The 57,671-nt window shown below is 53.3% G+C and carries 55 protein-coding genes and 1 other annotated feature (2 of these 56 cut by a window edge); of the genes, 49 read left to right on the top strand and 6 right to left on the bottom strand.

The features are described 5' to 3' along the window. From lon to hemL, 14 genes are all read left to right on the top strand, one after another. Nucleotides 1-1,537, top strand: partial view of an endopeptidase La gene (gene lon / locus ACFQI7_RS20860; RefSeq protein WP_218100397.1) — the 3' portion only. 794 nt of this gene lie to the left of the window's left edge; the window shows 1,537 of its 2,331 coding nt (coding positions 795-2,331); its start codon lies off the left edge, out of view; the stop codon is at nt 1,535-1,537. A gap of 331 nt (nt 1,538-1,868) precedes the next feature. Further along, the gene (gene yihA / locus ACFQI7_RS20865) at nt 1,869-2,489 is read left to right on the top strand and encodes a ribosome biogenesis GTP-binding protein YihA/YsxC (RefSeq protein ID WP_218100398.1); all 621 of its coding nucleotides are present in this window, start codon (nt 1,869-1,871) and stop codon (nt 2,487-2,489) included. A gap of 318 nt (nt 2,490-2,807) precedes the next feature. Continuing rightward, nucleotides 2,808-3,395: a non-ribosomal peptide synthetase module gene (locus ACFQI7_RS20870; RefSeq protein WP_218100399.1), complete on the top strand. Its 588-nt coding sequence runs from the start codon at nt 2,808-2,810 to the stop codon at nt 3,393-3,395. Nucleotides 3,396-3,790: 395 nt separating this feature from the next. Continuing rightward, nucleotides 3,791-4,192 carry an adenosylmethionine decarboxylase gene (gene speD / locus ACFQI7_RS20875; RefSeq protein ID WP_218100400.1) on the top strand — a complete coding sequence of 134 codons (402 nt, stop codon included), beginning with the start codon at nt 3,791-3,793 and terminating at the stop codon, nt 4,190-4,192. A gap of 106 nt (nt 4,193-4,298) precedes the next feature. Continuing rightward, entirely contained in the window at nt 4,299-4,829 is a 531-nt protein-coding gene (locus ACFQI7_RS20880; RefSeq protein WP_218100401.1) for an S-adenosylmethionine decarboxylase, read from the top strand. Between the two features lie 427 nt (nt 4,830-5,256). Further along, nucleotides 5,257-6,657 carry a glutamyl-tRNA reductase gene (gene hemA / locus ACFQI7_RS20885; protein WP_218102302.1) on the top strand — a complete coding sequence of 467 codons (1,401 nt, stop codon included), beginning with the start codon at nt 5,257-5,259 and terminating at the stop codon, nt 6,655-6,657. Between the two features lie 16 nt (nt 6,658-6,673). Continuing rightward, nucleotides 6,674-7,498, top strand: a complete 825-nt coding sequence (gene ccsA / locus ACFQI7_RS20890; RefSeq protein WP_218102294.1) for a cytochrome c biogenesis protein CcsA — start codon at nt 6,674-6,676, stop codon at nt 7,496-7,498. An 18-nt stretch (nt 7,499-7,516) separates the two neighbouring features. Continuing rightward, nucleotides 7,517-8,245 (top strand): precorrin-2 dehydrogenase/sirohydrochlorin ferrochelatase family protein, encoded by a 729-nt coding sequence (locus ACFQI7_RS20895; protein ID WP_218102293.1) that lies wholly within the window; start codon nt 7,517-7,519, stop codon nt 8,243-8,245. Between the two features lie 43 nt (nt 8,246-8,288). Then, complete coding sequence (gene hemC, locus ACFQI7_RS20900) at nt 8,289-9,218, top strand: hydroxymethylbilane synthase (protein WP_218102292.1); 930 nt, start codon at nt 8,289-8,291, stop codon at nt 9,216-9,218. Between the two features lie 13 nt (nt 9,219-9,231). After that, nucleotides 9,232-10,758: a uroporphyrinogen-III C-methyltransferase gene (cobA, locus tag ACFQI7_RS20905; RefSeq protein WP_218102291.1), complete on the top strand. Its 1,527-nt coding sequence runs from the start codon at nt 9,232-9,234 to the stop codon at nt 10,756-10,758. A 108-nt stretch (nt 10,759-10,866) separates the two neighbouring features. Further along, nucleotides 10,867-11,859 carry a porphobilinogen synthase gene (gene hemB, locus ACFQI7_RS20910; protein ID WP_218102290.1) on the top strand — a complete coding sequence of 331 codons (993 nt, stop codon included), beginning with the start codon at nt 10,867-10,869 and terminating at the stop codon, nt 11,857-11,859. Nucleotides 11,860-12,044: 185 nt separating this feature from the next. Further along, nucleotides 12,045-13,124: a uroporphyrinogen decarboxylase gene (gene hemE, locus ACFQI7_RS20915; protein ID WP_218102289.1), complete on the top strand. Its 1,080-nt coding sequence runs from the start codon at nt 12,045-12,047 to the stop codon at nt 13,122-13,124. Nucleotides 13,125-13,129: 5 nt separating this feature from the next. After that, nucleotides 13,130-14,074 (top strand): ferrochelatase, encoded by a 945-nt coding sequence (gene hemH / locus ACFQI7_RS20920; RefSeq protein WP_218102301.1) that lies wholly within the window; start codon nt 13,130-13,132, stop codon nt 14,072-14,074. 192 nt (nt 14,075-14,266) lie between these two features. Continuing rightward, nucleotides 14,267-15,568 carry a glutamate-1-semialdehyde 2,1-aminomutase gene (gene hemL, locus ACFQI7_RS20925; protein ID WP_218102288.1) on the top strand — a complete coding sequence of 434 codons (1,302 nt, stop codon included), beginning with the start codon at nt 14,267-14,269 and terminating at the stop codon, nt 15,566-15,568. 110 nt (nt 15,569-15,678) lie between these two features. Here the strand turns inward: hemL and ACFQI7_RS20930 are convergent, their stop codons facing one another. Beyond that, nucleotides 15,679-17,499 (bottom strand): phosphodiester glycosidase family protein, encoded by a 1,821-nt coding sequence (locus ACFQI7_RS20930; RefSeq protein WP_230415558.1) that lies wholly within the window; start codon nt 17,497-17,499, stop codon nt 15,679-15,681. 207 nt (nt 17,500-17,706) lie between these two features. Between ACFQI7_RS20930 and ACFQI7_RS20935 the strand changes: the two genes are divergently transcribed. The 7 genes from ACFQI7_RS20935 (at nt 17,707) to ACFQI7_RS20965 (ending at nt 27,579) form a co-directional block, all read left to right on the top strand. Then, nucleotides 17,707-17,871 (top strand): hypothetical protein, encoded by a 165-nt coding sequence (locus ACFQI7_RS20935; protein WP_218102287.1) that lies wholly within the window; start codon nt 17,707-17,709, stop codon nt 17,869-17,871. Then, nucleotides 17,868-18,740 (top strand): RluA family pseudouridine synthase, encoded by an 873-nt coding sequence (locus tag ACFQI7_RS20940; RefSeq protein ID WP_218102286.1) that lies wholly within the window; start codon nt 17,868-17,870, stop codon nt 18,738-18,740. Before ACFQI7_RS20935 ends, ACFQI7_RS20940 begins: the two co-directional genes overlap by 4 nt. Before the next feature lie 116 nt (nt 18,741-18,856). Then, a complete protein-coding gene (locus tag ACFQI7_RS20945) occupies nt 18,857-19,915 on the top strand; it encodes a LysM peptidoglycan-binding domain-containing protein (RefSeq protein ID WP_377517512.1) in 1,059 nt (352 codons plus the stop codon). Between the two features lie 453 nt (nt 19,916-20,368). Then, on the top strand, nt 20,369-23,041 hold the full coding sequence (locus ACFQI7_RS20950; RefSeq protein WP_218102285.1) for a valine--tRNA ligase: 2,673 nt from the start codon (nt 20,369-20,371) through the stop codon (nt 23,039-23,041). Between the two features lie 6 nt (nt 23,042-23,047). Next, nucleotides 23,048-24,424: a bifunctional folylpolyglutamate synthase/dihydrofolate synthase gene (locus tag ACFQI7_RS20955; protein WP_218102284.1), complete on the top strand. Its 1,377-nt coding sequence runs from the start codon at nt 23,048-23,050 to the stop codon at nt 24,422-24,424. Nucleotides 24,425-24,431: 7 nt separating this feature from the next. Further along, nucleotides 24,432-25,805 (top strand): UDP-N-acetylmuramate--L-alanine ligase, encoded by a 1,374-nt coding sequence (murC, locus tag ACFQI7_RS20960; protein ID WP_218102283.1) that lies wholly within the window; start codon nt 24,432-24,434, stop codon nt 25,803-25,805. A 307-nt stretch (nt 25,806-26,112) separates the two neighbouring features. Continuing rightward, a complete protein-coding gene (locus tag ACFQI7_RS20965) occupies nt 26,113-27,579 on the top strand; it encodes a hypothetical protein (RefSeq protein ID WP_218102282.1) in 1,467 nt (488 codons plus the stop codon). A gap of 514 nt (nt 27,580-28,093) precedes the next feature. On the opposite strand, the gene ACFQI7_RS20970 is transcribed toward ACFQI7_RS20965, so the two are convergent. Then, nucleotides 28,094-29,470, bottom strand: a complete 1,377-nt coding sequence (locus tag ACFQI7_RS20970; RefSeq protein ID WP_218102281.1) for an N-acetylmuramoyl-L-alanine amidase — start codon at nt 29,468-29,470, stop codon at nt 28,094-28,096. 178 nt (nt 29,471-29,648) lie between these two features. On the opposite strand from ACFQI7_RS20970, the gene ACFQI7_RS20975 reads away from it, so the two are divergent. The 17 genes from ACFQI7_RS20975 to obgE all read left to right on the top strand — a co-directional run bounded on the left by ACFQI7_RS20975 (nt 29,649) and on the right by obgE (nt 43,726). Continuing rightward, on the top strand, nt 29,649-29,891 hold the full coding sequence (locus ACFQI7_RS20975) for a DUF4321 domain-containing protein (RefSeq protein WP_218102280.1): 243 nt from the start codon (nt 29,649-29,651) through the stop codon (nt 29,889-29,891). Nucleotides 29,892-29,946: 55 nt separating this feature from the next. After that, nucleotides 29,947-30,558 carry a Maf family protein gene (locus ACFQI7_RS20980; protein WP_218102279.1) on the top strand — a complete coding sequence of 204 codons (612 nt, stop codon included), beginning with the start codon at nt 29,947-29,949 and terminating at the stop codon, nt 30,556-30,558. A gap of 55 nt (nt 30,559-30,613) precedes the next feature. Next, nucleotides 30,614-31,303 (top strand): RadC family protein, encoded by a 690-nt coding sequence (gene radC / locus ACFQI7_RS20985; protein WP_218102278.1) that lies wholly within the window; start codon nt 30,614-30,616, stop codon nt 31,301-31,303. Nucleotides 31,304-31,825: 522 nt separating this feature from the next. Then, nucleotides 31,826-32,860, top strand: coding sequence for a rod shape-determining protein (locus tag ACFQI7_RS20990; protein WP_218102277.1), 1,035 nt, complete (start codon nt 31,826-31,828; stop codon nt 32,858-32,860). Nucleotides 32,861-32,894: 34 nt separating this feature from the next. Then, complete coding sequence (gene mreC, locus ACFQI7_RS20995; RefSeq protein WP_230415552.1) at nt 32,895-33,779, top strand: rod shape-determining protein MreC; 885 nt, start codon at nt 32,895-32,897, stop codon at nt 33,777-33,779. 3 nt (nt 33,780-33,782) lie between these two features. Then, nucleotides 33,783-34,310 (top strand): rod shape-determining protein MreD, encoded by a 528-nt coding sequence (gene mreD / locus ACFQI7_RS21000; protein ID WP_218102276.1) that lies wholly within the window; start codon nt 33,783-33,785, stop codon nt 34,308-34,310. Nucleotides 34,311-34,383: 73 nt separating this feature from the next. Next, the gene (minC, locus tag ACFQI7_RS21005; RefSeq protein ID WP_218102275.1) at nt 34,384-35,052 is read left to right on the top strand and encodes a septum site-determining protein MinC; all 669 of its coding nucleotides are present in this window, start codon (nt 34,384-34,386) and stop codon (nt 35,050-35,052) included. 19 nt (nt 35,053-35,071) lie between these two features. Next, the gene (gene minD / locus ACFQI7_RS21010; RefSeq protein WP_218102274.1) at nt 35,072-35,872 is read left to right on the top strand and encodes a septum site-determining protein MinD; all 801 of its coding nucleotides are present in this window, start codon (nt 35,072-35,074) and stop codon (nt 35,870-35,872) included. Between the two features lie 6 nt (nt 35,873-35,878). Next, on the top strand, nt 35,879-37,030 hold the full coding sequence (locus ACFQI7_RS21015; RefSeq protein ID WP_218102273.1) for an FtsW/RodA/SpoVE family cell cycle protein: 1,152 nt from the start codon (nt 35,879-35,881) through the stop codon (nt 37,028-37,030). 211 nt (nt 37,031-37,241) lie between these two features. Beyond that, nucleotides 37,242-38,138: a M23 family metallopeptidase gene (locus tag ACFQI7_RS21020; protein ID WP_218102272.1), complete on the top strand. Its 897-nt coding sequence runs from the start codon at nt 37,242-37,244 to the stop codon at nt 38,136-38,138. Next, nucleotides 38,131-39,039 carry a M50 family metallopeptidase gene (locus ACFQI7_RS21025; protein WP_218102271.1) on the top strand — a complete coding sequence of 303 codons (909 nt, stop codon included), beginning with the start codon at nt 38,131-38,133 and terminating at the stop codon, nt 39,037-39,039. Before ACFQI7_RS21020 ends, ACFQI7_RS21025 begins: the two co-directional genes overlap by 8 nt. A 56-nt stretch (nt 39,040-39,095) precedes the next feature. Continuing rightward, nucleotides 39,096-40,331, top strand: coding sequence for an Rne/Rng family ribonuclease (locus tag ACFQI7_RS21030; protein WP_218102270.1), 1,236 nt, complete (start codon nt 39,096-39,098; stop codon nt 40,329-40,331). Between the two features lie 106 nt (nt 40,332-40,437). Next, nucleotides 40,438-40,532: a sequence feature (ribosomal protein L21 leader region), on the top strand. Between the two features lie 11 nt (nt 40,533-40,543). Then, nucleotides 40,544-40,855 carry a 50S ribosomal protein L21 gene (gene rplU, locus ACFQI7_RS21035; protein WP_218102269.1) on the top strand — a complete coding sequence of 104 codons (312 nt, stop codon included), beginning with the start codon at nt 40,544-40,546 and terminating at the stop codon, nt 40,853-40,855. Between the two features lie 3 nt (nt 40,856-40,858). After that, nucleotides 40,859-41,194 (top strand): ribosomal-processing cysteine protease Prp, encoded by a 336-nt coding sequence (locus tag ACFQI7_RS21040; RefSeq protein WP_218102268.1) that lies wholly within the window; start codon nt 40,859-40,861, stop codon nt 41,192-41,194. A 14-nt stretch (nt 41,195-41,208) separates the two neighbouring features. After that, nucleotides 41,209-41,520 (top strand): 50S ribosomal protein L27, encoded by a 312-nt coding sequence (rpmA, locus tag ACFQI7_RS21045; RefSeq protein ID WP_218102267.1) that lies wholly within the window; start codon nt 41,209-41,211, stop codon nt 41,518-41,520. 237 nt (nt 41,521-41,757) lie between these two features. Next, nucleotides 41,758-42,399, top strand: a complete 642-nt coding sequence (locus ACFQI7_RS21050; protein WP_230415550.1) for a Spo0B domain-containing protein — start codon at nt 41,758-41,760, stop codon at nt 42,397-42,399. A gap of 28 nt (nt 42,400-42,427) precedes the next feature. After that, nucleotides 42,428-43,726, top strand: a complete 1,299-nt coding sequence (gene obgE / locus ACFQI7_RS21055; protein ID WP_218102298.1) for a GTPase ObgE — start codon at nt 42,428-42,430, stop codon at nt 43,724-43,726. Between the two features lie 265 nt (nt 43,727-43,991). Here obgE and ACFQI7_RS21060 read toward each other — a convergent pair whose 3' ends face one another. Both ACFQI7_RS21060 and ACFQI7_RS21065 read right to left on the bottom strand, forming a co-directional pair. Then, nucleotides 43,992-44,789 carry an ABC transporter ATP-binding protein gene (locus ACFQI7_RS21060; protein ID WP_218102265.1) on the bottom strand — a complete coding sequence of 266 codons (798 nt, stop codon included), beginning with the start codon at nt 44,787-44,789 and terminating at the stop codon, nt 43,992-43,994. Between the two features lie 138 nt (nt 44,790-44,927). Further along, nucleotides 44,928-45,431 (bottom strand): NUDIX domain-containing protein, encoded by a 504-nt coding sequence (locus ACFQI7_RS21065; RefSeq protein ID WP_218102264.1) that lies wholly within the window; start codon nt 45,429-45,431, stop codon nt 44,928-44,930. Between the two features lie 149 nt (nt 45,432-45,580). Between ACFQI7_RS21065 and ACFQI7_RS21070 the strand changes: the two genes are divergently transcribed. Genes ACFQI7_RS21070 through ilvE form a run of 6 tightly spaced genes read left to right on the top strand, consistent with a single transcriptional unit; the run spans nt 45,581 to nt 51,205 of the window. Further along, a complete protein-coding gene (locus ACFQI7_RS21070; RefSeq protein WP_218102263.1) occupies nt 45,581-46,054 on the top strand; it encodes an ACT domain-containing protein in 474 nt (157 codons plus the stop codon). 22 nt (nt 46,055-46,076) lie between these two features. Further along, nucleotides 46,077-47,363, top strand: a complete 1,287-nt coding sequence (locus tag ACFQI7_RS21075; RefSeq protein WP_218102262.1) for a homoserine dehydrogenase — start codon at nt 46,077-46,079, stop codon at nt 47,361-47,363. Nucleotides 47,364-47,369: 6 nt separating this feature from the next. Further along, entirely contained in the window at nt 47,370-48,431 is a 1,062-nt protein-coding gene (thrC, locus tag ACFQI7_RS21080; RefSeq protein WP_218102261.1) for a threonine synthase, read from the top strand. 13 nt (nt 48,432-48,444) lie between these two features. Further along, nucleotides 48,445-49,437: a homoserine kinase gene (gene thrB, locus ACFQI7_RS21085; RefSeq protein WP_218102260.1), complete on the top strand. Its 993-nt coding sequence runs from the start codon at nt 48,445-48,447 to the stop codon at nt 49,435-49,437. Then, entirely contained in the window at nt 49,434-50,321 is an 888-nt protein-coding gene (gene pheA, locus ACFQI7_RS21090) for a prephenate dehydratase (protein ID WP_218102259.1), read from the top strand. The genes thrB and pheA overlap by 4 nt, the downstream gene beginning before the upstream one ends. 5 nt (nt 50,322-50,326) lie before the next feature. Further along, entirely contained in the window at nt 50,327-51,205 is an 879-nt protein-coding gene (gene ilvE / locus ACFQI7_RS21095) for a branched-chain-amino-acid transaminase (RefSeq protein WP_218102258.1), read from the top strand. A gap of 173 nt (nt 51,206-51,378) precedes the next feature. Here the strand turns inward: ilvE and ACFQI7_RS21100 are convergent, their stop codons facing one another. After that, nucleotides 51,379-51,699: an RCC1 domain-containing protein gene (locus tag ACFQI7_RS21100; RefSeq protein ID WP_218102257.1), complete on the bottom strand. Its 321-nt coding sequence runs from the start codon at nt 51,697-51,699 to the stop codon at nt 51,379-51,381. Nucleotides 51,700-52,211: 512 nt separating this feature from the next. Here ACFQI7_RS21100 and ACFQI7_RS21105 point away from each other — a divergent pair. Then, complete coding sequence (locus ACFQI7_RS21105; RefSeq protein WP_218102256.1) at nt 52,212-53,642, top strand: LysM peptidoglycan-binding domain-containing protein; 1,431 nt, start codon at nt 52,212-52,214, stop codon at nt 53,640-53,642. Between the two features lie 120 nt (nt 53,643-53,762). Here the strand turns inward: ACFQI7_RS21105 and lepB are convergent, their stop codons facing one another. Further along, a complete protein-coding gene (lepB, locus tag ACFQI7_RS21110) occupies nt 53,763-54,347 on the bottom strand; it encodes a signal peptidase I (protein WP_230415566.1) in 585 nt (194 codons plus the stop codon). A 240-nt stretch (nt 54,348-54,587) separates the two neighbouring features. On the opposite strand from lepB, the gene ACFQI7_RS21115 reads away from it, so the two are divergent. The 4 genes from ACFQI7_RS21115 to ruvB form a co-directional block, all read left to right on the top strand. Continuing rightward, the gene (locus tag ACFQI7_RS21115) at nt 54,588-55,289 is read left to right on the top strand and encodes a BofC C-terminal domain-containing protein (protein WP_218102254.1); all 702 of its coding nucleotides are present in this window, start codon (nt 54,588-54,590) and stop codon (nt 55,287-55,289) included. A gap of 193 nt (nt 55,290-55,482) precedes the next feature. Next, nucleotides 55,483-55,986, top strand: coding sequence for a crossover junction endodeoxyribonuclease RuvC (gene ruvC, locus ACFQI7_RS21120; RefSeq protein ID WP_218102253.1), 504 nt, complete (start codon nt 55,483-55,485; stop codon nt 55,984-55,986). Next, nucleotides 55,983-56,630 (top strand): Holliday junction branch migration protein RuvA, encoded by a 648-nt coding sequence (gene ruvA, locus ACFQI7_RS21125; protein WP_218102252.1) that lies wholly within the window; start codon nt 55,983-55,985, stop codon nt 56,628-56,630. The genes ruvC and ruvA overlap by 4 nt, the downstream gene beginning before the upstream one ends. 61 nt (nt 56,631-56,691) lie before the next feature. Further along, a protein-coding gene (gene ruvB, locus ACFQI7_RS21130; protein WP_218102251.1) for a Holliday junction branch migration DNA helicase RuvB crosses the window boundary here: on the top strand, nt 56,692-57,671 show its 5' portion. It continues 28 nt past the right edge of the window; only the first 980 of its 1,008 coding nucleotides appear in the window; the start codon lies at nt 56,692-56,694; the stop codon falls past the right edge of the window.

Genomic DNA, 57,671 nt, shown 5'->3' on the forward strand with positions numbered 1-57,671 from the left:
GAAGGTCAAGGAAAAAATCGAGAAAGAAATCGACCGGCTGGAGAAAATGCCGTCCACCTCCGCTGAAGGCTCCGTTATTCGCAACTACATCGATTGGCTGCTGGCGCTGCCGTGGTCGGTGCAAGCGGCGGACGACCTGGATATCAAGAAGGCCGAGGAGATTTTAAACGCGGATCATTACGGGCTGGAAAAGCCGAAAGAACGCGTACTCGAATATTTGGCCGTGCAGCAGCTGGTCAAAAAAATGAAAGGGCCGATCCTGTGCCTTGTAGGCCCGCCGGGAGTAGGGAAAACGTCCATTGCCCGGTCGATCGCCAGATCGCTCGGACGCGAATTCGTTCGCATTTCGCTCGGCGGCGTCCGGGATGAAGCGGAGATAAGGGGACACCGCCGAACGTATGTCGGCGCCATGCCCGGTCGGATCATTCAAGGGATGAAAACAGCGGGCTCCAACAACCCGGTCTTTTTGCTCGACGAAATCGACAAGATGGCCATGGATTTCCGCGGAGACCCGGCATCCGCTCTGCTCGAAGTGCTTGACCCGGAGCAAAACAGCACCTTCAGCGATCATTACGTTGAATTGCCGTTCGATTTGTCGAACGTGATGTTCGTCACAACCGCCAACGCGGTCCATAATATTCCGCGCCCGCTGCTCGACCGGATGGAAGTGCTCTATATTCCGGGCTATACCGAGATTGAGAAGCTGCACATTGCGCGCAATTATTTGCTGCCCAAGCAAAAGCGCGAGCACGGCCTAAGCGAAGAGCAATTGGTCGTGGAAGAAAATGCGTTGATGAGTACGGTCAGGGAATATACGCGCGAAGCCGGCGTACGGAACCTGGAGCAGCAGCTTTCTTCCATTTGCCGTAAGGCTGCGAAGCAAATTGTCGGCGGAACGTCCATCGTTACCGTTTCGACGGATAATTTGAAAGATTTCCTCGGCGCTCCCAAGTTTCGTTTCGGCATGGCCGAGGAGCGCGATCAGGTAGGCGCCGTTACCGGCCTGGCTTGGACGGAAGTCGGTGGCGATACACTGGTCATTGAAGTAACGGTGATGCCGGGGAACGGCAAGCTGACGCTTACGGGCAAGCTCGGAGATGTGATGAAGGAATCTGCGCAGGCGGCGTTTAGCTACACCCGTTCGAGGGCGCAGCAATTAAATATCCAACCCGACTTTCATGAGAAGTTCGACATTCATATTCATATCCCTGAAGGCGCCATCCCGAAAGACGGTCCTTCCGCGGGAATCACGATGGGCACCGCGCTCATTTCGGCGTTGACGAACATCCCGGTTTCCCGCCATGTCGCAATGACAGGCGAGATCACGCTCCGCGGCCGCGTGCTTCCGATCGGCGGCTTGAAGGAGAAGAGCATGGCCGCCCATCGCGCCGGAATTCGTACGGTGATCCTGCCGAAAGATAACGAGAAGGACATAGAAGAAGTCCCTGAAAGCGTACGCCGCGAGCTTACGTTCATCCCGGTAGCGCATATGGACGAAGTGTTGGAACATGCGCTGATCAAGCCGGTAGGGGTATAATTTTAACTTTTTAAAGTGCCTTTGTGCGAAGCATAGGCGGAACGCAGAAGAATTCAGTGAAGATTTATCTTTTTAAAGTGACCTTTGTACGAAGTATAGGCGGAACGCAGAAGAATTCAGTGAAGATTTATCTTTATAAAGCGCCTTTGTGCGAAGTATAGGCGGAACGCAGAAGATTTCAGCGAAGATTTATCTTTTTAAAGCGCCTTTGTGCGAAGCACGGGCGGAACGCAGAAGATTTCAGCGAAGATTTATCTTTTTAAAGTGACCTTTGTACGAAGTACAACGGAACGCAAAAAGATAAATCGGAGCATTAGAAAAGAGTGAAAGCATGAAGGTCAATCAGGCTGAATTTGTTATCAGCGCGGTTGGTCCGAATCAGTATCCTGAAGGCGCCTTGCCGGAGATTGCTCTGGCAGGGCGTTCGAATGTCGGGAAGTCTTCGCTGATTAATCGGATGATCGGCCGCAAAAATTTGGCGCGGACGAGCTCCAAGCCAGGCAAAACACAGCAATTGAACTATTATCGAATTAATTCGGATTTATTTTTCGTCGATTTGCCCGGTTACGGCTATGCGCAAGTATCGAAAACCGAGCGTCAAAAATGGGGCAAGTTCATAGAACAGTATTTGCTGGAACGAGAGCATTTGAAGCTTGTGCTGCATGTCATCGACCTTCGCCATCCGCCAACCAAGGACGACCAGGCGATGTACGATTGGCTTCGGCATAACGGGGTTCCTTGTTGTGTCGTTGTGACGAAGGCCGATAAAATTCCGAAGGGAAAATGGCAACAGCATATGAAGATTGTGCGGGAGACGCTTGAGATGGATAAGGCGGATCCGATGGTGTTGTTTTCTTCCGAGCTTGGCGTCGGCAAGGATGAACTGTGGCAAATGATTGAGCAGCGGATCGGCTATCATGATTCGGCTGCTGAAACCAATAGCGAAGCGTAAGACGAACCCGCGGATGGAGACATCGCGGGTTATTGCGCGTTTATTAAAGTTTCGATTTTACCCCAAACTTGGGACGAAGCTCATTTTTATCAAGCTCTTCCGAATTCCTAAGGGAACCGCGGAACATCGTAAGGGAAACCGAGTTTTTTTATAGTTCGTGCCGCCTTCTGAGGGGAAAACGCGAAATTTTCTGAATTCCCGGCGAAATTCAAGGTCTGTGCGGCAGGAATATTAAATATTTATGTAGTATAATGTATATAGAGCAAGAGAATAAGGCTGAAGCTTCAAGGTTCGAAAAAAATGAATCGAGGGATTTTTATGGCAATGAGGTTAGCGACTGAATATGTCAAAACCTGCCTGCAATTAACGGAGGCCGAGATGGCCGTGTTTACGCAAATGTTCGTCGACCATGAGGCCTCTCTGCAAGTGAAAGTGTTTGAAAACGGGAATCAGGAAATCGGTTTTCGGAGCGAGTCCGGCCAAGAAATCGCCCTCTCGTTCGAAAAACAAGCAAATCTGTACGTATGCCAAGGAACATGCCGCTTAACCGACAACAAGCTTGTCAACTTGATGCGCAAAGCAGTCTCCACATTCAAAGGAGATGCCGTCGTGCATCGCATCTATTCGGCCTATACGATGGTTTACACGTACAAACAAGGAACCGTAGTGAAGATCGTGGAACATTCCGATGCCGGAGACAAGGTTGTGTTTGAGTACAAAAACACGATCGGCCAGCTCGAGCAAATGTTCCATAAGAACGAAGTGGAGCAAGAAATTAACCGCATCAAAGCGCAAGTGAATTCCTTGCTCGATTTGAGAAATGCTATGCAAGAACCCGCCATAAGCGAACAAATCGACGAGCGGCTGCAGAAGCTGACGCATCGGTTGTTTGTACTCGAAGCTTAATATATATTGTATACTTGGCGTAAAGAGCTTGCCCGACTTCTGCTGTAGAAGCGAGGCAAGCTTTTTTGTGTGTATTTTTATGCGAGGGTATGCATGTGGCGATCGGACAAAACCGTTCATTTTTATAGCACCACGCATACACATTAGACAAGTGTTTTACATATTTTGTTGTTGTGCTGCTGCCCTTGGGAGGAAACGATTGCCTGCCCAAAAAAAACTGTTGCATTTCTGTTCAATAGATGTTATTTTTAATCTCGTTGAAAACAAAATAGGAACCAGGATTCACTCAGGACATTGTATGTTGCGAGAGATTATTCCCTCGAGAAGTGAATGACGTAGGTCCTAGCGGATGAAATTTTCAAAACATTTTATTCCTAGGAAGGGGGAACCGAAAGATGGAATACTCAACTTTCGGAAGACACGTAGCTGTAGACACTTGGGGAGTCGACTTTGATCTTCTCAACAATGCAGAATGGTTACAAGCGCAAATGGTAGAAGCTGCTGAGGTTTGTGGAGCAACGGTATTGTCTGTGCAGTCCAAGCAATTCGAACCACAAGGAGCAACAGTATTGGTGCTTCTTTCGGAAAGTCATCTCTCCATTCATACGTATCCTGAGAAAGGCTTTGCGGCGCTCGACTGCTATACTTGCGGCGAAACGGTGGACCCTCAACTGGCAATCGAACATATGCTGTCCGTGTTGAAGCCGGAGGTTACGCATGCGAAGAAACTGGTTCGCGGTATGGGTGAATTGCAAGTGGAATCGCCGGTATTGAAGCAAGCTCAATTAGTAAAATAACAATAGCTAATATATGATAGCCACGGAGAAATCCGTGGTTATTTCTTTTGTTCGCCCCCCATACAATCTCAACGTAGGGCTTGTATCGGATAAGGGGGGCTGACGCATGAGGAAGCTGAAGAAGAAACTGTGGATCTATGGGATCGTGGCGATATTGATCGGATGGCCCTTGGTTCAGATGATCGGGATGCTGACGCACGAGAAGCCGCAGGAAAAAGCGGAGAAGCTGCTTTATCAAGTTTCTTTCTTTCAAATGGAGCTGCTCGGCAGCTATTTGACGGAGAGCGCAAAAGCAACCAATACCGGGGCCTTAAATGCGCTTCGGCAGGCCGTCTATTCCGCTCAATTCGTGCATCAGCACCTGACGATGGCCTACGGCTCAAACGAGCTATCGAAGCTGGAGTCGTTATCGCAGCTATTGCAATACATGATGCGCCTCCAAATCGGCGCGAGCCGCCCGTTAAAATCGGATGAACAGCAGTTGTTCATGGATATCAATATGCAGTTTGCCGACATCTACGACGCTTACAGCAAGCTGATGTCGTCCCGCGGCGACGTCGTCGGCTCACAGAACGACCGGCTCGTAAAAGCCGATAAAGCGATCTCCGATTTGCTGAGGAAGAAGCTATTGCAGTAGGGTATATTCTCGCGTATTTCGGCGGAAAATAAGGGAAATGGAAGAGAATGACTGTTGCATTCGTCCGTTCGTGATCCTGGTCACACCACGGTTCGTGAGCATATGGTATGGTAGTAAGGAAGCGGATAGTGAAGATGAAGTTTGCTGGGCCGCTCCCATACCGCAGCAGTAATTCACAGCACGGGCCGGGGTGCAGGGGGCGACGAGCCCCATGGGGGCCTTAATGCTTCCGATGCTGGTTTTGCTAAAGCAAAACCTTTAGGGGGACTTAGGGGGATGGAAACCGGGGGCTATCCAAGAAGGGGTTGCCAAGGGGAAGCCTCTTGCCCACCCTTCCTTGTAAAAAAACTTTCATAAATTATGTCGAGAATGCTCGGTTTTCATGATATAATAAAATGAATTTATGAGGAGGAGGCAGGTGAACCAGATGCAAATCGTCGTGGCCGGCTTGAATTACCGAACATCACCGGTATCTATCAGAGAAAAATTTACATTCGCCGAAGGGGATTTGGCGCTGGCGCTAAAAGAGCTCAAGGAAACGACGAGCGTGATGGAGTGCGTCATCGTGGGCACCTGCAACCGGACGGAACTTTATGCTGTAGTTGACCGCCAGCAGTTGTGCGGGCACTATTTGCGCGGATTTTTCGAGAAGTGGTTCAATGTGCCGAGAGAGCAGTTCAATAAGCATCTTTACGTATATGAGAATGAAGAAGCGATTAAGCATTTATTCCGGGTGACAAGCGGCCTTGACTCGATGGTCATCGGCGAAACGCAAATTCTCGGGCAAGTACGGGACGCTTTTTTGCTGTCGCAAAGTGAAAAGACGACGGGGATTATTTTCAATACGCTGTTCAAACAGGCGATAACGTTAGCGAAGCGTGCGCATTTCGAGACGGGTATCGGAGAAAATCCGGTTTCGGTCAGCTATGCGGCCGTCGAACTCGGTAAGCGGATTTTCGGCACATACGAGCACAAGAAAGTGCTTATTATCGGCGCAGGAAAGATGAGCGAGCTGACGGTGAAACATTTGTATGCAAACGGCGCAGACAAGGTGATCGTCGTAAACCGTACGCTGGGCCGCGCCCAAGAGCTTGCGGAGAAGTTTAACGGCGTCCCCAGTACAATGGACAAGTTGCTGTCGCACTTGGAAGAGGCCGATATCGTCATCAGCTCAACAGGCGCATCCGGCCTAGTACTAACCGCCGAGCAAGTGTCGGGCGTGCTGCAAAAACGCCGTTCGCGCCCGTTGTTTATGATCGACATCGCGGTTCCAAGGGATCTGGATCCGCGCCTTGGCGATATGCCGAATGTGTTCCTGTATGACATCGACAATCTTCAATCGCTTGTCAACAGCCATATTGAAGAACGGCACAAAGCGGCGGTCAAAATCGAAGAGATGATCGCCTCCGAGATGGCCGCTTTCGAGCAGTGGACCAAAACCCTCGGCGTCCGACCGGTCATTCAGGCGCTGCAAAACAAAGCGTCCGCCATTCACGAAGAAACGATGGACAGCTTGATAAAAAAGCTGCCTGACCTGAACGAGCGTGAGCTGAAGGTCATTCACAAGCTGACCAAAAGCATCGTCAACCAAATGCTCCGCGACCCGATTGTCCGCATCAAGGAAATGGCGGCCGAGCGTCACGGGGATGAAGCGCTTGATATGTTTACGAAAATATTCGCTTTGGAAGAGCAGCTTGCGCAGCAAGAGCGGGCGGAGCTCGCGAGGAAGCAGCTCGAGGCCGAAGCCGCGCAAGACCGGATCAAGGAAGAGCTGCTTGCCAAAGTGAGAGCCGGCGCCGCGCCTGCTGACGCTTTGGCCAAAGCTTAAGCGGGGAAGGGAGACCATGGTCACTCAAACCTGGTTGTATGATGCCATCTTGTATATTTACACCCTGAGCCTCCTGTTTTACTTCTCGGACTTTGTCGGTCCGAATCGAAGCGCAAAACGGATGGGGACAGGGTTGCTTTCGTTTGTATGGATTTTGCAAACCGTCTATTTGTTTTTCAGCTTGTATTCGCATACGAGATTGATAGCATTCTCTCGCTTCGAGACGTTGTTTATTTTATCTTGGCTTCTGGTAGCCGTGTCGCTTGTGATTAATCGCTTTTTTCGGATCGAGCTGTTCGTATTTCTGATCAATGTATTCGGGTTTGCCATATTGGCGCTGAACATTTTCAGCAACCCGCAGATGTCTCCGACGCTGGCCTATTGGAAAATAAACGACGAACTGCTGTTTATTCATATCTCGCTCGCCGTAGCAAGCTATGTGGCGTTTGTCGTCTCAGCGATATTCTCCGGCATGTATTTATTTTTGCACCGGATGCTGAAGGAGAAACGCTGGTCGCAGCAAATGCAGCGTCTGCCCAGTTTGGATACAACCGACAAATACGGTTTTTTTTCCGCCGTCATCGGCGTACCGCTGCTGCTGCTTTCGTTATCGCTCGGCATCGTATGGATCGCGCTGGAGGGCGATTTCAATTTGTTTTTCGATCCGAAAGTGTTGAATTCCTGGTTTGTCTTGCTTGCCTATTTCTTTTATGTTTTTCAACGGATGGTGCTTAAAGCGCCCGGCAACCGGCTGGCGCTTTGGAATTTGGCGGCTTTTCTCATTACCTTGCTCAACTTCGTGATGGGCGGCATGTATTCGACGTTTCACCCGTGGGCTTAATTGCAAGGGGGGGTCAAGGTGACCGGCAAACCGAAGACATATTATCCGGTAATGCTTGCACTGAACGACGCGCCGTGCCTCGTGGTCGGCGGCGGGCAAGTAGCCGAGCGCAAAACCGGCGCGCTCCTGGAAGCAGGGGCTCGCGTTACCGCCCTGAGCCCGCGGTTTACGCCGCAGCTGGAAGCGTGGGCGGCGCAGGGGACGGTAGCGGCGCTGCGCTGCCGCTACGAGCCCGGACTGCCCGCGCTGGCGGCGGCGCGGCTCGTATTCGCGGCCACCGACGATGCGTCGGTGAACGCGGCGGTACGCGCCGAGGCCGAAGCGCTCGGCAAGCTCGTGAACGTGGCCGACGATGCCGAGGCCAGCGGATTTATCGTGCCGGCGGCCGTGCGCCGCGGCAGACTGACGCTCGCGGTGTCGACCGCGGGCGCGAGCCCGGCCGTTGCCGCCTTGCTGCGGCGGCAGCTGGAAGAGACGTTCGGCCCGGAATATGGGCCGTATCTGGAACTGCTGCACGAGCTAAGGCTTGCCGTGCAGCGGGAAGTGCCGGACAGCGGCGTCCGGCAGGAGCTGTTCCGCGCGATGCTGGGCTGGGAGCTGCTGCCGCTGCTGCAATGCGCTGAATTTGCCGCGCAGGAACAATTGCGCGACGAATTGCTGCTTCGCGTCAAATCCGACCCTACAACGGAAGGGATTCGCAATATCGGGGAATGGCTCAGGTTAGAATCGTCAAAGAACGGGCTATAATGGATAATTAAGGATCTTAGGTTATGGACAAGGGGTGGACCAGATGCGTAAAATCGTAGTAGGAACAAGACAGAGCGCGCTTGCGCTGACGCAAACCGGACAAGTCATCGATCAACTGAAAGCGTTGTGCATGGAGCACGGCATCGAGGTCGAGTTTGAATTGAAAAAAATCGTAACCAAAGGAGACCGTATTCTCGATGTGACGCTGTCCAAGGTAGGCGGCAAAGGTTTGTTCGTTAAAGAAATTGAACAGGCGCTGTTCGACGGGGAAATCGATTTTGCCGTACATAGCATGAAGGACATGCCTTTTCAATTACCGGAAGGACTGGTCGTGGGGGCGATACCGGAGCGGGAAGATCCGCGCGATTGCCTGATCACGAAAAACGGCGGCGGATTCGACGAGCTGCCTCAAGGCGCAAAACTCGGGACGAGCAGTCTGCGCCGCGCATGTCAACTGCAGCAACAACGTCCCGATCTGAACATCGTGTCCGTGCGGGGCAATATCGATTCACGGATACGCAAGCTGGAAACCGAAGGCCTTGACGCGATTATGCTCGCGGGTGCGGGACTTCACCGAATGGGCTGGAAAGACCGCATCGATGCTTATTTGCCAACGGAGCTTTGCCTGCCTGCTGTCGGACAAGGGGCGCTGTGCATCGAGTGCCGCGGCGACGATGCGTTCGTGCTTGGATTGCTGGCCAAATACCGCCATGAACCGACGACCGTCACCGTTACCGCGGAACGAAGCTTTTTGGGCCGTTTGAACGGAGGCTGTCAAGTCCCGATCGGGGCTTACGCTCAGCTGGCGCAAGACGGGCAAATTACATTGACGGGAATGGTAGGATCTCCGGACGGCAAGCAGATGATAAAAGAAACGATGACCGGAACCGATCCGGAGCAGTTGGGCCTTCACGTGGCAGAAGCTTTGATTGCCAGAGGAGCTTCAGAAATTTTGGCATTAGTCGTCGAATAGGGGAGAGCGGCTTATGAAGAAGGGTGTCGTTTATCTTGTCGGTGCCGGGCCGGGAGACCCGAAGCTGATTACGGTAAGAGGACTGGAAGCGATTCAGCGGGCCGACGTGATCGTATATGATCGTCTCGCCAGTCCGCGTTTGCTTAAGCATATGAAGCCCGGAGCGGACAAAATTTTCGTCGGTAAGCTGCCGGACAAGCACATGATGAAGCAGGAAGAAATTAACCGGCTCCTGGTGGATCTTGCGCTTCAAGGCAAGACCGTGACCCGGCTGAAGGGTGGAGACCCGAGCGTATTCGGGCGCGTCGGTGAAGAGGCGGAATTGCTTGCCGAAAATGATATTCCGTTCGAGATCGTGCCGGGGATTACTTCGGCGATCGCGGTTCCGGCGTATGCGGGCATCCCAGTGACGCATCGAGATTTTACGTCGTCCTTCTCCATCGTGACCGGTCACGAATATAAAAATAAAACGTACTCCAGCGTGAATTGGGATAATTTGGCCCAAGCTTCGGGTACGCTCATCTTTTTAATGGGCGTGGCCAACCTGGAACATATTTGCTCGCAGTTAGCGCAAGGCGGCAAATCGCCGGAAACGCCCGTCGCCTTAATTCGTTGGGGAACCTGGATGGAGCAGGAAACGTTGACGGGCACGCTGGCGGATATTGTGGAAAAGGTGCGGGCGGCTAATTTTCAATCGCCTGCCGTCACGATTGTCGGCGAGGTCGTAAAGCTTCGGGATAAGCTCGCCTGGTTTGAGAAAAAGCCGCTGTTCGGGCGGCGCATTCTCGTTACGCGCGCGCGCAGCCAAGCCAGCGATTTGGTCGCCCAAATCGATGAGCTCGGAGGCGAGGCGATCGAGTTTCCCGTCATCCGCATTCAGCCGCCTAGCGGTGCAGACGCGCAAGCGGCACGCGATGCAGCGATGAAGCGACTGCAGTCGTTCGATTGGATACTGTTCACAAGCGTGAACGGGGTGGAATCGTTCTTTGCGAGGCTGCGCGAGCTGCGCGTAGACATCCGTTCGCTCGCGCAAGCGAGAATCGCCGCAGTCGGGCCCAAAACGGCCGAAGCACTCGAACAGCGCGGATTGCTCGTCGAGACGCTGCCCCCGAAGTTTCAGGCCGATTCGCTATTTGATACGCTGGCCGATGAGCTGCGTCCCGGTCAAAACGTGCTTCTTGCCACAGCGGATATCGCCGGCAAGGAACTGCCGCGGAAACTGAAGGATAGGGGACTCGAAGTCACCAAAATCGATGTATATGAGAATGTGCTCGATGCGGAAGACGCGCCGGAGATTATCGAGCTTTTGAAACAGGGAATGATTCATGACGTTACGTTTACAAGCTCTTCGACAGTAACGAATCTGTTCACGGCATTAAAGGAGCACGGTGAAGATCCGTTAACGCTGTTGTCCGGCTGCAAAATTGCCTGTATCGGACCGATTACGGCACAAACGGTAGAGGAGTCCGGTCTTACGGTCGACTATTTGGCCGCAGAATCGACCATAGCGTCTTTAGTTGCGAGCATGTCTGAACGATAGAGTGAGAAGGGCATCATTCCATTTAGTTCATTTTTACAAATACGAGTGAACCATTTACGATCGGACGTCGATCTGAAGTTTATTACAAACCGACAGGGGGACAATACGATGGTTTTTCCGCTCATACGAAACCGCCGGCTCCGCACGTCGCAAGCGATGCGGAATCTGGTCAGGGAACATGCAGTCACGCTGCATGATTTGATTTATCCGATTTTCGTTACGCACGGCACAGGCGTGAAAGAGGAAATCGCTTCAATGCCCGGCGTTTATCACTTGTCCATGGATCAACTGGAAGCGGAAATTCGCGAAGTGACCGCGCTCGGCATTCAGGCGATCCTTCTTTTCGGGGTTCCGGAGACGAAGGACAGCGAAGGCAGTTCCGCCTATGATCCGAACGGTGTCGTGCAGGAAGCGACTCGTCGCATCAAGGAGTGGGCTCCGGATTTGCTGGTCGTAGCGGATACTTGCCTTTGCCAGTTCACGGATCACGGACACTGCGGCGTCGTACACTACAACGAAGCGAAGAAGCGTGCGGACGTATTGAACGACGCGTCGCTTGAACTGCTGGTGAAGACGGCCGTGTCTCAGGCGGAAGCGGGAGCCGATATTATTGCGCCGTCCAACATGATGGACGGATTTGTATACGCGATTCGTCAAGGGTTGGATGAAGCAGGCTTTGAGCATGTGCCGATTATGTCGTATTCGGTGAAATACGCCTCTGCTTTCTACGGACCTTTCCGGGAAGCGGCGCATTCCGCTCCGCAGTTCGGCGACCGGAAGACGTACCAGATGGACCCGGCCAACGCGCGCGAGGCGGTTCGCGAAGCGGATGCAGACGTGGCGGAAGGAGCCGACATGCTGATGGTCAAACCCGCTATGGCGTACATGGATATTATGCGGACGCTTCGGGATCGATACGATTTGCCGGTCGTCGCTTATAACGTCAGCGCGGAATACTCGATGATCAAGGCGGCTGGGCTTCAAGGCTGGATCGACGAAAAAGCGATCGTTATGGAAACGATGGTCGGTTTCAAACGCGCCGGAGCGGATATGATCATTACGTACTTTGCCAAAGACATTGCCAAATGGCTTAACAATTAAAATTCGGATAATGAAAAAGAGAAAACTCCAGTCCTGCGGGATTGGAGTTTTTTTAAAGCCGGCAACTGGAGATGACTGTCAAACATTTGTCGGAAACTGACGCCTTGATCGGTTGTTACACGCTTCCAAATAGGGCATAATGATAAGTAGATTATGGGAGTATGCGGAAAAGAGGAATCGAAATTATGAGCTATAACGATTTGTTTTTAAGAGCCTGTACAAAGCAAGAGGTCGACATGGTGCCGGTATGGTTTATGCGCCAAGCGGGACGCACCGACCCGGATTACCGTAAAATTAAAGAAAAATACAGCCTGCTCGAAATCAGCAAGCAGCCGGAGCTTGCAGCCGAAGTGACGATGATGCCGGTCAAGAAGCTGGGTGTCGACGCGGCTATTTTATATTCCGATATTATGAATCCGGTTGCGTCGATCGGCATCGATTTCGATATCGTCAAGGACGTCGGTCCGGTCATTCATAATCCGATTCGTTCGACGGATGATGTAAAGAAGCTGAAGCCGATCGATGTCGATAAGGATTTGCCTCATATTATCCGGACGATCGAGCTGCTTGTACAAGAATTGGAAGTGCCGCTAATCACGTTTGCCGGCGCGCCGTTTACGATCGCCAGCTACTTGATTGAAGGCAAGCCGTCGAAAAAACAAGACTATATCCGTACGAAAACGATGATGTACAGTGAACCGGACGTATGGTTCATGCTGATGGATAAGCTCGGCGATATGATCGTCACATACTTGAAGTCTCACATCGCTGCGGGAGCAAAAGCGGTGCAAGTATTCGACAGTTGGGTCGGCGCGTTGTCTCCTGCCGATTATCAAACCTACGTGCTGCCTACGATTCAGCGCATTTTTGCCGAACTGAGTCATCTAAAGCAGCCGAAAATATATTACCCCGGCGTCAGCTCCGGCGAGTTGCTCCCTCATTTGCGCGGCATTCATGCCGATGTAATCGGCTTGGACTGGAAAGTTCCGATTGCCGAAGGCCGTAAACGGTTAGGCTCGCAGTACGCGTTACAGGGCAATTTGGACCCCTTCGTGCTAACGGCGCCGATGCACGTTATTCAACAGCAGGCGAAAGCGATCATCGACGAAGGCATCCAGCAGCCGGGCTATGTGTTCAATTTCGGCCATGGGGTATTCCCCGAGGCATCGATTGATAAGATGAAGGAGCTTACGGCGTTTGTACACGATTACTCCCGCCAGGCGTTGAAAGCCCGCGGAGCATTGACACAGGAAAGTGGTGTGTAACCATGATGCAGCAGAAACGAATCGGAGTTCTGGTTATGTCCTACGGGACGCCGGAGAGCATCGAAGGAATTGAAGCTTATTATACGCATATTCGCCGTGGACACTCGCCTACGCCCGAACAGCTGCATGATTTGACGAGTCGCTACGAGGCGATCGTCGGCGGCGTATTTCCGCTTCGCGAAAACACCGACAAGCAGGTGAAAGCACTCGAAGCGATGCTCAACGAGAAGCATCCCGATACGACGTTCGTCTGTTATCAAGGATTGAAGCATGCGTCGCCGTATATCGAGGACGGCGTAGAAAGCATGGCACGCGACGGAATCGAGCAAGCGGTCGGCGTGGTGCTGGCGCCGCATTATTCGGTGATGAGCGTCGGCGGCTATGTCAAGCGGGCGAAGGACAAGGCGGAGGCGCTTGGAGTACAGATGAGCTTCGTCCGCAGCTACCATCTGCATCCGAAGCTGATCGAGGCTTTGTCGGTGCGCGTAGCAGAAGGACTGGGCAAGTTTGAAGGCGTCGACAAAGATCGTGTGAAAGTGATCTTCACAGCGCACAGCTTGCCGGAGAAAATATTGGAGATGAACGATCCTTACCCGGAGCAATTGCTTGAAACGTCCAAAGCGATTGCCTCTGAAGTCGGCATTACAAACTGGCAGTTCGGATGGCAGAGTGCGGGGCAAACCGGTGTTCCATGGCTTGGACCGGACATTCTCGATGTGCTTCAGACGATCGCCGAGGAGAAGCAGGCGGAGCAGGTGCTCATTTGTCCGATCGGCTTTGTCTCGGATCATCTGGAAATATTGTACGATCTGGATATTGAGGCGCAAAAAACGGCCAAGGAGCTTGGCCTGCAGCTTGCGCGTACCCGTTCCCTTAATACGGACCCGCTTTATATCGAGACGCTCGGCGATGTGGTTTACGCAGAGCTGGGGAATAGCAAGCGGTCTTAAATACATTAAGCTAAAAGCCCGGATCTCCCGGGCTTCGTCGTAGGCGGCGTTCAAACGGGGCGCATTTCGTCGTCATGCCGCGTCGTAGCCGCAATTGTGCAGCTTCGTCTGAGAGGATCGAGGCTTCGCATTAAATTTTTGATCGGTTTCAAAAAGCAATTCAAGCGATACTCTGATAAAGGTGTGAATGAAATGAGCAACCATCGTAAACGATCGGACTCGCGGTCTGCGCAAGCATTTGCAGAAGCGAAAGCTTACATCCCCGGCGGGGTGAACAGCCCGGTGCGCGCATTTAAATCCGTTGGGTTGACGCCTTTGTTCGTGGAACGGGCAAGCGGCTCCCGCGTGTATGATATCGACGGCAACGAATTTATTGATTACATCGGCTCGTGGGGCCCGATGATCATGGGTCACACTCATCCTGAGGTGATTGAGGCTGTGACGAAGACGGCGGCGCTGGGGACAAGCTTCGGCGCGCCTACGGAATTGGAAACCCGTATGGCCAAACTTGTGACGGAGCGCATGCCATCGATCGAGTTGGTTCGTATGGTGAACTCCGGCACGGAAGCGACGATGAGTGCGCTGCGTCTTGCACGCGGTTATACCGGTCGCAGCAAAATCGTCAAATTCGAAGGCTGTTATCACGGACATGCGGATTCGCTGCTGATCAAAGCAGGTTCGGGCGTGGCTACGCTCGGTTTGCCGGACAGTCCGGGCGTGCCGGAGAGCGTTGCAGTGAATACGATCACCGTGCCTTACAACGACCTCGAAGCGATTGGTATCGTATTCGAGAAATTCGGCGAGCAGATCGCCGCCGTGATCGTTGAGCCGGTCGCGGGCAATATGGGCGTCGTCCCACCGCTTCCCGGCTTCCTGGAAGGACTGCGGGAAGTCACGCGGAAGTATGGCAGCTTGCTCATTTTCGATGAGGTGATGACCGGTTTCCGTGTCGGTTTGAATTCTGCGCAGGGGCTATACGGCATTACACCGGACCTGACCTGTCTCGGGAAGGTCATTGGCGGCGGTTTGCCGGTAGGCGCCTATGGCGGCAAGCGGGAAATCATGGAAAAGATTGCTCCAGCTGGACCGATCTACCAAGCAGGGACATTATCGGGCAATCCGCTCGCCATGGCAGCGGGTTATACGACGCTGAAGCTGCTTGGCCAGCCGGGTGTGTATGAGGAACTGGAACGAAAGTCCGCAAGGTTGGAAGAAGGCTTCACCAAAAACGCCAAGGAATTAGGCGTACCTTCGACGATCAACCGGGTCGGCTCGATGGTTTGTCCGTTTTTTACGGATGAAAAGGTCATTAACTATGAAACGGCCAAATTGTCCGACCTCCAGAAATTCAACCGTTACTTTGGCTTGCTGCTCGATTACGGCGTAAGCATCGCGCCTTCGCAGTTTGAAGGGATGTTCGTCTCGGCGGCGCATACGGATGCGGATATCGACGCTACGATTGAAGCGCACTATGAGGTATTGAAACAGTTATAATGTTAACGATGAATGCAGCTGCAGCCAACAAGCAGTGAATATCGGTTCAACCGAAACAAAAAAGGACCCGGCCGAAATGGCCAGGTCCTCTTCTTATTATGTAGCATTGCTTAGGGGTTCAGATGAACTTGCGGCGTGTTCGATTGGCCTGCTGCCGTGTCGTTGTTGGTTGGCAGCGTAAGCGGATTTGAACCAATTGTCGTTCCGTTGCCGCTGCTGCTAGGCGTAACCGTCGCAGGCGGCGGTGTTACCGGAACGGGAGTCGGCGTCGGTACCGGAACCGTGTTCGTCGTGGGATTCCCCGACGAACTAGTTCCCGGCGTGGTGCCGCTGCTTCCCGCTGGGGGAGGCGGTTGCGCCGGGTTCCCCGGATTCGATCCTTCGGAACCGGCCCCGCCTGTGCCGGAGCTGGAGCCACCGGTACCGTTCCCTGTGCCCGTACCGGTTGACCCTGTTCCTCCTGGCGCCGTAGCACCGCCAGTCCCGACTTGCCCTTGGTTATGCCCGGGATCGGCGGGTGTTCCGCCGGTGTCAGGCTTCGCGCCCGTGCCGCTTCCTGCTCCGGCAGGGGCTTGATCTTTCGGCGGCGTGACCGGCGGGGGCGTCTTTGTGCCTTCTGACGATTGGTTCGTTCCTGCACCTTGTTTTGCCGGGTCCGTGTTGGCATCGTTCTTCGGATCGGTTTTTGAATCGTTTTTCCCATCCTGCTTCGGATCGGTTTTCGGCTCCGTTTTTACTTCTGTCTTCGGTTCCGTTTTAGGTTCTGTCTTCGTTTCCGTCTTTGCGGGAGGAGGCGTCGGCGTGGCCGGCTTAAGCTGCCCTTTGGCCTTCAATTCCGCTTGCTCGCGCAAGTAATCCGGATGGTCGTACGAACCGCCGGGATCGATCTTATCGATATTCTCCCACACTTTGTCCGCGACGACGGTGGACGGATCGTCATACACGAGAAATGCGGAAGGCAGCCTGCGCTCGCCGTAACGGCTGGACGGCTTCGTTAACAAATCACCGTCAACGACGAGCTCGGAAGAAGCTCCTCCGTCGAGGTTGCCCGCATTGACGACGCCATCTTCAAGCAATAAATCCTGCAATTCCTTGAGCGTTGCGCCGACGCTGTGTGCCTGACGGCCGTCGATAATGAGGAATATGACGGTTCCGTCCGCTTTTTGGCCGACCGCCGTGCGCGGCCCGCGGCCCCATCCGCCGTCGCCGCTTGTGATCAGCGGCTTGCCGTTGGCGATAAGACGCGGATAAAACGATACGGCGTCGGAGATGCCCATGTCCCGCAGTTGGAAAAAATCGTACTTCCCTACAACAAGCGTGCCGTCTTTCGTAAAACCGACGATATGCTGCGGAATGCTGCCGTCCTGGTCGTTAAAAATAATTTCGCCTCCGGAGAAGATGGCTCCGATCGCCGCGAACCCGTTGCCGAGCCCTTCAGGATCCGTAAATCCGCCGCCGTTGACGCCGGCTACCGCTCCGGTTCGCGTGACCATGGAGGAGATGCGTTCACCTTCGCCCGGTTTGTGCGGGGTCATGACTCGAATCGTCTTCGGGTCGTAAACGGTAAGTTTTTTTCCTTTCCAGAACTTTCCGGAAATATCTTCAACTTTGATCAACTCGTCGATCGAACGCTTTTTGCGTGCGTCCTGACGAATTTGAATCATGTTCATATCCTGCTTTTCCACGGCTGCGTCCTCGATGGCTTGCTGCATTTCCCGCACCATCAGATCGCGCCGCTCGGCGCCGACGAATATCCACGCCCAGCTTCGGTGCTGCGTCGTGATGACCGTTTGCGCCAGCCAGTCTCGGATTTTACCGCCCGGAGGCGTCAGAAACAAGAAGCTGGAGGTGATAAACGTAATCAAAGCGATCCAAAACAACGACCGTTTGAGCCAACTCCATTGTCGAAGCGACTGGATTGCACTGTTCAATAGTAGTCCTCTCCCGTAACAAAAAAATATGATTGAAAGATATCCCGATTCTAGCAAATATCCACTCTATTCTAGCATAATCCGACTTTTTTTAACAGATGGGCCCAAGCTGTAAGTTGAAGGCGAAATTGGCAGTGTAACCGCTTTGATGAATGCGGACCGTTTTGGTAAAATGACAATACTTGAAGTTTTCTGGAGGACAATCGCATGTTGAAGCATTATAGTTTTTTTGGAGTTACCTTGGAGTTGATCGCGGTGATGGGCGTTTTTTTTGCAGTGCTTGTCGTCATTTTCATAGCCGCAATAATAGAAGCGCTCCGTACGGCGAAGCGCTCGGCTGCGCGTAAAAGCGGGGAAGGACGCCCAACATGATCGATTGGCGGCGTAAGGGAGAATGGCTTGAGCTGACCGCAGCTCGCGAGCCTTCGGATATGAAAGATGCGGAAGCGCTGCTTCCCGAATGTTTTAAAGGCAAGTGGTTCGCCAAATGGCATCGTTCCGGCGGCATCGAGTGGAAGGGTACCCGCATTCGTCTGCGCTTGTTTCCTGAGGAGCCGCTACATTATATGAGCGATTGGGCGGAAGTAGAAGTGCTGTTTGAGGACGACTTTTGCCTTGTCGCGAATAAGCCGTCCGGGATGAAAGTGCATCCTACGCAGGAGGGCGAGCGCGGGACGCTGCAGCAGGCGGTTCAATGGCATTTGGAGGGAAGCGGGCAAACGTGCCGCGCAAGGCATATCCACCGGCTTGATGAAGATACGACGGGACCGGTGCTATTTGCCAAAAACGAGTGGTCGCAAACGCGGCTGGATGCTTTTATGCGGGACAAGCGAATAGGACGCCATTATGTGGCGCTTGTGCAGGGACGTCCGGCCAATGCGGAGGGCATCGTCGACGCCCCGATCGGCCGGGACCGGCATCATGCGACGCGGCGACGGGTGTCCCGAACCGGGGAACCGGCCGTTACACGCTATCAGGTGATCGAAAGATATCGTTCCGCCGCATTGCTGCGTTTAATGCTGGAGACCGGGCGCACCCATCAAATCCGCGTGCATATGAGCTACCTAGGTCATCCATTGATCGGCGATACGCTTTACGGCGGAGAGGCCCGTGGAGTGGAAAGACAGGCGCTGCACGGCGAGAAACTGCTGTTCCCTCATCCTTTGACGGAGGAATCGATTGAAGTCGGCGCTCCATGGCCTTCCGATTTTGCCGGTCTCAGCGAACGATTGAAAAAATAGTAGTCATGCTCCTCCCACTGGCAGCGTATAAATTGTAAAGAGAACAGCGCTGACCATCTTTCTTTTCAACTTCGCAATGAAGTGAAAAGGTAGAAATACGAAGGGAGGATTTTCAATTGACTGCACAGCAAAGCGGTTTGCGATTTGATATTTACGAACGCGTTCATTTATTGGAAGGATTGCTCGGAATTAAAGAGCTGGAGGGGGTAGAGCTTGCCCCTCATATTCAGGTGCTCCCGCATGGAGACCAGGCGGTATTGCGAGGGAATTTGCTGCTCACCGGTACATATGTCGACGAACAAAACCGGTCGGGACAAACGCTCGAGCATTTGATTCCGGTGGAAATTACGCTGCCGATGAACCGTGTGAACCGGGTGGAGGATATCGCTGTCGAAATTGAAAATTTCGACGTGGATTTGCTGTCAGCCCGCAGCTTGAACGTGACGGGCGTGCTGTCGTTGAACGGGCTGGAGACGGTACAGACGGTGGAAACCGAGTCTTGGAAGGAAGCGGAGGAGGAAGTCGTGTTCGTCCATGAGGCGAGCCGGAATCCTGTCGAACCTGCCGAAGAGCCGCAGTTTACCGTTCAGGCCGCCGCTTCTGAAAAGGAACAAGCCTTCGCATTCGCGGAACCTTCAATTCGTGTGGAACCGGTAGTCGAGGAGCCCCCTGTCGTAGAGCCGGTAGAGGAGAAGAAAGAAGAAAAGAAAGAAGAGAAGAAGGAAGAAGAGAAAGAGGCCAAGGAAGCTGCGGAACCGGAAAAAGAAGTCGCCGTACAGGAGGCTGCAATTGCGGAATCGCAGGAAATGAAAATCGCTTTCGGCAGCAAAAAGCCCGTCGAAGAAGCAGCGGCGCCCATTGTGAAATCGTACGGGCTCGCTTCGCTGCTCAAGCATTCGTCCGGCAACAAGCCTGATGCGCGCATTCCGGAAGAACCGGATGCCGCGGCGGCTGCGGCGGCACTGGCCGAGCGGGTCGAGTGGAAAAACATTTTGCTCAGTTCTCGCGATGAGAAATACGAGTTTAAACGGCTGCGCATGTGCATCGTACAAAAGGAAGAGACACTCGAAACGATCGCGAAGCGATATGAGATTCATCCGCGCGAGATCGCCTTGCACAATCGTCTCGGCGACGGTGAAGTAAGCGAAGGGCAAGTCGTTTATATCCCGAAATAAGGACCGCTTTATAAAAAAATGATCCGGATCAGGCTGAAACAGGCTTGTCCGGATCTTTTTTTGGGTATAATGAAACATAAGGTGTATATTGACTCAGCATAGAATGTTGTTTATCATATGATGCATAGATGTTTATGAAAAACGTGGAAAGGGAGTAGTAGGCAGCGAACCCTTCAGAGAGCGGAACCGGCAAGACGCTGGAAGGTCCCGCAGGATGTACCTGTCGAAGTCGCCCCGGAGTTGCCTTATCGAAGCCCCGTAAGGAGCGGAGACTTGGCCGGCTGCAGCCGTTATCTGCTCAAGTGCCGTATTTGACCCGGCTTTATGATTTTTCGCCAAGGGATGGATACGGAATAAAGGTGGTACCACGGAAGCGAGAGCCTTTCGTCCTTTGCGGCGAGGGGCTTTTTTTGTTTATTGCTTGCACATTGCACATTGGAGGTTGGAGCAATTATGGAAGAAACGAAATTACAGGCGGCGCCGGATACTTCAATGCCGACGACGTACGATCCGAAGGAAGCCGAAAGAAAATGGTACGATTACTGGCTGAAGGGCCAATACTTTAAAGCAGGGCAAAACAAGGATGCGAAGCCTTACACGATCGTCATCCCGCCGCCGAACGTTACCGGTATGCTGCATATCGGGCATGCGCTTGATTTTACGCTGCAGGATATTATGATCCGCACGAAACGGATGCAGGGCTACGACGCGCTTTGGCTGCCGGGCTCCGACCATGCGGGGATTGCAACGCAGTCGAAGGTGGAGCAGAAGCTGCGGGAAGAAGGATTGTCGCGTTACGATTTGGGTCGCGAGAAATTTCTTGAGAAAGTATGGGAGTGGAAGGAGCACTATGCCGGCACGATCCATGAGCAGTGGGGGAAAATGGGCTTCTCGCTCGATTACTCCCGCGAAAGGTTCACCCTAGATGAAGGCTTGTCCAAAGCGGTTCGTGAAGTGTTCGTTCGCTTGTACGAAAAAGGGCTGATTTACCGCGGCAAATATATTATTAACTGGGATCCGGCCGCCCGTACGGCGCTTTCCGACATTGAGGTTGAGTACAAGGAAGTGCAAGGCGCGCTGTACCATTTGAAATATTCGGTGAAGGACAGCGAAGAGGTAATCGTCGTTGCGACGACACGTCCGGAAACGATGCTCGGCGATACGGCGGTTGCGGTACATCCGGAGGATGAGCGCTATAAGCATCTGATCGGCAAAACGCTCGTCCTGCCGATGATCGGCCGGGACATTCCGATTGTCGGCGACGAGTACGTAGAGAAGGAATTCGGAACCGGCGCGGTCAAAATTACGCCGGCGCATGACCCGAACGACTTCGAAGTGGGCAAGCGCCACGACTTGCCGCAAGTGCTCGTAATGGATGAATCGGGCAAAATGAATGAAAATGCGGGCAAGTACCAGGGCCTCGACCGTTTCGAATGCCGCAAGCAAATCGTGGCCGATATGAAGGAGCAAGGGGTGCTGCTCAAGATCGAGGAGCATGTCCATCAAGTCGGCCATAGCGAACGAAGTGGCGCGGTTGTCGAGCCTTACTTGTCCACGCAGTGGTTCGTCAAAATGAAGCCTCTGGCGGAACGTGCGATTGAAGCGCAAAAATCGGGTCAAGGCGTCAACTATGTGCCCGACCGGTTCGAAAAAATATATTTGAACTGGATCGAAAATGTACGCGACTGGTGCATTTCCCGGCAGCTGTGGTGGGGGCATCGCGTCCCGGCATGGTACTGCGGAGATTGCAGCGAATTAATCGTATCCCGCGAAGATGCGAAAGTATGTCCGGCTTGTGGCGGAACGCACTTGAAGCAGGATGAAGATGTACTTGACACATGGTTTAGCTCCGCGTTATGGCCGTTTTCCACGCTCGGCTGGCCGGATCAAACGGATGACTTGAAGCGCTATTACCCGACCGATCTGCTCGTTACGGGATACGATATCATTTATTTCTGGGTGGCGCGGATGATTTTCAGCGGCCTGGAGTTTACCGACCAAATTCCGTTCAAGGATGTGCTGATGCACGGTTTGGTGCGCGACGCCGATGGGATCAAAATGTCGAAATCGCTCGGCAACGGCGTCGATCCGCTTGACGTGATCGAGAAATACGGAGCGGACGCGATGCGTTTCATGATTTCCACTAGCTCGACGCCGGGGCAAGACCTCCGCTTCCGCTGGGAAAGAGTGGAGCAGGCGCGCAACTTTGCCAATAAAATTTGGAATGCTTCGCGCTTCGCTTTGATGAATCTCGGCGATTTCAAGGCGTCCGATATCGATCTGAGCGGGGAGCTCGGGACGGCGGACCGTTGGATATTGCACCGCTTGAACGAAACGGTTCGCGACGTTACCCGTTTGATCGATACGTACGAATTCGGCGAAACCGGCCGTTTGCTCTACAACTTCATTTGGGATGATCTGTGCGACTGGTATATCGAGTTCAGCAAGCTGTCGCTGTACGGCTCCGACGAAAAAGTTAAGCATACGACGAAATCGGTGCTTGCCTATGTGCTGGATCGTACGCAGCGCTTGATCCATCCGTTCATGCCGTTCATCAGCGAGGAAATTTGGCAGCACTTGCCGCACGAAGGCGAGACGATTACACTCGCGGCATGGCCGACGTACGAAGCGCGCTTTGAATCGCCGGATGCGGTCAAGGAAATGGAGCTGTTGATGGAGATCATTCGTACGGTGCGCAATATTCGTGCGGAAGTGAACGTTCCGATGAGCAAAAAAATCGAACTGCAAATCAAAGTAACGACAAAAGAGGCGCATTCGATCATTACGAACAACTCCCAGTACGTAGTGCGTTTCTGTAATTCGACAGACATTGCGCCGAGTTTTGATATGACACCGCCGGATAAAGCCATGACAGGAATCGTCACCGGTGCGGAATTGTATTTGCCGCTGTCGGGATTAATCGACATTGCCCAGGAAATAACGCGGCTTGAGAAGGAACTCAAAACGCTGCATGGTGAAGTTGACAGGATTGAGAAAAAACTGTCGAACGAAGGTTTTGTCTCCAAAGCGCCGGCAAAAGTCATCGAAGAAGAAAAGGCAAAACTCTCCGACTATGCGGATAAGCGGGATAAAGTGACTGCCCGTTTGGCAGAGTTGAAAGGGTGAGCAGACATGAGCGAAGAACAGCAGATTGTCGCTGAACCGTTCAAAACCGCGCGAGAGGCGCTGGACTGGGTTATCCGGTTTATCCCGCTCGTCGGCATCAAACCGGGGCTTGAACGGATGGAGCAGCTGATGGAGCGGCTCGGCAATCCGCACCGGCGGTTGAAATTCATTCATATCGCCGGTACGAACGGCAAAGGCTCCGTTTGCGCCTATTTAACGGAAGTCATTCGGCAATGCGGTTACGACGTGGGGACGTTTACGTCCCCTTACATCGAAAAGTATAACGAGCGAATTCGTCTGAACGGGCAAAACATATCCGATGACGATTTGTTGCGGATTATTAACAAAGTGAAGCCGATCGTAGACGAAGTGGCTGCGGAGCACGGCCAGCCGTCGATGTTTGAAATTTCCACCGTCATTGCGATTGAGTATTTCGCGCGTACCGCTTACCCGGATTTCGTTGTGTGGGAAACCGGAATGGGAGGACGGCTCGATTCCACGAATGTCGTGACGCCGCTCGTCTCGGTCATCACCAATATCGGCCACGATCATATGGAAATTTTGGGCGATACGCTGGAAAAGGTTGCGGCGGAAAAAGCGGCGATCATTAAAGCCGGCGTACCGGTAGTGAGCGCGGTTGAACAACCGGGGGTCATCGAGGTTATCGAACAAACGGCGAAGTCCAAAAACAGCACGCTGTATTTGATGGGGCGCGAGTTCCGGTATACGATGAAGTCTTCCAAGGAAAATGAGCAGGTGTTCGATTTCGAAGGCGTATTCCGCAACTTGCCGGAAATGACCATCTCGATGAACGGCCCGCATCAGCCGAAGAATGCGGCGGTGGCGCTGATGACGATCGAAGTGCTGCGCCAATATTATGCTCTCATCGTGGAAGACGAAGATTTGCTGCGGGCGATGAAAGCCGCGCAATGGCCGGGGCGCCTGGAAATGATCATGCAGCAGCCGCGGCTGCTGATCGACGGAGCGCACAATCCGGAAGGCGCGCAGATGCTCGCATCCGCGCTTAAAGATACGTATTCGTACAAAAAGCTTCATTTGATGATGGGAATGCTCGCGAATAAGAATCATACGGAGTATTTCAGGCATATACTGCGGGTAGTGGATACATTGATCCTTACCGAGCCGGATTGGTTGAAAAAAGCGCCGGCTGCAGGGCTCGCCGAGCTGGCCAACAAGCTGTTGCGGGAAATCGGCCGCGAAGATGTAAACGTCATCGTGGAGCCGGATTGGAAAGCGGCATTGGAGCTGGTCAAAGGCATGACGGAACAGGAAGACTTGGCCGTGGTCACCGGCACGTTATATTTGATAGGGGATGTTCGTTCCCGGATCAATCATCAATCCGATTCTGAAAAAGGCTGGTGAAACGAGCGTGAATACATCGGAGCACATCCATTTTATCGGCATCGGCGGGTACGGCATGAGCGCGATTGCCAAGGTGATGCTGGAAATGGGCTATCAGGTTTCGGGGTCCGATTTGGCGCAGCAGGAATTGACGGAGAAGCTGGCAGCCAAAGGCGCGCAGGTTTATATCGGACATGAAGCGCAAAACGTGAAGGGTGCGGACGTCGTCGTATACTCTACCGCATTGTCTAAAGATAATGTGGAAATGGTAGCGGCGGAAGAGCTGAATATTCCGATTTTGCATCGATCCCAAATGCTTGCCAGATTAATGAACGCCAAGAAAGGGATCGCGGTGGCCGGAGCGCATGGAAAAACGACGACGTCTTCCATGATTGCGCTCGTACTGGAAAGCTGCGGACTTGACCCGACCTTCCTGATCGGCGGAGAAATCATGAATGTGGGCAGCAACGCGAAAGCCGGAAAGGGCGACTGGGTCGTAGCGGAAGCCGATGAAAGCGATGGTTCGTTCCTTCAGTACCAGCCTGCGATCGCGCTTGTGAACAATATCGAAGCGGACCACCTGGAATATTACGACAGCAGCTTTGAAAATTTGAAAAAAGCGTATGCGCAATATTTAAGCCATGTGAAAGAGGACGGCAAAGCGGTCGTATGCAACGACGACGTTCATTTGCGGGAGATGATTCCGAACATCAAAAGCGAAGTGATCACGTACGGGATCGAAAACGAGTCCGATTTCATGGCCTGCAGCATCGAGCTTGGCGACAGGAAAGTATCGTTCGAAGTCGTGCAGGGCGGTACGGTGCTCGGCAACATCCGGCTGTCCGTACCAGGCAAGCATAACGTGTACAACGCGCTGGCCACATTGATTACATGCATGGAAGCGGGACTAACGTTCGAGCAAATCGCGGAAGCGATCACCGAGTTCCGGGGCGCCAAACGGCGGTTTCAAGTACTTGGGGAAGTCAACGATATACTCGTCATCGACGACTACGCTCATCACCCCACGGAAATCGAAGCGACGATTCAGGCGGCGAAGGCGACCGGTAAGCGAATCATCGCCGTATTTCAACCGCAGCGCTATACGAGGACGTATTTCTTGTTCGAGCAGTTCAGCCGCGCATTTCCGGATGCGGATGAGGTCATCATCGCCGACATTTATTCTCCCGTGGGGGAGAAGCAAATCGAGGGAATCAACTCCGCGAAGCTGGTGGAGCTTATTCGGCAGAACAGCAATCCGAACGTGCAGTACATCGCTACGAAAGAACAGGTGCAAAGTTATTTGCTGGATACCGTTCGCCCGGGCGATCTGGTGCTGACGATGGGGGCCGGCGACATATGGAAAGTTGCGGACGGACTCGCGAAAGCGCTTGAAAAGGTATAGCGGTTTCGGACTGGCACACCGCATAAGGCTGGTGTTCACAGTTGCGTTCGCAACCGGATGCGCGAAGCCATTCATTCGGCACAGCCGGCTGTAAATAAAGAAAGTCTCTGGAGCATAATAACGTACACGCATTCCTGCAAAGGACACGGGAACAATATTTTCCGGTGAAAATGTGCGCCGTCTACTCCAGGGGCTTTTTTTGTCATGACGACATTTCGGCTCGGTGAAAAAGTCAGAACTTGTTCTATTTGGATTGCTAGTCTCATAGTCTAGTAATACGAAAAAGGGACAAGGGAGAGTTGGAGCAATGAACAAAGCCAAAATGACGTTTCGTTTTGATAGCGGCCGCCAGTACAGCAAACGGGAGACCAAGCCGGAGCCGCAAGTGATCCCGCTCGATTCCGCGGAGTATCAGGTTGTCGGCGAAAGCGTGGAGCATGCGGAGGAGAGCCGGGAGATCTTCACGTTAGGCGACAATCGTTCAACGGCTGCGAAGCCGGTTGAGCCGGTACTCATCGATGCGCAAACGCTAAATAGTTACACGACGGATTATGGAGGCTGGCAAACCTCCTTCGATACGGAAACGCAGCGGGTGGAGCAAATTATTCGTTCAACCAGCGGCAGTGCCGTCGACCCGGAGAGCGGTTATTATGAGCGGGAAGATCAACAGAAGCATCTCAACCGCCGGGATTGGCAGGGGCAACAGGTACACCCGGATCGTAGGGAGCGGCACGAGCGCCAGGAATACCCGGATCGCAAAGGCAGCCAAGACTTCGGAGATCAGGAGGACTCCGTAAGGGCGGAGGAGCTGCGGGATCATCGATGGTATGCGCCGCCGCAGGAATCGTCTTACATCAAACGGAGCTCGGATAACGGTTCATGGTTAAAAATTACGACTTCGGTTACCGGAGCGGTAGTGACCGGGGTTGCTTTCGGCTTTTTGGTGCTGTCGATGTTCTCGGGGGATGACGAAGCAAGCAAAATAAAGCCAGGCGGCGCTGATGCCGCAGTCCGGCAAGTACAGGGCGTCGTAAAGCAAGGAGATGCCGGAAATCAACCGGCTGATGCAGGAACCAAGGCTCCGGCGGACGCGACCGCCGTCTCGGGCTCCATTTCGGGAGCGGGGGCGACGACGGCGGGCGTTGCGGTGAATTTGCCTGCCAAATCGTATACCTTTTTGCAGGGAGGCGTTTTCAGCTCGGCGCAAAGCGCAGAGACGGAATCGGCCAACTTCAAAAAGAAAGGGCTTGCGGGCGTATACGATTCCGGCGACAAGTTCCCCGTCTATGTAGGCATGGCGACAAACCGCGATGAAGCGCTTGGCTTAAGCGCCCAGTTTCAACAAAAAAAGATCGAGGTGCTTCTGAAGCCGTATGACATACCTTCCGTAACAAAGGTTAAATGGAACGGCAAGCAGGCGGATGTGCTGCAAAATTATATGGGTCAAGGCGATAAACTCGTGTCGCTCATTGCGTCGCTGTCCGTTTCGAGCCTCGGCAACGCCAAGCCGGCGGCGATCGACGAGAAAGCGCTGCAGACCATTAAAACGACGCACCAGAGCTGGTCCGGATCCGCATCCGCAGTTAGCGACGGTCTGGGCGATCCGGGCAAGTCCATACTGCCGAAAATGAACAGCGCACTGAACCAAGCCGTCGTTTCGCTTGACGAATACAAGAAAAATCCTTCCGCCGCGTATATGTGGCAGGCACAGAGCTCGCTGATGCAGTACATTGTTGCAGAGAAGGAACTGCTGAAGGCTGTAGCCGCGCAGTGACAGTTTTTGCGTCGAGACCGATGGAATCAGCCGAGACAATACCATGGCTGCGACTATGTAAGCCGCAATGAACGCTGCAACGTTGACGGTAGGATCAATCAGGATGCTTGGGATACAGGAAAGCCGGCTCTTATCTGGGGTCGGCTTCTTTATGTTCTAAAGCGAAAGTCGGCGTATATAAAGAGACTGAGCCCAATGCGATATTGCGAAGAGCTTACTAATAATACGGCAAAACCTATAATTTCCCTCCGAAGTCTGCAAAATGCGGTTAATAGTAAGTAAAACCCTACTATTCGAAGGGGAATCGCTTCGATTAGTAGGGTTAGGCAATGATTTACGTTTTTTACTAGGCTAGCTGGTAGAAATAAAGCGAATTAGCCAAAAAATAATTCGATTCATCCGATAAAAATAAATCGAAGCGGCCGTCATTAGCGTCACAATCGAGTATTCGTGCGCATGCTTTCATGCTCCGCACTTCATGAATGATCCCAATTTCCCGGAATCTATGAAGCAACTATTTCTTGTCATTCGATTTTTTCCCTGCTACATATCGGTCCAGCAGTGCGGCAGCTTCGGCGCGGGTCATCGAGCGGTCGGGAGCGAATTGCTCGCTAGTGACGCCGTCGATCCATCCCGCTTGCTTCAAGGCCGCGATCGCGCCGAGCGCCCAATAATCGGGCGCTACGTCCTTGAACGGCTGCCGTGCCGCTGGAAGCGACGGCGTCCCGGCCAGCCGCTGGAACATCGCGGCCACTTCCGCCCGGGTTACCGGGCGGTCGGGCCGCAGCGTGCCGTCGGGGTAGCCCTCCAGCACGCCCGCCTTCACCGCCTTGTCCAGGGCGGTGAAGGCCCAATGCTTCGCGTTCATGTCCTTGAACGCGTCAGCTCCGCCGGCTGCGGCGTTGCCCGCAGCGGAGCCGCTCGCGCCGCCGCCGGCGGGGACGGGTTCGCACCCGTCTCCGCCTTCCGCGCTGCTACCGCCGTACACCGCGCCGCTGACCGAGGTGGCGGCGGTCAACCCTTTGCCGGCCGTGCCGTCGCCGGCCGGGCAAGCGCCGCCAGTCGCAGGCTTCGCCGCGGACAGGTCGAACACGCGGTCGAGCAGCGTCATCCACTCGGCCCGCGTCAGCATCCGGTTTGGCTCGTACCGGTTGCCGATGCCGTCGATGATCTCCTTCGTCTTCAAGCGAAGGATGGATTCGCGGGCCCAGTGACCGAGCGTATCCGGGAAAATCACGTTCGGCGGCAAATACGTTTCAATGCCGTCGGCAATGCCTCGCGCCATTTTTTGGCGCATGGTGCTGTCCGCGAGCAGCGCCGCGTCGGCCGGGCTTGACAAAAACGCCGTTTCCACGAGGATGCTAGGGATCGTACCGTTCCGCACCACATAGACGGCACTCGGAACAAGGCCGAGATTTTCGACGCCTGTGGCGTCGACCAGGTTGTCCAGCACTTTTTGGGCAAGCTCCTTGCTTTGAGGCGTTAGCGCCTTCATCTCTTCGCTTGCCGGGTAACTCGCTTGCGGATAACGATCGTCGTAATACAGCACCATCGCACCGCGCGCCGAAGGACTGCTGTAGGAATTGGCATGAATCGAGACGAACAAGTCCGCCTTCTGCTCGTTCATAAAGTCAACCCGCTGCTGCAGCGATAAATAGAGGTCGCTGTCGCGCGACAGCGCTACTTCATAACCTTCTTTGACCAACAGATCGCGCAAGCGTTTCGCGATATCCAAATTCACTTGTTTTTCCTGCAGTCCATTCACGCCGATCGCTCCGGGATCGGAACCGCCGTGTCCTGCATCGACGACAATTTTGGCGGCAGACGCCGGGCCCGGCATGATCAGTAAGCTTAGAGCCATGAGGGCGGTCTGCATCCAACGCTTCCGCATCCGGTTCACTCCTCTCGCATTTTCATTGTACAAGCTGTGCTCTATGCTGTAAGCAAGCAAGTTTCTCCAAGTTAACGGAACAAATGGACTATGGCGCCAAAGCAAATATGGTATAATAACGATTGGCATTTCTACATATTTTTTGGTTGCATTTCGAACGAAAGAGGTATGCTACATTTTGAAAAAGAATACATTCGTCCTTATCCTCATGCTGCTGATCGGCCTGGTCGCAGGGACGCTCGTAGGGCAGCTGCTTTCGCCTGTGCCGGGCTTATCGTTTTTGACCAGATCGGTCGAGCTGTCCTGGCTGCCGAAAGCCGATTTGCTGGTGATCCGGTATGACCTGAATTTATATATCCGGCTGAATTTGATCAGCTTGCTCGGGCTGGCGGCAGGATTTTGGATTTATCGTAAGCTATAGCATCATACTTTTAGACAAGCCCTAATGTACAAAATTCGAAACGAGGGATCGATTTATGTCGATTGCTAGCGAAAAAACAATCATACTGGCTTCTTCATCGCCGAGACGGCAGGAGCTTATCCGCTCATTGAACCGACCTTACGAAATCATCGTCAGTAGTGTAGACGAAACGACGGATCCAGGGCTATCCCCGGCTGAGATTGTGGAACAGCTTTCCAGTCGCAAAGCGCAAGCCGTGTACGAACGTTGTAAGGCGGAATCACGATTTGAAACCGGCAGCGTCATTGTCGGTTCCGATACGATCGTCGTGCAGGGCGGCGAAGTGCTGGGCAAACCGAAAGATGCGGAGGACGCGTTTCGTATGCTCCGCTCCTTGCAAGGACGGGGGCATCAAGTATACAGCGGTGTCGCGGTCATCGATTTGCAAACCGGCGTTCAGCATGTCTCGCATCGGAAAACGAATGTTCGCATGAAGCCGCTCGCGGACGAACAAATCCGGCGCTACATCGCTACAGGCGAGCCGATGGACAAGGCCGGAGCGTACGGCATTCAAGGATTGGGAGCGACGATTGTCGAGGAGATAGAGGGCGATTATTTTAGCGTCGTCGGGCTGCCGATGTCACTTCTGAGCGATCTGCTTGCGCGTTTTAGCATCGCTGTCTTTTGATGAAACGTCATGCTATAATGAGAGTTCGTATACGTGATAAGAAAGAGGGGAATGCATGGAATCGCCCAATTATACATTGCGCGATGTCCCAAACGAAGAACGACCTAGAGAACGCATGATACAGTATGGGGCAGGGGCACTAAGCAACGCGGAATTGCTTGCTATTTTGTTGCGGACAGGCACATATCAGGAATCGGCCGTTTATTTGGCTCAGCGACTGCTTAACCTATCTGGCAACCTTCGCGGTTTGGCGGATATGAGCTTGCAGCAGCTTACCGAGATAAAAGGAATCGGGGAAGCCAAGGCGCTGCAAATTCAAGCCGGCATTGAGCTGGGACGCAGAATGGCGCGCAGCGCATTAAACGATACGGTAACGATCCGATCGCCGCAGGATGTTGCGACGCTGCTGTCGGAGGACCTGAGGTATTTGCAGAAGGAGCATTTCGTCTGCCTCTTTTTAAACACCAAAAACCATGTGGTCGGTCAAGAAACGCTGTCGATGGGCAGCCTGAACGCATCCATCGTGCACCCCAGAGAAATATTTCGCGCCGCCATCAAACGAAGCAGCGCTTCGATCGTATGCGCGCACAACCATCCGAGCGGAGACCCGACGCCGAGCCCGGAAGACATACAAATAACAAAACGGCTTGTCCAAGCGGGGGACATTATCGGCATCGAGGTGCTGGATCATGTGGTCATCGGAGATCAAAAGTTCGTCAGTTTGAAGGAACTCGGACTGATGTAATATAATAAGAAAAGCTTCCAAATCGAAGTCGATTCGATGAAGATACATTCGTGATCTAATGGTAGCTTTTCTTGCGAGCGGAAAGTTTCATAAGCACTGTGGGTGCTTATAGAGTGAACTTTCCTGGCTCTTAAGAAAAGCTTCCAAATCGAAGTCGATTCGATGAAGATACATTCGTGATCTAATGGTAGCTTTTCTTGCGAGCGGAAAGTTCCATAAGCACTGTGGGTGCTTATAGAGTGAACTTTCCTGGCTCTTAAGAAAAGCTTCCAATCGAAGTCTATTCGATGAACGGTGGAATCAAGGAAATAACGGATTTTCAGGCTCTTATTTGGACAACGGACTTTAGCGTTATAATCCGCAAATAAGCGTCTGAAAATTTCTTGTTTCTAAGGTTCCGATCGGGCAAGAGCCAGGTTTTCCGGTTCCGAAGCAAGCAGCGCGTCATGCGCAGGTTCAAAATCGAAGTTCAACCATTCGCGTGTTTATTGCACGCCTCAAATAGGGAAGGGAGCACCTATCATGTTCGGAGGATTTACAAAAGATTTAGGAATCGACCTGGGCACAGCCAACACGCTCGTTTACGTCAAAGGCAAAGGCATCGTCGTACGCGAGCCGTCGGTTGTGGCGATCCGTACGGATACGAAGTCGATCGAAGCCGTCGGCAACGATGCCAAAAAAATGATCGGAAGAACACCGGGCAATATCCGCGCCATCCGTCCAATGAAGGACGGCGTTATTGCCGATTTTGAAACGACCTCGACGATGATCAAGTATTTCATCCGCCAGGCGCAGAAGCAGCGGCTGCTGTTCCAACGCCACCCGAGCGTCATGGTGTGCGTTCCTTCCGGCATTACCGCGGTGGAGAAGCGGGCGGTAGAGGATGCGACGCGTCAGGCGGGTGCCCGCGACGCTTATACGATCGAGGAGCCGTTCGCAGCGGCGATCGGCGCGGATCTGCCGGTCTGGGAACCGACGGGCAGCATGGTTGTCGACATCGGCGGCGGCACGACGGAAGTTGCGGTGATTTCGCTGGGCGGCATCGTGACCAGCCGCTCCATCCGGGTGGCGGGCGATGAAATGGATGAAGCGATCATCCAATATATCAAGCGCACCTACAACCTGATGATCGGCGAGCGCACCTCCGAGCAGATCAAGATGGAGATCGGCTCGGCGCTGCCGATGGACCCGCCGGCCCGACTGGAAATCCGCGGCCGCGACCTCGTGTCCGGACTGCCGAAGACGATGGCGGTCACCTCGGACGAAATTACGGACGCGCTGTACGATACGGTCAATAGTATCGTCGAAGCGGTGAAGGTGACGCTTGAGAAGTGCCCTCCCGAATTAGCGGCCGATATTATGGACCGAGGCATCGTACTGACGGGCGGTGGCGGCCTTTTGCGCAATTTGGATAAGCTGCTCTCTCGAGAAACGGGCATGCCTGTGCTTGTAGCAGAAAATCCGCTGGACTGCGTGGCGATCGGCACGGGACGCGCGCTCGAAAACATTCATCTGTTCAAGACAAAATCCGGTCCGACAAGCAGATCCAGACGCTGATTCGTTAAGCTTCTCAGTTTGGAAGGTGTAAGCATTGAAATTACTCGGAAACAAAAGGCTGCTTATTTTAATGTTCGGCCTGATTTTGTTCATCGCGCTCATGGGTCTGACCTTCGGACGATCGTACATGACATGGCCGGAAAAGTTTTTGAAGGATGCGGTTTCTTTTACGCAAGGGTTGCTGTATAAGCCCACAGGGTACGTTATGGGTTTCTTTGAGGATATTAGAAAAATGCGTACGATGCATGAAGAAAACATGGTGCTCCGGCAGACGCTTACCCGGTATGCCCGGGATACGGCAAGATTGAACGATCTGGAGCAGCAAAACAAACGTCTGCAGGATGCGCTGGGCTTCACGGAGCGTCAGAAGCAAATGAGTAACTATACGTTCCGGATCGCCGAAGTGACGGAGTTCAACCAGCAGAACAAAATGATCACCATTAATTTAGGTGAGAAGGACGGAATTCGGCCCAATATGGCCGTGATGTCCGTAGAAGGACTGATCGGGCGAGTCGTGCGCGTGTCTTCTTTTTACGCCGACGTGCAGCTGCTGACGGGAATGCAGACGGTCGTCGATTCAGCCGACAAGCTGGCGCTGGAGTCCAAAGCGATTGCGGTAACCGTCAAAGGTCATGAGAGCGAATCGTACGGTTTCATCGAATCGTTCAATCCGGAAACGCAGCAGCTCATCATGACCAAAATCGAAGCGAAGGACCCGATTCAGCCCGGCGACACGATTATTACATCCGGTAAGGGGCTTGTATTCCCCAAAGGGATCGAGGTGGGCAAAGTTATCGAGAAGAGACAAGGCGATTTCGGGATCACTTACATTGCCACAGTCCAGCCGTTTGCTTCCTTCAATCATCTTCGCGAAGTGTTCGTCGTCCAAGTACCGGAGCTGGCTGGAGTAGGTGAATAACGGATGAATCACGTTAAAATTTGGCTGATTCTCATCGTTTTGTTTTTGCTTGAAAGCTCGATCGTACCTTGGCTCATTCCCGTTGCCTGGCAAACCAAAATTATTGTCGATCCGCACTTTATCCTCGTTATCGTTCTTTTCATCGGATTATATATGAACCGTCATACGGCGCTTGTTTTCGGATTAATATTCGGAATGCTTTACGATTTCATTCATTATTCGCCGATGCTCGGACCGGTGTCGTTTGCGATGGGTCTTACGGGTTACCTGGCGGGGCTTATGTATGGGCGGGTATATACGAGCATTGTCATCAGCATGCTTGTCATTGCACTTGGCAATTTATTTTATGAAATGATCATTTTCGGTCTGTACCGGCTTTTTCAAGTGACGCATTCGGATATAGAATGGTTTTTTTTCCACCAAATGCTGCCCGGCATGCTCGTGAATCTGCTCTTTGCGCTGGCGATCTACGTGCCGCTTCGAAAAATGTTCGAGAGTTTGCCGCAGCTACAAACGGAGAAGGACGAATAACTTTTTCACGCTTGCATGCAGGAGATAGGCCGTCTCAAGCCGAATTGTTTACGCTTAGGAGGTAGAAGCGTTTATGACGGCAACAGCGAAGCATCTTGTCACGATTAAAGGGGTTAAAGACGGCCTTGTGTTTCTCCTCGACGACACTTGCGAATTTTCGGAAGTGCTGGCGGAGCTAAAGCATAAGCTGGAAAAAACCCATCAGCAAATATTGACCGGACCGATTATTCATGTCCATGTGAAGCTCGGCAGCAGAGCCGTAACGGACGAGGAGAAAGACGAGGTTCGCACGATCATCAGCCAAAAGGGCAACCTGCTCGTTCAGTCCGTCGAGACGCAGGATTCGGAGCGAAAGAAATCGGAACACGGCTTCTCGAGCGTTGCGATTGTCCGCGGCATCGTCCGCTCCGGGCAAACCTCATCGCATGACGGCAACATTTTATTTTTAGGCGACGTTAACCCCGGCGGCACGATCGTGAGTACGGGAAGCATATATATTATGGGTTCGCTGAGGGGGATGGCGCATGCGGGGGTCGATGGAGACGATCGGGCGGTTATCGCCGCCTCGCATTTGCGTCCCACCCAACTGAGAATTGCGGGCATCATCAGCCGGCCTCCCGACGAATGGGGAACGAACGAAGCTTACGAAGCTTATATGGAATTCGCTTATGTGAAAGACGGCGTTATGGAAATCGATAAAGTTCATCATTTGCACAAGTTCGATTTGAACCTGTCCTCTTGAAGGAGAAGGAGTGAAACCTATGGGAGAGGCAATCGTCATTACATCGGGAAAAGGAGGCGTCGGCAAAACGACGACGTCGGCCAACATCGGAACGGCGCTGGCGCTTCAAGGGAAAAAGGTAGTCATGGTCGACACGGATATCGGTCTGCGGAATCTCGATGTCGTCATGGGGCTGGAAAACCGCATCATCTACGATTTGATCGATGTGGCGGAAGGCCGCTGCCGTCTTTCGCAGGCGCTTGTCAAAGACAAGCGCTTTGATGAGCTGTATATGCTTCCGGCGGCTCAGACAAAGGACAAGCATGCGATATCGCCGGAAGCGGTTCGGCAAATCGTGCTGGATCTCAAGCGCGACTTTGAGTTCGTCATTATCGACTGTCCTGCGGGCATCGAGCAAGGGTTCAAAAATGCGGTCGCCGGAGCGGACAAAGCGATTGTCGTCACGACGCCCGAGAATGCGGCCGTGCGCGATGCGGACCGGATTATCGGCTTGCTGGAGAGAGAGCCGCAAATCGATTCGCCGAAGCTTGTCATCAACCGGATACGTCCGAGCATGGTGAAAAAGGGCGAAATGCTCGATATCGACGAGATTTGCTCCGTGCTGGCGATCGACCTGCTCGGGATTGTGCCTGACGACGAGCATGTGATCAAAGCGGCGAATTCCGGCGAACCGACCGTCATGAATCCGAATTCCCGGGCAGCCATCGCCTATCGTAATATTGCACGCCGTATGCTGGGGGACTCTGTGCCGTTGATGCAAATGGAACAGAAGACCGGCGTGCTAATCAAAATGAAAAAGTTTCTCGGAATAGGCGGATGACGCGTCGTGCTGCACAAGTTTAAAAAAATAGATGTGTTAATCATCGCGATCCTGATCGCATTGCTTGCGATTAGCACGATTTTGTTGTACAGTGCTACCCTGGATTCGAACCTGCTCAAGTTTGACCCCAAAAAATTGGCTGTCATCTATTCGATCTCTTTTTTAGTGTTTATTATTACCGCTGCCCTCGATTACCGATTTCTAGTTAAAATAGCGTATTATTTATACGGCGTCGGCATTTTGCTATTGGTCGGCGTTTATTTGTTCGGCGCGAAAATCAATGGGGCCAGAGGCTGGTTCGAGCTGCCGTTCGGCCTCAATTTTCAGCCGGTCGAATTAGTGAAAATATTGTTGATCATTACGATCGCCGCTTATATGGCGCGACGTAAGGGCGAGTCGTTGGAGTTTTTCCGCGATGTCGTGCCGATCGCTTTGTTTGCGATCATTCCAATTGTGCTCGTAATCATTCAGCCGGATTTAGGAAATGCGATCATTTTGGGCGTGATCCTGATCGGCATGTATTGGATCGGCAACATTCGCGCCATGTACGTCATCGGCGGGGTTGTGCTGATTGCGGGATGCGCTTATGCATTCCTATATTTTTTCCAGCTGTATCATGTGCCATTAGAAAAATATTTGGACTCCAAAGATCTCCCAACACACTGGATTGCGCGCGTGAATACGTTCATTAATCCGGATGATGCGACAAACGATCAAAAATATCAGGTCGTGAACTCCATACGCGCCATCGGTTCCGGTCTGCTTATGGGAGAAGGGTATTTGAAAGGAACGTCCATTCACAGCCATTTCATACCGGTAGCCTATACCGACGCCATCTTCGTCGTTGTGGGCGAGGAATTCGGATTTGTCGGCGCATCCTGCCTTCTTTTGCTCTATTTTGTGTTGATTTACCGCATGATTCTGATCTCGATTTATTGCAACAACTATGCCGGTTCGTTCATCATTATCGGCGTTGTCTCTATGCTTGTGTTTCAAATATTCCAAAATATCGGAATGATGATCGGCATCATGCCGCTAACCGGAATTACGCTTCCCTTTATTAGCTACGGGGGCACGTCGCTAATGATCAATATGATTGCGATGGGGCTCGTGATGAGCGTACGGCTGCATGACGACAAGTTTTTGGACGAAGAATGAGAATAGAATGATGCCACGGCGGCATGACGCTGCTCCTCATACAGGAACACCTCTTTTTGCAGTAAGCGAAAAGAGGTGTTTTTACGTTCGGCGTCGGATGCTGGTTTCCGCTTGACGTATTTGTCATTTCCGTCTCCCGATCATTCCGTATATTTGCCCGTACAAGCTCATAGGATGGAGTATACAAGCCCGCGGGCAAGGAGGATATGGGATGGAAACGAAGAAGAACGTTCGCGACAGGCGAATGGAAAAAATACGCAGACTGAAAGAAGGCGCGGCCGGGAGATCTTATGCCGAAACGCACGGTTCACATATGACGATTCAAAGAGAAGCCGCGGGCCGGGAGCGTTATCCGGAGAAACGGGACGTCACGGAAAGGGAAGAAGCGCCTCCCTACCTTCGCATGGACCCTGAGGTGGAATGGAACCGTAAATGGAAGCGGGATTATACAGAATATAATCGGGATGACTACAACGGACCGCCTCCGGAGCGGGGCTCTTGGAAGGGACGGATGGGGGCTCGCATTCTCATCAGCGGCTTTTTGTTCGCGGCGGTATGGCTCATGTACAAATGGGATGACCCGCTGGCCGACCATGGAAAAAAGTGGGTCGCCGCATCGCTGACCGAATCTCTCGATGTCGTCAAGCTGGCCGGATGGTATGAGCGAAAGTTCGGAGGAACGCCATCGTTCTTGCCGGCTATCAATCCCGGCAAACATCAGGATGCCACGAAAGTAAGCGTGCTTACGAAGCATTATTTCTTACCGGTGCAAGGAAAACTGATCGCCGCGTTCACTCCCGGTCAGAACGGCGTATTGATCGAAGCGAAGCCCGGATCGCCGGTATCGGCGGTGGACACGGGATGGGTCGCTTTTGCAGGGAATAAGGAGGATACCGGATTCACTGTTGTCGTCAGGCATACGGACGGCATCGAAACGGTGTATGGACATTTGGAGCAGGGGAAGGTGCAGCTGAACGATTGGATCAAAGGAGGGGAAACGCTGGGGACGGTGGCCAAACCGCAAGGACAAGCATCGGGCACGATATTTTTTGCTATGGCGAAAGACGGCAAGCCCGTCAATCCGACGGACGTGATTACCTTTGATTAAACCGAAAAAAGCCGCTTGGAACGTATGGTTCGGCGTCAAATACCGAATCCATCCGCTTTTCTCCATCGTACTACTGCTGTCCGTGCTGACAGGCTACTTCATCGAAATTGTAACGTTGTTCGGCATAGTGCTCATTCACGAGTTGGGGCATGTGGCTGCTGCCAAAGGCTTCGGCTGGCGGGTCACAGAGGTACAGCTTCTGCCTTTCGGCGGGGTCGCGGTCGTGGAAGAAATGGGCAGCGTGTCGGTATGGCAGGATATCGCCGTAGCCCTGGCCGGCCCGCTGCAAAACTTTTGGATGATGCCGGTCGGATGGGTTTTGACGGCGATCGGCGTGCTTCCGGTGGAGTGGGGTCACTACTTCATACAAGCCAATCTGTTGATTGCCTTGTTCAATCTGCTGCCGGTGCTACCGCTCGATGGTGGCAAAGTAATGCGCGCGCTCGTCTCCTTATGGCTCCCTTACCAGAAAACGATCTATATCGCCGCCTTGACGAGTTTGATTTTGAGCGCCGCGTTCATTGCAATGAGCGCGCTTCACGCGTTTACGGACAAAGGCGGCATTCAGCTCAACTGGCTGATGATCGGGATTTTTCTCTTTTTTTCCAATTGGTACGAGTTTCGCGGGCTTCCGTACCATTTCATGCGCTTTTTGCTCAACCGGGAAATCGGTTTGAAGCGGTCGTGGACCGAAGGAACGCTGGCCAGACCGATCGTGGTAGGCGGGCGAAGACGAGTAGGGGATATCGTTAGGCTGTTTATGCGGGATCGTTATCACCTGGTGTATGTGCTTGACGATCATGGAAGCATAAGGCATGTCGTTCCCGAGCGGGCGCTGCTGCAGCTGTATTTCAACGAATCGAAGCGAAGCAGTCCGTTATCCGATCTTTTCGTCGGTTGATCCCGAAGATTTTCTTCATGGGAATGTGGTACAATATAGCCCGAGGTGTTGCTATCATGAAGCGTATACTGGTAAAGAGCGATGAAGCGCATACGGAGGTTGCCGTTCAGGAGAACGGGAAGCTCGTTGAATACTACAAAGGCTGCCGCGATCAAGGACAACTGGCCGGCAATATTTATATCGGCCGCGTGGTCCGGGTACTGCAGGGAATGCAGTCCGCCTTCGTGGATGTAGGTCTTGAGAAAAATGGATTTCTGTACATTGACGATCTGCTGCCGGCCCATCTCGACAAGCAGCCGAAGTCGAAACCGCCGATCCATGATTTGGTGAAGGTGGGGCAGGAGCTGATGGTTCAGGTCGTCAAAGAGCCCGTTGGAAGCAAAGGGGCGCGGCTCACGACGCATTATTCCATTCCGGGGAGGTTCGGGGTGTACATGCCTTATGCCGATTACGTCGGCGTTTCCCGCAAAATCGAAAGCGCGTCGGACCGGGAACGGTTGAAACGGATCGCGGAACGTTACTTGCAACATCAGGAAGGATTTATCGTACGGACAGCTGCGCTGGGCGAAACCGAAGAGGCGATTGCGGCGGATCTGGAGGAACTGCGGGCCAGATGGCGGCAATTGGAGCTTGCAGCGGAGGCGGAGGGGGACGTCCCTAGAAAGATTCATTCCGATCTGCAAATGCTGCCCCGCTTGATTCGGGATTTGTTCCGGGATGACGTGCAAGAGCTCATCGCCGACTCCGGAGAAGTGCTAAGCGAAATCCAGTCGTACATCGCCGTCCCCGGTGCCCAACCGATGACAGGCCGGCTCAAGCTGGAATCCGGAGCGGATCTGATGCACGCATACGACGTGCCGCGGCAGCTGGAAATGGGGCTCAAACGCAAAGTATGGCTCGATAACGGCTCGTATTTGATCGTGGACCGGACGGAGGCGCTCACCGTATTCGATGTGAATACCGGGAAATATACAGGCTCGGTCGATCTGGAGCGGACCGTTTACGATACGAATATGGAAGCGGCGAGAGAAATCGCAAGGCTTCTCCGGCTGCGCGACATCGGCGGACTGATCATTATCGATTTCATCGATATGGAAACGGAGGAAGGGCGCCAGCAAGTGCTGGATGAGCTTGTGCGCGAGTCGCGGAAAGACCGGACGAAAACGGTCGTTGTCGGCTGGACGAAGCTTGGGCTGGTCGAGTTGACCCGGAAAAAAGTCAGAGACAGCATCGAGTCTACGGTACCCGAGCCTTGCGCAGCTTGCGGAGGAAGCGGGCTCGTTATTCGCTAGAGCGGCGGACGAGCTTCTCGAACGCAGCAGCTCAAGGGAAACGGCCAATAAACAGTTGATTTTCATGGGCCATCTGTGATAAACTGTTTTAGCGCGTGTTGCTAAGCACATGCTGTAACCGCACGAAGCGGGTAACGTTAAGAGGAAGCGCTTGTCCTTTAGGGTCAAGCCACCTGGCTTTAGGCGAGTCTGAGAAATGAGGAGGTGCAGCAATGTTCGCAATTATTGAAACAGGTGGAAAGCAATACAAAGTTCAGGAAGGCGATGTCGTTTACATCGAGAAACTGAACGCTGGTGAAGGTGAATCCGTTACGTTTGACCGCGTGTTGGCCGTTTCCAAAGAAAACGGTATGGTCGTAGGCGCTCCGGTCGTTTCCGGCGCTTCCGTATCCGGTAAAGTGGAGAAGCACGGCAAAGGCGAGAAAATCATCGTTTTCAAATACAAAGCGAAGAAAAACTATCGCCGCAAGCAAGGTCATCGTCAGCCTTACACCAAAGTTGTGATCGAGAAGATCCAAGGCTAATTCATGATCCGCGCTACGATTAAACGTACGAGCGATGGACGGATTGAGCGCTTTGGCGTAGAAGGTCATGCGTTATTTGACGAATCGGGCAAAGATATCGTTTGCGCCGGCGTCTCGGCCGTGACCGTAGGCACCGTGAATGCCGTCGAAGCATTGACCGGCTTGGAGCTTAAGACCCGCATGAAGCATGGATTGCTTCAGGTGGAAGTTCCGGTTATGCCCGATGCGCAGACGGAAGAGAAAGTACAGCTGCTGCTCGAAGCGATGACAGTCATGCTGCAATCGATTGAACAATCGTATGGTGCATATATAAAGCTGCAAGATCCAAACAAGAAGTAAGGAGGTAGACAGATATGTTGCAATTGAATCTTCAATTGTTCGCATCCAAGAAGGGTGTAGGCTCCACGAAGAACGGTCGTGACAGTATCGCGAAGCGCCTGGGCGTGAAACGTGCCGACGGTCAAACCGTAACGGCAGGAAGCATCCTGGTTCGTCAGCGCGGTACGAAAATCCATCCGGGCAATAACGTGGGAATCGGCTCCGACGATACACTTTTTGCAAAGGTCGAAGGCGTCGTGAAATTCGAGCGTTTGGGCCGTGACCGCAAAAGAGTGAGCGTCTACCCTGCTGCCGCTGCTCCGGTAGCTGCCGCGGTAGAATTGTAATAAACCGTCACCGAGAACCCTGGCGAGATCACATCGCTAGGGTTTTTTTGCGTCAATAATGCATACCGCAGTGTTCTATACGCTTCGCATGACCTTGACAAACGGATGCCGTCAAAGGACGGCAAAGCCGGTGATCCTTGACTCATGCCCGTTTCTGGAAAATATGTGTACTTCTCTACTGTGCGTGCTATACTGTTATAGATGCAATGGCAAAGCTGGGATGAGAGAGGTAAGGGAATGACGACGAATACGAATGGTCGTACGACCGAAAAGAAATCTCGGAACCAGAACGAACAAACGAGGGCCGGCGCAGGGTTGTCGGAAACGTCTGAAGCGGATCTTCGTTTGCTGCGTTTGTTTAACCATTACAGACACGATTGGATGAATGACATTCAGATGGTAATGGGTTATATCCAATTGAAAAAGGTTGATAAATTATCGGATTTAATGGAAAAAATAAAAGAGAAGGTTCGGGTGGAAAGCTGCGTATCCAAGCTTGGCATCCCTTCTTTGATCGTATATTTGTTATCGTTCCAGGCGGAAGTGAAGGAGCTTCAGCTTCTGATCCGGCTTGAAGAAGAGATTCATCTTCACAAATACCGGCATGCGGCGGCCGCGGAGCAATGGATTACATCGCTTCTCGAAAGCTTCAAACGGGAAGCGGTCGACTCAACGGAAATGCAAAATACGATTACGCTGCAGTTTGCAAAAGAACAGGACGGATTATGCCTGGCAGCGAAATACGAGGGGGCCTACGAGCCAAAGCGCATTCAAGCGGCGGAGATGGAATTGCAAAGCCGTTTATTGGATCAAAACGGCATCGGACTGAAGACGATCTACGGCGATGGCCGGGTGACTTGGACGGTACATTTGGCATAGCGGCATTGATACATAACGAGGTGACATGATGTTTATTGATAAAGCAAAGATTTATGTAAAAGGTGGTGACGGCGGCGACGGTCTGGTCGCGTTCCGCAGGGAAAAATATGTTCCTGAGGGCGGCCCGGCAGGAGGCGACGGCGGCGACGGCGGCGATGTCATTTTTCGCGTCGACGAAGGCTTGAGAACACTGGTAGACTTTCGGTATCAGAAGCACTTTAAGGCGCAGCGCGGGGAAAAAGGGCGAAACAAGAGCCAGCACGGCGCAAACGCGGATGACATGATCGTTCGGGTACCGCCGGGAACGGTCGTTGTCGACGACGATACGCAGGAAGTGATCGCCGATTTGACGCGTCACGGGCAGGAGGTCGTTATAGCCAAAGGAGGCCGCGGCGGACGGGGAAATACCCGCTTTGCCACCACAAGCAATACGGCGCCTTCCATAGCCGAGAACGGCGAGGAAGGACAGGAACGCTGGATCGTGCTTGAGCTGAAGGTGATGGCGGACGTGGGGCTCGTAGGCTTTCCAAGCGTCGGCAAGTCGACGCTGCTGTCCGTGGTTTCCGGCGCGCAGCCGAAAATCGGCGCGTATCATTTTACGACGCTCACGCCGAATTTGGGCGTGGTGGACGTAGGGGATGGCCGCAGCTTCGTGATGGCAGATCTGCCGGGCTTAATCGAGGGCGCTCATGAAGGGGTAGGACTCGGGCACGAATTTTTGCGTCATGTGGAACGGACGCGGCTGATCGTTCACGTGATCGATATGGGAGCAACGGAAGGACGCGATCCTTTCGACGATTGGGTCAAAATAAATGAAGAGCTGAAGCTGTACAATGTGAAGCTGGAAGAGCGTCCGCAAATCGTCGCGGCGAATAAAATGGACATTCCTGAGGCGCAGGAGCAATTGGAGCAATTCAAAACGCGGTTGGCGGGGATCGGCAAGGAAATTCCGATTTATCCGATTTCAGCGGTATCCCGTGCCGGCGTTCAGGAATTGATGTATAAAGCGATGGATATGCTCGAAGCGATTCCGGAGGCACCGGAGGTGGAAGAGGTTACCGAGCTGGAGGAGCGCAAGGTGTACCGGCTCGAAACGGAAGAAGACGAATTTACGATTCGCCGGGACAATGATGTGTTTATCGTCGACAGCCCAAGTATTGAAAAGCTGATCAAGCGTACCAATTTCAGCACGCACGAATCGGTTATGCGGTTTGCCCGCATTTTGCGAAAGAAAGGCATCGACAAAGCGTTGCGTGAGCGCGGCGCCAAGGACGGTCAGACGATTCGCATCGGCGACTTCGAGTTCGAGTTCGTAGAGCAGGAATAAGCACGTAGGTGAGGTACCTTGTTACGGTAATTGAAGATAGCAACAACCTTTTCATGTGGGGTTGTTGCTATTTTTTTGGGGCTGGTGGCGGCTGTGCCATACGACGGATGGCGCGTCTCTGCGCTGTTACGAAGTACAGCGAAACTGTATAAGAGCATGAGGATGGTAGCCAACGTCCGACTTGGTTCCAGCAGAAGCATTGAACTGTACATCTGCATTGAAGCGGCGCAACCGCCAAAACCGATGACCGAGATTGCACTCCCGGTCAGACAGTTACCCATGCGCGGTTGCTGCGCCAATGTACATCAACCGGCGTTTCGAAAAATCCGCTTAAGAGGTCTGGCGTAAGCAGCTTCATCGTTTCACCTGCGCCGTAAACCTCTCCTCTTCGCAGAAGCAGCGTATGGCGGAAAATCGGAAGTATTTCCTCGGTGTGATGGGTGACAAATAGAATCGTAGGCGCATCATTGCCCGCGGCGAGTTGGTCTACACCCGATAGCAGCGTTTCGCGCGAAAACAAGTCGAGGCCGTTGCACGGCTCGTCCAATATTAACAATCGCGGCCAGGCCATTAACGCGCGGGCGATCAGCACCTTCTGCTTTTCGCCTTGGGAGCATGTGACATAAGGCCGGTCCCAAAGCTTCTTGCAGCCTAACTGTTCCATCAGCGCCGAAGCTTTGTCATAATCGTCCGACTCCGGGCGGTCGTATAGCCCGATGGTCGCATATTTGCCGCTGAGGACGACGTCCTGCGTGAGGTCTCTCCCGTACAGCTTTTCCTGCAGCGAGGAGCTGACCCAGCCGATCGATTTACGAAGCTCCCGAAGATCGATCGTTCCGAACGCTTCGCTAAGTACGCTGACCGTTCCGGTTGTTGGCCAAATGTAACCGTTGATCATATTGAGCAGCGTTGTTTTTCCCGAGCCGTTCAAACCAAGAATCGCCCAATGTTCTTGCTCCCGCACTTGCCAAGATACATTGTTCAGCAGCGTTTTGTTTTCTCTCCGGTAAGTGGCCGTTTGTATATCAATGACAAAACGGTTTTCAAATTCGTCTGATGACATGTTGATCATACCTTTCAAAAGAAAATTGTATTCTCTGAACCCAAATCCGCTATGCACCGCACATCTGCAAGCCTCGTCCCATCCGCCTCGTCCGAATGCGACGAGGCTTGCGTGACAACGGCGGCAAAACCAAACCTTTTAGGTCTGCCGCGGATCGATCAGCTCGGTCCAGTGTACGGACGGCAGACCGCTGGCTGCGTAGCCTGCGGTGCCTACCCACACATGCGGGGATGGACCGCGGTCAAAGTAATGGGCGAGCAGCGTATGAAAGATGAACGGAATATTCCGGTCCAGTACTTGATCCCGGGCGATCCAGTGGAGCTCTCCTTCATCCGTCTGCGAGACGTTGCGCCGGGTCGTATAAGCCGTATAAATAAATTGCTGCCGGACTTCCTGCTGATTGAGCCGCAGAAGGATGTACTGGAGGTGCAGATCCGTAATCTCCTCCGGCAGCAGCCCGGTCTCTTCGTGAATTTCCCGAAGCACGGCCGTCTGGGGATCGCCGATCTCTTCCGGCTCCAGATGACCTCCTACGGCGGCCCACATGCCGGGGTTCAGCGTACGGTGCGGCGAGCGTTTCATCATCAGCATATCATTGCCGTTAAACAGCATGGCTGCGGCCATAATGCGTGCTCTGATCAAAGGCGGGTCTCTCCTTTTTTGCGGCGTGATGCGTACATGAAACTACTTTATCACATTTTATATAACAAAGCCTATTGCAGGGTTGATCGGGTTTGCGATATAATGTCCACTAGGTAAAAACAATCGTCTTTTTGGAGAGGACTGTTACAGTGCCGGACAAATACGCAACGCAGGGTACACCGGCAGGGTTAGAGCGTTACTATTTGGTGCGCGAGGACATTTTGCCGGAAGCGCTGATCAAGACGATTCAGGCCAAAGAGCTGCTCGCCCGAGGCGAGGTCAAAACGATCCACGAAGCGGTAGAGCAGGTAGAACTGAGCCGTAGTGCTTTTTATAAGTACAAAGACGGCATCTTTCCGCTCAGCAAGCTGGAACGCGAACGCATCGTTACCATCTCGATGGACCTGGAGCATCGCTCGGGCATTTTATCGAGAGTACTGGCGATGATAGCGGGACTGGAAGGCAATGTGCTGACGATTCACCAGACGATTCCATTGCAGGGCATGGCGAATGTCGTCATTTCCGTAGAAACGTCGTTGATGGAGGAAAGCGTCGCTGTTCTGTTGGACAAACTGCGCCGACAAGACGGCGTCACCCGTGCAACCTTGGTCGGGCAGGGGTAAAATACATTAGGAGGTTATGCGCATGAAACCGATCAAAGTAGGCTTATTGGGACTGGGCACGGTAGGAACCGGGGTCGTCCGCATTGTGGAGGGGCATCAAGCCGATTTGTTTAGTCAATCGGGCTCGCCGATTGAGATTTCGAAAATATTGGTGCAGGATAAAAATAAACACCGCAACATCAGCGTCTCGTCCGATAAACTGACCGACAACCCGTGGGACGTTGTGCAAAACCCGGAGATCGACGTCGTCGTAGAAGTGATGGGCGGCATCGATCTCGCGAAAGAACTGATTCTAGCGGCATTGGAGCAGGGAAAACATATCGTGACGGCGAACAAAGATTTAATGGCGCTGCACGGGCCGGAAATTTTGAAAAAAGCGGCGGAAAAAGGCTGCGACGTATTCTACGAAGCAAGCGTAGCGGGCGGCATTCCGATCATCCGGACGCTGATCGAAGGCTTTTCTTCCGACCGGATCACGAAAATAATGGGGATCGTCAACGGCACGACCAACTATATTTTGACGAAAATGAGCCAGGAAGGCGCCGCTTACGGAGATGTGCTAAAGGAAGCGCAGCAGCTCGGCTATGCAGAGAGTGACCCGACCTCCGATGTGGAAGGTTTTGACGCCGCCCGCAAAATGACGATCCTCGGCACACTCGGCTTCCATGCGAATGTGTCGCTCGGCGATGTGGAAGTGAAGGGCATCTCGAAAGTAAGCAAAGAAGACATAACCTACGGCAAGCGTCTCGGTTACGAAGTCAAGCTGCTTGGCATTGCAGAACGCCAGGACGATCATATCAGCATCAGCGTGCAGCCGACGATGGTCAGAACGTCGCATCCGCTCGCCGCGGTCAATGGAGTTTTCAACGCGGTGTATGTGTACGGCGAAGCGGTGGGAGAAACGATGTTCTACGGGCCCGGCGCCGGCGAAATGCCGACGGCCACTTCGGTCGTCGCCGACCTTGTTGCTGTCGTTCGCAACTTGAATCTGGGCGTGAACGGCCGCCGCGGTTTTGTGCCTTACAAAGAGAAGAAGCTGAAGACCGACGAGCAAATTTCTTCGAAAAATTTCATTCTCTTGCATGTGGAAGACAAAGCGGGCGTACTTGCGCAAATTACGCAGGTGTTCGCTGAATACGAAGTGAGCCTCGAGTCGGTGCTGCAGCATCCGAATGCGACGAATCCGCTCGCTGAAATCATCATCATTACCCATGACGCCAATAAAGCGGCAATGAATAAAGTATTAAACAAATTCGAGTCCATGGACGTGGTCCATGCGATCAAGAGCGTATACCGAGTGGAGGGCTAATCAATCATGAGATACATGGGACTGCTGCAAACGTACAAAAAATATTTGCCGGTTAACGACAACACGCCGCTGCTGACGCTGCAGGAAGGCAATACTCCGCTAGTACGCGCGGAAAATTTATCGAATGAACTCGATCTGGACATTTATTTCAAATACGAAGGGCTGAACCCGACCGGTTCGTTCAAGGACCGCGGCATGGTGATGGCGGTCGCGAAAGCAATGGAAGAAGGCAGCCGCACGATCATGTGCGCTTCCACCGGTAACACCTCCGCCGCAGCGGCAGCTTATGCGGCGCGCGGCGGACTGAACTGCATCGTGCTCATTCCGAACAACAACATCGCGCTAGGCAAGCTGGCGCAGGCGATCATCTACGGCGCCAAAGTCATCGCCATCGAAGGCAACTTCGACCGTGCGCTGGAAATCGTCCGCGAGATTACGGCGAAGCATCCGATTACACTGGTCAACTCCGTGAATCCGTACCGCATCGAAGGTCAGAAAACGGCCGCTTTCGAAGTGTGCGACCAGCTGGGCAAAGCGCCGGACTATCTCGCGATTCCGGTAGGCAACGCCGGTAACATTACGGCATACTGGAAAGGCTTCAAAGAATATTATGAGAACGGCAAATCGAAGTCGCTGCCGAAGATGATCGGCTTTGAAGCGGAAGGCGCGGCGGCGATCGTACGCGGCGAGCCGATCCCGAATCCGGAGACGATCGCGACGGCGATCCGCATCGGCAATCCGGCCACCTGGAAAGGCGCGGAAGCGGCGGCGAAAGATTCCGGCGGACAAATCAATTTTGTAACGGACGAGCAAATTTTGCACGCCTACAAAACGATTGCAGCCCGTGAAGGCATCTTTGCCGAGCCGGCTTCGGCGGCTTCGATCGCAGGCGTGATGAAGCTGAAGAAGGAAGGCTACTTCGAAAACGGCCAGTCGGTCGTTTGCGTATTGACTGGCCATGGCTTGAAAGACCCGAACATCGCGATCAAGAGCGTGAACGCGGAACCGATGGTCGTGCAGGACTCCGAAGCGGCGGTCATGGAAGCGATCAGCAAGCTCGAAGGTTAGGGGCGATTGCAGGATGGAAGAGAACCGCAACCGCATCAGCAAAGTTCGCGTCAAAGTGCCGGCGAGCACGGCCAACCTCGGGCCCGGCTTCGATACGCTAGGCATGGCGCTGGACTTGTACGCATGGATCGAAATGGGCGTTGCCGACCAAACGCGGATCACGCTGCATGGCGATCAAATGAACGGCGTGCCGACGGACAAGAGCAACCTCATCTATGAGGTAGCGCAAATGGTATTCAAGCGGGCCGGCGTCAGCCTGCCCGAACTGGATATTGCGATGTACAGCGATATCCCGCTGACGCGCGGGCTCGGCAGCAGCGCGTCAGCGATCGTAGGCGGCCTCGCAGCCGCCAATGCGCTCATCGGCAGTCCGCTGTCCGATGACACGCTGTTCCAGATGGCGACGGAGCTCGAGCACCACCCCGACAATGTCGGGGCTTCACTGTTCGGCGGCCTCGTCGTCGCCTTCTGGGACGGGACGCGGGCGGAGCATATCCGCGTAGAGCCCGACCCGCAGCTGGAAGTGCTGGTGGCGATCCCGCACTTCCAGCTGGCGACGGAGAAGGCGCGCGGGGTGCTGCCGCGCCAGCAAAGCCTCGAGAATGCCGTCTTCAACGTAGGGCATTCCTCGCTGCTCGTCGCCGCCTTCTGCACCGGGCGGCTCGACATGATCTCGCGCGCGATGAAGGACGCGCTGCATCAGCCTTACCGTGCGCCGCTCGTGCCAGGCCTCGGCCACATTCTCGCCGAGGCGACGGAGCACGGCGCCCTCGGCGTCGCGCTCAGCGGCGCGGGCCCGACGATGCTTGCGCTCGTGGATCGCGCCAGCTCCCGCAAGGCGGAGCTGGAAAACTTCATGATCGGTACGCTGCGGCAGGAAGGCATTGAAGCCACGATGATGTGGCTGAGTCCCGATCGGCAGGGCGTGCAGATCGAAGCTTGGACGGCGGGGGATGAGCCGAAAGCGCCGTTAATGGAAATGATCAAAGGAGATGTCCGTGCATGAAGAAAATAGCTCTTCTAGGGCCGGGTACCTTTACCGAGGAATCGGCGCATTATTTTCTCGGCAGGTCGTCTTATGAATACGTGAATTACAAGTTGATCCCCGACGTATTTCAGTCGACGGTAGACGGAATGACGGATTACAGCGTCATCCCGATCGAGAATACGTTCGAAGGCTCCGTAAACCTGCATGTGGACACCCTTGTGCATGAAGTCGATTTGCCGATCCAGGCGGAATGGGTGTATCCGATTTCCATCAACCTTCTTCGTCTCCCGCAGGAAGGCGTAGCGTCCGGGACGATGGAAGAAAGCTGCAAGCGAATCCGCAAAGTGTATTCGCACGGGGTTACGCTAGCGCAGTGCCAGCAGTTTTTGCGGCAGTATTTGCCTCATGTGGAGCTTGAAGCGGTAGGCAGCAACGGGGAAGCGGCGCGTCTGGTAAAGGAGCTTGCACGCACCCAAGTTGCGGCGCTCGCACCGCTTGCCGCCGGTACGATGTACGGACTGGAGACGCTGGCTAAAGGCATTCACGATCACGAGGACAATTTTACCCGGTTCATTCTGATCGGGCGCGAGAAATTCGAAGGCGCGAAGCCGGCGAACCGGACGAAGACGACGATATTGGTTACGCTGCCGTCCGATTATCCGGGCGCGCTGCATCAGGTGTTGTCGGCTTTCTCCTGGAGACGGATCAACTTGTCCAAGATTGAATCGCGTCCGACGAAGAAAAAGCTAGGCACTTATTTCTTTTACATCGATATTGAAGCTTCCATGGATTCCGTTTTGCTCCCGGCAGCCCTTCAAGAAATCGAAGCGATCGGCTGTCAGGTTCGCATATTGGGTTGCTACCCGACTTACGATTACGTACCCGACACTTCGGAGGTGTAGAAGACATGGCACAAATCATCTACTTAAACGGTCAGTACGTCAGCAAAGAGGACGCGAAAATCTCGGTATACGATCATGGCTTTTTGTATGGAGACGGGATCTTCGAGGGCATTCGGATTTACAACGGCAACATTTTTAAAAGCAAGGAGCATTTGGACCGACTGTATGATTCGGCTAAATCCATTATGCTCGACATTCCGCTGAAACAGGATGAAATGCAGCAGGTGCTGATCGAGACGATTCGCCGCAACGAGCTGCGCGACGGTTACATTCGTTTGGTCGTCTCCCGCGGACCGGGGGATTTGGGTCTGGACCCGCGCCGATCGCCGAAAGCGAACGTGATCATCATCGTGGAGCAGCTGTCGATCTACCCGGAGGAGGCATACTTGAGGGGCCTGAAGACGGTATCCGTCTCGACCCGCCGCAACGTGCCGGATGCGCTCAATCCGAAGATCAAATCGCTCAACTATTTGAACAACATTTTGGTTAAAATCCAGGCCAACCTCGCAGGCGTAGGCGAAGCTATCATGCTCAATTCGCAAGGGTATGTAGCGGAAGGCTCGTCAGACAACATCTTTATCGTGAAGAGAGGCGTTGTCTACACTCCGCCATGCTACGTCGGAGCGCTGGAAGGCATTACCCGCGCGGCGATCATCGAGATCTGCGGCGAGCTGGGCTACACGCTCAAGGAAGAGCCGTTTACGCTGCATGACGTATACGTAGCCGACGAAGTGTTCTTTACCGGAACGGCCGCCGAAGTCATCGCGGTTCGCGAAGTCGATGCCCGCATCATCGGTGAAGGCAAAGCCGGCCCCATCACGACCCACCTGCTGAAGGAATTCCGCAAGCTGGTCGAAATCGACGGCGTAAAGGTGTACGAATAACGGTAGTCTCGTTACATAAAAGAACCTCAATCCCGCGCAGGAGATGAGGTTCTTTTTGCGTAAGAAAGCTGGAACCGGATAAGGAATCATGTCGCCTTTTGCCACGGTCCATTGCGACCGCACTCTTGCTTTCCGTTTTAACGTAAGAAGCGGCATTACGTAAATAGACATGATTATTTGAGAACAATCGGAATCGGCTTTCCGCTGTCCTGGAACGTTCCGTCACCCAATTGGCCGTAAACATTCGAGCCCCATGCCCATAGCGAACCGTCCTTCAATACCGCTAAGACATGGGCACCGCCGCAGGCGATTTTTTTGACATCGCTTAATCCTTCCACACGTTTAAGCTCCGGGTCAATCGAGGTGCCGATCACCGGTGTCCTGTCAAGCTCAAAACCCCATGACCATACGGTTCCATCTTTTTTGAGCGCGAACGTAGATTCGGTCAACCCGGGAAAGAGTTCGGGGGTTTCGTATATTTGTTGTACTTTCAAACCGAGCTGTCCATGCAGGTTATTCCCCTAGCCCCAGATCGTAGCGTCTTTTTTCATTGCAAAAAAGCATTCATCGCCAGTCCACTTCCACACGGTGCCGTCTTTCTTAACGATCGCCAATTTCGATTGCGACGCTTGGTAAATATAGGCGAGATCTACGGCATCCGTAATATTATCTAGTTTGACGCCATTTTATGGAATATTGTTGCAAGTGCGATGAAAATACAATAAATTAGCAAATATTATAAAAAATGGATTGTTTTCCTGCGGTACTTCAATATTTCATTGCTTTTATTGCTCCAATGAATCGTTCCTCAAATGCGGGTAGTTACGCAAATAGGAACTTTTTTAAAGAACGGATGGTCAAATGCCCAACTTACTGCATAAACTGTAATGTCATTTTGCTCTGGCGCGTAAGCGGTAGGTCCTCATTTCAAGTTAGCTTGCTTACGTATGACCCAGCTGGCCGATTGAGGTCGTTTGACTCGTAAAACTTGAAGGAGGTTTATGCAGTGAAGATCCATATTGTAAAAAAGGGCGAATCCTTATACGAGATCGCGCAGAAGTACCACATCGAGCTCGATAAGCTGATTGCGGCCAATCCGCAAATCGCCGATCCGAACGTCATCGACGTGGGGATGAAGGTGAAAATCCCCAACGAGGCTAAGCCGGTAACTCCGCCCACCGACTACTTGTATAAACATACGGTAGTTCAAGGCGACTCGCTCTGGAAGCTCGGAAAAGCTTGGGGCGTTCCGCTTGCCGACATGGTGGCGGCCAACCCGCAGCTGAAAAATCCGAATGTGCTCATGACCGGCGATATCGTATATATTCCGAAGCTGAAGCCTGCGGCGAATCCCAATCCGACCCCGCAGCCGAAAGCGGACACTTCGCAAATATTGCCGCTCGAAGCGGCGCCGATCTCGGAACTGCCGGAGGCGCCGGCGCCAATGCCAACGAATGTGGCACCGGTTATGGAAGCTCCGGTAAACCCGAACCTTTCGCATTTCCCGAACGTGCCCAATATTCATCCATTCCCGAATATTGAGTTTCCGGCAACGGAGCATACGACCGGGCTCGAAGGCGTTCATCATTATGTGCCGAATGAACATATGAGCAATCCGTATCCGAATTGGGCGATCCCTGAGCAGCCGGCTCAGCATCCGTTCCAGCAATTCCAGATGCCAGCTGTCGAGGCGATGGTGCATGAACAGCCGTCCGGCAAAGGCAAGGAGAACGAATGGGCACCGCCGGAGCTGCCGATCATGCCGACAATGCCGACGATGCCGACGATGCCGACAATGCCGACAATGCAGACAATGCAGACAATGCAGACAATGCCTACAATGATGCATGCGGCGGAAATGCCTCATTACGAGCCGCTGATGTATACGCCTCAACCGATGAAGGGTGGAGACTGCGGTTGCGGATGCGGCGGTGGAGCCCAGACGCTTCCTTACGCCGACCACCATCCGGATTTCTTCCCGGAGATGGTGCACCCGAACGAACCGTTCCTTGCCATGCCGCATGATCATTTCCATCATCACATGCCGATCATGCCGTATATGGCCGAACCGGCATTCCCGAGCAGTTACCCGACCGCCTATCCGACCCACTATCCGACTGCCGGGGTCAGCGGCTATCCTAGCGAGCCTTTTTACCCGGGACATGGCGCTTCTCCATTCGGGATGCAGATGCCGTGGAGCGAAAATGAACACATCGGGGGCATGGAGAAGTCCGCAGGGGTAGACAAATCGCGTGGTGAGCAGGCAACGATTACACAGGTCAAAGAAGAAGCCGCAGCGGCCAAAAAGAAAGCGCCTAAACGGAATTCCAAGCAAAGCGCGGCGCGCGCGGCGATCAGCAGCCTGATCGAGCGCAACCGACGTGCCTCGCATTCCTCGTCAAGATCGAGCAAAGCTTCGCCTTGGCTCAGCAGGTAAGCTAGGGGAAGCATACGGAACCTAGTAGCAAATAAAAGAAACGAGCGTCTCTGCCGCAAGTTTTGCGCGGTAGAAACGCTCGTTTTTTGTTACGATGATTTGGTTTCGGATGCGCCGGCGTTACAGCTTGATCCCCAGCACGTGATCGAGCGGTACAAAGCCGATATCCCGGCTATCTTTACTATGATTCCGGTTATCCCCCATCACGAACAGGGAACCTTCCGGCACCGTCCATTTGCGTTCGGCACTAAATTGCATCGTTTCGTTGATATAAGGCTCATCCAGCGGCTCGCCGTTGCGATACACCTTTTGCTCTTTAAGCTCGATGACATCGCCGGGCTTGCCGATGACCCGTTTGACGTACATGTTCTCATCCTGAACGCCGCGCATCAATTCCAACAGCGGATGCTCGAGCAGGTCGTCCTTGAACGAGCGGGGACGTTCCACACGGCTGTCGATGATGACGATATCCCCGTACTTCGGTTCGTAACCAAACGTATGCACCAGCTTGGACACATAGATTCGCTGCTCGTTATGCAGGGTCGGATCCATCGAATGGCCGAGTACCTTAGTCGGTTGGAAGACGAACAGGCCAATAAGGAGCGTCAAAACGAAGGCGATGGCAATCGAGCTTATCCATGCCCAGATCTCTTTTACAATAGATCGCACAGGGATCCTTCCTTTCCGGGAAAATGAGACGGTCATAACCAGTCTAGTATACATGCAATCGGTATAAACGTCGATCCCAATGGGAAAAATAGTAAGAAACCAGCCGGTCGATCAATGGGCAAGGCTCGCTGATTCCTTATTGTTTCTGTATCGATTACATGACGTTCGACGAAGCGCTTCGACGAAGCGCTTCGACGAAGAGCAGCAGCACCGCTCGGACCGGAGCCATTTGATGTTCTTTACATTCAGGATGCAAATAAAAGAGGGGATCGTCATATGCTGCTCAGCTTCTGGAATCAGATGAAAAAACAGTTGAAAAAAAAACTGCGATGGAAGCGCAGGTGGTTAAATCTCGCTGCCGTTCTGCTGATAGCGGGTGCGGCTGCGACATGGATTTGGCTGGCGCGCGACCGGAATACGGGGCCGAATGCATGGAATTTGCAGGAGCAGACCGTCTTTGGCCGCAACATGACCAAACCGGCACAGCCGGAGAAAGATGTTATTTCGATGATCAACGGAATCGACGGAAACCGCGAGGTATTTTCCAAGAAGTCTTATGTATGCGGCGAAGAGCTGCAGCTGATCGGTTCCATGAGCTCCGGGGACATATTAGCGTACTACAAGGAACATCCGACGCTCAAGGTCAGTTTGGAAGACGGGGGCAAAGTGTTTTTCACGGAAAAAGTGGACGACCTGTCGCCGCGTTGCAAAGAAAACGCGTATTTCGGGCTGGATGCCGGAGGCAACTTGTCCTTATTCGAAGGCATACCCGGGGCTAGCGGAACGAACGTTATCCGGACTTTTTTCCAGCTCAATATCGAGCATTTGGAAAGCAGCCTGCCCCGTGAAACGGTAAAGCAACTGTATCGGGGCATCCGGGTAACGGATTTAGCGGATTACAACAGCGTGTTGTCGACATTAAGCGACTATGCGGTGGAGGAAACGGAAAAAGTAATGCAAACGACGCAGCAGCCATGAAGGGGCTTATAAAAAAACAGTCATCCGCGAGGGTGGCTTTTTTTTATTTGCGGCCGCAGGCGCAGGCAGGCGAGGCAAACTTGCCCGTGTCATGGGATAAATTATCTGTTATAATGACAGTGAATACATATGTTCGGTTTTTTGACGGAAACCGGTTCAAACGGATGAAGAAGATTGAGAAAGGCGTGCAGTTATGCGGATATTAGGTATCGATCCGGGGATCGCGATCGTTGGATTCGGTTTCATTGACAAGCAAGGTCATAAGCTCGTGCCGGTGCAGTACGGTTCCATTCAGACCGAGGCGCACACGGCGGATGCTTTGCGGCTGAAGCAGGTATATGAGGCGATCGTGCAATTGATCGATAAGTATAAGCCGGATGCGGTTGCGATTGAAAAACTTTTCTTTAACCGGAATGTAACGACGGCGCTGACGGTAGGTCAAGCTAGAGGCGTATTGATGCTGGCGGCCGAGCAAAAAGGACTGCCGATCGCGGAATACACGCCGCTACAGGTCAAGCAGGCCATCGTGGGGTACGGCAAAGCGGAGAAAAAACAGGTGCAGGAGATGGTGCGGATGTTTTTGCACTTATCCGCCGTACCGAAGCCGGACGATGTGGCCGACGCGCTTGCGATCGCCATATGCCATGCGCATTCGTCCGCCCTTCAACAAAAAATAAACGAGGTATACAAGCGATGATCGACTTTTTAAGAGGAACTGTAGCGCATCGGGAGACGGAATACGTTGTGCTTGATGTAAAAGGCGTAGGCTACCGCGTATTTTGCGCCAACCCGTTTGCGGTGCTCCCGAAGGACGGGAAAGACGGTGAAGTGACTTTATATATCCATTATCATGTCCGGGAAGACGCCCATCTGCTGTTCGGCTTTACGACGCGGGAGGAGCAGTCCTTGTTCCGCTTGCTGCTCGACGTGAACGGCATCGGCCCGAAAGTGGCGATCGGGGTATTGGCCGGCGGGAAGCCGGAAGTGATCGCTGCGGCGATCCGCCAGGAAAACTTGACCTTTTTGACCAAGCTGCCGGGCATCGGCAAAAAGACGGCCCAGCGGATGGTGCTCGATTTGAAGGACAAGCTCGGGGCGCTTTCCGCCGCAGACGATGCGGCCCATTTGTTCGGAGCGGGCATGGAGGCTTCGGCTGCCGCGACGACCGGTGGAACGGCATGGGCGGAAGCGAAGGCGGCGCTGATGGCGCTCGGTTACACGGAAGCGGAAGCGGACCGGGCAGGCCATACGGTAAAGCCCAAGCTCAAAGGCGATGAAACGACGGATGCCGTAACAAAGCTTGCGCTGAAGGCGCTGTTTCAAGAGGCGCAAATGAAATAAGGCGTGAATCGGATCTAAAGCAATGGATTTGGCGAGATAGAGGAAGGAGCTGCGGCACAGCATGGAAGACCGCATTATTTCGGCTCATCTGATGATGGAGGATCAGACGATGGAGTTCAGCCTGCGTCCCCGTTATTTGGCGGAGTACATCGGGCAGAAGCAGGCAAAGGAAAATTTGAAAATCTACATAGAAGCGGCCAAAATGCGCAATGAAGCGCTCGATCACGTGCTGCTGTACGGTCCCCCGGGATTGGGCAAGACGACGCTCTCGAACATTATCGCCAACGAGCTGGGCGTGAATTTACGCACGACATCGGGACCGGCCATCGAACGGCCGGGCGATTTGGCGGCGATCTTGACGAACTTGCAGGAGAACGATGTGCTGTTCATCGATGAAATCCACCGATTGCATCGGACGGTGGAAGAAGTGCTGTATCCGGCGATGGAGGACTATGCGCTTGACATCATCATCGGCAAAGGGCCGAGCGCACGTTCGGTGCGGCTCGATTTGCCGCCGTTCACGCTGGTCGGAGCGACTACCCGGGCCGGGCTTCTGTCGGCGCCGCTTCGTGACCGTTTCGGCGTCGTCAGCCGGCTGGAGTATTATACGGTCGACGAGCTAGCGTATATTGTCAGCCGGACGGCCGATATTTTGCAGGTACAGATTGTCGGCGAAGCGTCTCATGAGATCGGTATGCGTTCGCGCGGGACGCCGCGGATCGCTAACCGGCTGCTGAAGCGGGTACGCGATTTCGCCCAGGTGAAGGGCGACGGCGTCATTACGGTGGACATTGCCCGCGCGGCGCTTGTAAGCATTCAGGTCGATCCGCTCGGACTCGACGAGATCGATCATAAGATGCTGCGCGCCATCATTCTGAGCTTCCAGGGAGGGCCTGTCGGACTGGATACGATTGCCGCTTCCATCGGGGAGGAAAGCCAGACGATCGAAGACGTGTACGAGCCTTACTTGCTGCAAATCGGATTTTTGCAGCGAACGCCTCGCGGTCGAATGATTACCGCTGCGGCATGCAAGCATCTCGG

This window comes from Paenibacillus allorhizosphaerae (assembly GCF_042659105.1).
GTDB lineage: Bacteria > Bacillota > Bacilli > Paenibacillales > NBRC-103111 > Paenibacillus_G > Paenibacillus_G allorhizosphaerae.

What these genes read in the sequence shown, in the direction of transcription:
- yihA (WP_218100398.1), top strand. Translation starts at nt 1,869, where the DNA reads ATGAAGGTCAATCAGGCTGAATTTGTTATCAGCGCGGTTGGTCCGAAT.
- ACFQI7_RS20870 (WP_218100399.1), top strand. Translation starts at nt 2,808, where the DNA reads ATGGCAATGAGGTTAGCGACTGAATATGTCAAAACCTGCCTGCAATTA.
- speD (WP_218100400.1), top strand. Translation starts at nt 3,791, where the DNA reads ATGGAATACTCAACTTTCGGAAGACACGTAGCTGTAGACACTTGGGGA.
- ACFQI7_RS20880 (WP_218100401.1), top strand. Translation starts at nt 4,299, where the DNA reads ATGAGGAAGCTGAAGAAGAAACTGTGGATCTATGGGATCGTGGCGATA.
- hemA (WP_218102302.1), top strand. Translation starts at nt 5,257, where the DNA reads ATGCAAATCGTCGTGGCCGGCTTGAATTACCGAACATCACCGGTATCT.
- ccsA (WP_218102294.1), top strand. Translation starts at nt 6,674, where the DNA reads ATGGTCACTCAAACCTGGTTGTATGATGCCATCTTGTATATTTACACC.
- hemC (WP_218102292.1), top strand. Translation starts at nt 8,289, where the DNA reads ATGCGTAAAATCGTAGTAGGAACAAGACAGAGCGCGCTTGCGCTGACG.
- cobA (WP_218102291.1), top strand. Translation starts at nt 9,232, where the DNA reads ATGAAGAAGGGTGTCGTTTATCTTGTCGGTGCCGGGCCGGGAGACCCG.
- hemB (WP_218102290.1), top strand. Translation starts at nt 10,867, where the DNA reads ATGGTTTTTCCGCTCATACGAAACCGCCGGCTCCGCACGTCGCAAGCG.
- hemE (WP_218102289.1), top strand. Translation starts at nt 12,045, where the DNA reads ATGAGCTATAACGATTTGTTTTTAAGAGCCTGTACAAAGCAAGAGGTC.
- hemH (WP_218102301.1), top strand. Translation starts at nt 13,130, where the DNA reads ATGCAGCAGAAACGAATCGGAGTTCTGGTTATGTCCTACGGGACGCCG.
- hemL (WP_218102288.1), top strand. Translation starts at nt 14,267, where the DNA reads ATGAGCAACCATCGTAAACGATCGGACTCGCGGTCTGCGCAAGCATTT.
- ACFQI7_RS20935 (WP_218102287.1), top strand. Translation starts at nt 17,707, where the DNA reads ATGTTGAAGCATTATAGTTTTTTTGGAGTTACCTTGGAGTTGATCGCG.
- ACFQI7_RS20940 (WP_218102286.1), top strand. Translation starts at nt 17,868, where the DNA reads ATGATCGATTGGCGGCGTAAGGGAGAATGGCTTGAGCTGACCGCAGCT.
- ACFQI7_RS20950 (WP_218102285.1), top strand. Translation starts at nt 20,369, where the DNA reads ATGGAAGAAACGAAATTACAGGCGGCGCCGGATACTTCAATGCCGACG.
- ACFQI7_RS20955 (WP_218102284.1), top strand. Translation starts at nt 23,048, where the DNA reads ATGAGCGAAGAACAGCAGATTGTCGCTGAACCGTTCAAAACCGCGCGA.
- ACFQI7_RS20965 (WP_218102282.1), top strand. Translation starts at nt 26,113, where the DNA reads ATGAACAAAGCCAAAATGACGTTTCGTTTTGATAGCGGCCGCCAGTAC.
- ACFQI7_RS20970 (WP_218102281.1), bottom strand. Translation starts at nt 29,470, where the DNA reads ATGCGGAAGCGTTGGATGCAGACCGCCCTCATGGCTCTAAGCTTACTG.
- ACFQI7_RS20980 (WP_218102279.1), top strand. Translation starts at nt 29,947, where the DNA reads ATGTCGATTGCTAGCGAAAAAACAATCATACTGGCTTCTTCATCGCCG.
- radC (WP_218102278.1), top strand. Translation starts at nt 30,614, where the DNA reads ATGGAATCGCCCAATTATACATTGCGCGATGTCCCAAACGAAGAACGA.
- ACFQI7_RS20990 (WP_218102277.1), top strand. Translation starts at nt 31,826, where the DNA reads ATGTTCGGAGGATTTACAAAAGATTTAGGAATCGACCTGGGCACAGCC.
- mreD (WP_218102276.1), top strand. Translation starts at nt 33,783, where the DNA reads ATGAATCACGTTAAAATTTGGCTGATTCTCATCGTTTTGTTTTTGCTT.
- minC (WP_218102275.1), top strand. Translation starts at nt 34,384, where the DNA reads ATGACGGCAACAGCGAAGCATCTTGTCACGATTAAAGGGGTTAAAGAC.
- minD (WP_218102274.1), top strand. Translation starts at nt 35,072, where the DNA reads ATGGGAGAGGCAATCGTCATTACATCGGGAAAAGGAGGCGTCGGCAAA.
- ACFQI7_RS21020 (WP_218102272.1), top strand. Translation starts at nt 37,242, where the DNA reads ATGGAAACGAAGAAGAACGTTCGCGACAGGCGAATGGAAAAAATACGC.
- ACFQI7_RS21030 (WP_218102270.1), top strand. Translation starts at nt 39,096, where the DNA reads ATGAAGCGTATACTGGTAAAGAGCGATGAAGCGCATACGGAGGTTGCC.
- rplU (WP_218102269.1), top strand. Translation starts at nt 40,544, where the DNA reads ATGTTCGCAATTATTGAAACAGGTGGAAAGCAATACAAAGTTCAGGAA.
- ACFQI7_RS21040 (WP_218102268.1), top strand. Translation starts at nt 40,859, where the DNA reads ATGATCCGCGCTACGATTAAACGTACGAGCGATGGACGGATTGAGCGC.
- rpmA (WP_218102267.1), top strand. Translation starts at nt 41,209, where the DNA reads ATGTTGCAATTGAATCTTCAATTGTTCGCATCCAAGAAGGGTGTAGGC.
- ACFQI7_RS21050 (WP_230415550.1), top strand. Translation starts at nt 41,758, where the DNA reads ATGACGACGAATACGAATGGTCGTACGACCGAAAAGAAATCTCGGAAC.
- obgE (WP_218102298.1), top strand. Translation starts at nt 42,428, where the DNA reads ATGTTTATTGATAAAGCAAAGATTTATGTAAAAGGTGGTGACGGCGGC.
- ACFQI7_RS21060 (WP_218102265.1), bottom strand. Translation starts at nt 44,789, where the DNA reads ATGTCATCAGACGAATTTGAAAACCGTTTTGTCATTGATATACAAACG.
- ACFQI7_RS21075 (WP_218102262.1), top strand. Translation starts at nt 46,077, where the DNA reads ATGAAACCGATCAAAGTAGGCTTATTGGGACTGGGCACGGTAGGAACC.
- thrC (WP_218102261.1), top strand. Translation starts at nt 47,370, where the DNA reads ATGAGATACATGGGACTGCTGCAAACGTACAAAAAATATTTGCCGGTT.
- thrB (WP_218102260.1), top strand. Translation starts at nt 48,445, where the DNA reads ATGGAAGAGAACCGCAACCGCATCAGCAAAGTTCGCGTCAAAGTGCCG.
- pheA (WP_218102259.1), top strand. Translation starts at nt 49,434, where the DNA reads ATGAAGAAAATAGCTCTTCTAGGGCCGGGTACCTTTACCGAGGAATCG.
- ilvE (WP_218102258.1), top strand. Translation starts at nt 50,327, where the DNA reads ATGGCACAAATCATCTACTTAAACGGTCAGTACGTCAGCAAAGAGGAC.
- lepB (WP_230415566.1), bottom strand. Translation starts at nt 54,347, where the DNA reads ATGACCGTCTCATTTTCCCGGAAAGGAAGGATCCCTGTGCGATCTATT.
- ACFQI7_RS21115 (WP_218102254.1), top strand. Translation starts at nt 54,588, where the DNA reads ATGCTGCTCAGCTTCTGGAATCAGATGAAAAAACAGTTGAAAAAAAAA.
- ruvC (WP_218102253.1), top strand. Translation starts at nt 55,483, where the DNA reads ATGCGGATATTAGGTATCGATCCGGGGATCGCGATCGTTGGATTCGGT.
- ruvA (WP_218102252.1), top strand. Translation starts at nt 55,983, where the DNA reads ATGATCGACTTTTTAAGAGGAACTGTAGCGCATCGGGAGACGGAATAC.